Annotated in this window: 55 protein-coding genes and 2 tRNA genes (1 of these 57 only partly in view); 26 read left to right on the plus strand and 31 right to left on the minus strand. The window is 65.8% G+C overall.

Annotated features, from left to right (window positions below; all coding sequences use genetic code 11):
* The coding region (locus VLA96_02345; protein ID HSE48028.1) for a deaminase at positions 1–187 on the minus strand (187 nt) is incomplete at its 3' end.
* 194 nt (positions 188–381) lie between these two features.
* Here VLA96_02345 and VLA96_02350 point away from each other — a divergent pair.
* A complete protein-coding gene (locus tag VLA96_02350; GenBank protein HSE48029.1) occupies positions 382–1,389 on the plus strand; it encodes a hypothetical protein in 1,008 nt (335 codons plus the stop codon).
* A gap of 93 nt (positions 1,390–1,482) precedes the next feature.
* Here the strand turns inward: VLA96_02350 and VLA96_02355 are convergent, their stop codons facing one another.
* The gene (locus VLA96_02355; GenBank protein HSE48030.1) at positions 1,483–2,526 is read right to left on the minus strand and encodes an agmatine deiminase family protein; all 1,044 of its coding nucleotides are present in this window, start codon (positions 2,524–2,526) and stop codon (positions 1,483–1,485) included.
* The gene (locus VLA96_02360) at positions 2,526–3,440 is read right to left on the minus strand and encodes a carbon-nitrogen hydrolase (protein ID HSE48031.1); all 915 of its coding nucleotides are present in this window, start codon (positions 3,438–3,440) and stop codon (positions 2,526–2,528) included. The genes VLA96_02355 and VLA96_02360 overlap by 1 nt, the downstream gene beginning before the upstream one ends.
* A gap of 101 nt (positions 3,441–3,541) precedes the next feature.
* Between VLA96_02360 and VLA96_02365 the strand changes: the two genes are divergently transcribed.
* Entirely contained in the window at positions 3,542–4,648 is a 1,107-nt protein-coding gene (locus VLA96_02365; protein HSE48032.1) for a deoxyhypusine synthase family protein, read from the plus strand.
* Between the two features lie 85 nt (positions 4,649–4,733).
* On the opposite strand, the gene VLA96_02370 is transcribed toward VLA96_02365, so the two are convergent.
* Both VLA96_02370 and VLA96_02375 read right to left on the minus strand, forming a co-directional pair.
* Positions 4,734–5,291, minus strand: a complete 558-nt coding sequence (locus VLA96_02370; GenBank protein HSE48033.1) for an arginine decarboxylase, pyruvoyl-dependent — start codon at positions 5,289–5,291, stop codon at positions 4,734–4,736.
* Positions 5,292–5,408: 117 nt separating this feature from the next.
* Positions 5,409–6,308: a LysR family transcriptional regulator gene (locus VLA96_02375; GenBank protein ID HSE48034.1), complete on the minus strand. Its 900-nt coding sequence runs from the start codon at positions 6,306–6,308 to the stop codon at positions 5,409–5,411.
* A gap of 305 nt (positions 6,309–6,613) precedes the next feature.
* Here VLA96_02375 and glnA point away from each other — a divergent pair, with 305 nt between their 5' ends.
* Positions 6,614–8,026 carry a type I glutamate--ammonia ligase gene (glnA, locus tag VLA96_02380; GenBank protein ID HSE48035.1) on the plus strand — a complete coding sequence of 471 codons (1,413 nt, stop codon included), beginning with the start codon at positions 6,614–6,616 and terminating at the stop codon, positions 8,024–8,026.
* Positions 8,027–8,087: 61 nt separating this feature from the next.
* Here the strand turns inward: glnA and VLA96_02385 are convergent, their stop codons facing one another.
* Entirely contained in the window at positions 8,088–8,435 is a 348-nt protein-coding gene (locus VLA96_02385; GenBank protein ID HSE48036.1) for a hypothetical protein, read from the minus strand.
* A gap of 136 nt (positions 8,436–8,571) precedes the next feature.
* On the opposite strand from VLA96_02385, the gene VLA96_02390 reads away from it, so the two are divergent.
* Positions 8,572–8,778 (plus strand): hypothetical protein, encoded by a 207-nt coding sequence (locus VLA96_02390; GenBank protein ID HSE48037.1) that lies wholly within the window; start codon positions 8,572–8,574, stop codon positions 8,776–8,778.
* 12 nt (positions 8,779–8,790) lie between these two features.
* Here VLA96_02390 and VLA96_02395 read toward each other — a convergent pair whose 3' ends face one another.
* The gene (locus VLA96_02395) at positions 8,791–12,312 is read right to left on the minus strand and encodes a response regulator (protein HSE48038.1); all 3,522 of its coding nucleotides are present in this window, start codon (positions 12,310–12,312) and stop codon (positions 8,791–8,793) included.
* A gap of 270 nt (positions 12,313–12,582) precedes the next feature.
* Between VLA96_02395 and VLA96_02400 the strand changes: the two genes are divergently transcribed.
* Entirely contained in the window at positions 12,583–13,038 is a 456-nt protein-coding gene (locus VLA96_02400; GenBank protein ID HSE48039.1) for a VOC family protein, read from the plus strand.
* Between the two features lie 3 nt (positions 13,039–13,041).
* On the opposite strand, the gene VLA96_02405 is transcribed toward VLA96_02400, so the two are convergent.
* Positions 13,042–14,112 (minus strand): alpha/beta fold hydrolase, encoded by a 1,071-nt coding sequence (locus VLA96_02405; protein ID HSE48040.1) that lies wholly within the window; start codon positions 14,110–14,112, stop codon positions 13,042–13,044.
* 5 nt (positions 14,113–14,117) lie between these two features.
* Positions 14,118–14,603, minus strand: coding sequence for a DinB family protein (locus VLA96_02410; GenBank protein ID HSE48041.1), 486 nt, complete (start codon positions 14,601–14,603; stop codon positions 14,118–14,120).
* A 67-nt stretch (positions 14,604–14,670) separates the two neighbouring features.
* On the opposite strand from VLA96_02410, the gene VLA96_02415 reads away from it, so the two are divergent.
* The 3 genes from VLA96_02415 (at position 14,671) to mdh (ending at position 20,027) form a co-directional block, all read left to right on the plus strand.
* On the plus strand, positions 14,671–17,577 hold the full coding sequence (locus VLA96_02415; GenBank protein ID HSE48042.1) for a hypothetical protein: 2,907 nt from the start codon (positions 14,671–14,673) through the stop codon (positions 17,575–17,577).
* Between the two features lie 62 nt (positions 17,578–17,639).
* A complete protein-coding gene (locus VLA96_02420) occupies positions 17,640–19,079 on the plus strand; it encodes an NADP-dependent isocitrate dehydrogenase (protein HSE48043.1) in 1,440 nt (479 codons plus the stop codon).
* A gap of 21 nt (positions 19,080–19,100) precedes the next feature.
* On the plus strand, positions 19,101–20,027 hold the full coding sequence (gene mdh / locus VLA96_02425; protein ID HSE48044.1) for a malate dehydrogenase: 927 nt from the start codon (positions 19,101–19,103) through the stop codon (positions 20,025–20,027).
* Between the two features lie 69 nt (positions 20,028–20,096).
* Here the strand turns inward: mdh and VLA96_02430 are convergent, their stop codons facing one another.
* The 8 genes from VLA96_02430 to VLA96_02465 all read right to left on the minus strand — a co-directional run bounded on the left by VLA96_02430 (position 20,097) and on the right by VLA96_02465 (position 27,360).
* On the minus strand, positions 20,097–20,345 hold the full coding sequence (locus tag VLA96_02430) for a zf-HC2 domain-containing protein (protein ID HSE48045.1): 249 nt from the start codon (positions 20,343–20,345) through the stop codon (positions 20,097–20,099).
* On the minus strand, positions 20,339–20,980 hold the full coding sequence (locus VLA96_02435; GenBank protein HSE48046.1) for a sigma-70 family RNA polymerase sigma factor: 642 nt from the start codon (positions 20,978–20,980) through the stop codon (positions 20,339–20,341). The genes VLA96_02430 and VLA96_02435 overlap by 7 nt, the downstream gene beginning before the upstream one ends.
* A 215-nt stretch (positions 20,981–21,195) precedes the next feature.
* On the minus strand, positions 21,196–21,723 hold the full coding sequence (locus tag VLA96_02440) for a peptidylprolyl isomerase (protein ID HSE48047.1): 528 nt from the start codon (positions 21,721–21,723) through the stop codon (positions 21,196–21,198).
* Positions 21,724–21,789: 66 nt separating this feature from the next.
* The gene (locus tag VLA96_02445; GenBank protein HSE48048.1) at positions 21,790–22,518 is read right to left on the minus strand and encodes a peptidylprolyl isomerase; all 729 of its coding nucleotides are present in this window, start codon (positions 22,516–22,518) and stop codon (positions 21,790–21,792) included.
* Between the two features lie 8 nt (positions 22,519–22,526).
* Positions 22,527–23,837: a dipeptidase gene (locus VLA96_02450; GenBank protein HSE48049.1), complete on the minus strand. Its 1,311-nt coding sequence runs from the start codon at positions 23,835–23,837 to the stop codon at positions 22,527–22,529.
* Between the two features lie 49 nt (positions 23,838–23,886).
* On the minus strand, positions 23,887–24,636 hold the full coding sequence (gene sdhB / locus VLA96_02455; protein ID HSE48050.1) for a succinate dehydrogenase iron-sulfur subunit: 750 nt from the start codon (positions 24,634–24,636) through the stop codon (positions 23,887–23,889).
* 160 nt (positions 24,637–24,796) lie between these two features.
* A complete protein-coding gene (gene sdhA, locus VLA96_02460) occupies positions 24,797–26,587 on the minus strand; it encodes a succinate dehydrogenase flavoprotein subunit (GenBank protein ID HSE48051.1) in 1,791 nt (596 codons plus the stop codon).
* A gap of 2 nt (positions 26,588–26,589) precedes the next feature.
* Positions 26,590–27,360: a succinate dehydrogenase cytochrome b558 subunit gene (locus VLA96_02465; protein HSE48052.1), complete on the minus strand. Its 771-nt coding sequence runs from the start codon at positions 27,358–27,360 to the stop codon at positions 26,590–26,592.
* Between the two features lie 157 nt (positions 27,361–27,517).
* Here VLA96_02465 and VLA96_02470 point away from each other — a divergent pair, with 157 nt between their 5' ends.
* On the plus strand, positions 27,518–28,057 hold the full coding sequence (locus tag VLA96_02470) for a hypothetical protein (GenBank protein HSE48053.1): 540 nt from the start codon (positions 27,518–27,520) through the stop codon (positions 28,055–28,057).
* A gap of 1 nt (position 28,058) precedes the next feature.
* Here VLA96_02470 and rdgB read toward each other — a convergent pair whose 3' ends face one another.
* Genes rdgB through VLA96_02485 form a run of 3 tightly spaced genes read right to left on the minus strand, consistent with a single transcriptional unit; the run spans position 28,059 to position 30,545 of the window.
* A complete protein-coding gene (rdgB, locus tag VLA96_02475; GenBank protein ID HSE48054.1) occupies positions 28,059–28,697 on the minus strand; it encodes an RdgB/HAM1 family non-canonical purine NTP pyrophosphatase in 639 nt (212 codons plus the stop codon).
* Position 28,698: 1 nt separating this feature from the next.
* The gene (locus VLA96_02480) at positions 28,699–28,845 is read right to left on the minus strand and encodes a hypothetical protein (protein HSE48055.1); all 147 of its coding nucleotides are present in this window, start codon (positions 28,843–28,845) and stop codon (positions 28,699–28,701) included.
* Entirely contained in the window at positions 28,845–30,545 is a 1,701-nt protein-coding gene (locus VLA96_02485; protein HSE48056.1) for a cation:proton antiporter, read from the minus strand. The genes VLA96_02480 and VLA96_02485 overlap by 1 nt, the downstream gene beginning before the upstream one ends.
* 97 nt (positions 30,546–30,642) lie before the next feature.
* On the opposite strand from VLA96_02485, the gene VLA96_02490 reads away from it, so the two are divergent.
* Entirely contained in the window at positions 30,643–31,776 is a 1,134-nt protein-coding gene (locus VLA96_02490) for a heparan-alpha-glucosaminide N-acetyltransferase domain-containing protein (GenBank protein HSE48057.1), read from the plus strand.
* A gap of 107 nt (positions 31,777–31,883) precedes the next feature.
* On the opposite strand, the gene VLA96_02495 is transcribed toward VLA96_02490, so the two are convergent.
* The 3 genes from VLA96_02495 to VLA96_02505 all read right to left on the minus strand — a co-directional run bounded on the left by VLA96_02495 (position 31,884) and on the right by VLA96_02505 (position 33,027).
* A complete protein-coding gene (locus VLA96_02495) occupies positions 31,884–32,234 on the minus strand; it encodes a hypothetical protein (GenBank protein HSE48058.1) in 351 nt (116 codons plus the stop codon).
* Positions 32,235–32,414: 180 nt separating this feature from the next.
* Positions 32,415–32,490 (minus strand) — tRNA-Arg (locus VLA96_02500).
* Between the two features lie 309 nt (positions 32,491–32,799).
* Positions 32,800–33,027, minus strand: a complete 228-nt coding sequence (locus VLA96_02505) for a hypothetical protein (GenBank protein ID HSE48059.1) — start codon at positions 33,025–33,027, stop codon at positions 32,800–32,802.
* 125 nt (positions 33,028–33,152) lie between these two features.
* Here VLA96_02505 and VLA96_02510 point away from each other — a divergent pair, with 125 nt between their 5' ends.
* On the plus strand, positions 33,153–33,455 hold the full coding sequence (locus VLA96_02510) for a metal-sensitive transcriptional regulator (protein HSE48060.1): 303 nt from the start codon (positions 33,153–33,155) through the stop codon (positions 33,453–33,455).
* Positions 33,456–33,464: 9 nt separating this feature from the next.
* A complete protein-coding gene (locus tag VLA96_02515; GenBank protein HSE48061.1) occupies positions 33,465–35,966 on the plus strand; it encodes a heavy metal translocating P-type ATPase in 2,502 nt (833 codons plus the stop codon).
* On the opposite strand, the gene VLA96_02520 is transcribed toward VLA96_02515, so the two are convergent.
* The gene (locus VLA96_02520) at positions 35,926–36,459 is read right to left on the minus strand and encodes a TlpA disulfide reductase family protein (protein HSE48062.1); all 534 of its coding nucleotides are present in this window, start codon (positions 36,457–36,459) and stop codon (positions 35,926–35,928) included. The genes VLA96_02515 and VLA96_02520 overlap by 41 nt on opposite strands.
* 24 nt (positions 36,460–36,483) lie before the next feature.
* Between VLA96_02520 and VLA96_02525 the strand changes: the two genes are divergently transcribed.
* The 5 genes from VLA96_02525 to VLA96_02545 are packed head-to-tail and all read left to right on the plus strand — an operon-like array spanning position 36,484 to position 39,762.
* The gene (locus tag VLA96_02525) at positions 36,484–37,542 is read left to right on the plus strand and encodes a glycosyltransferase family 2 protein (protein HSE48063.1); all 1,059 of its coding nucleotides are present in this window, start codon (positions 36,484–36,486) and stop codon (positions 37,540–37,542) included.
* Complete coding sequence (locus VLA96_02530; GenBank protein ID HSE48064.1) at positions 37,542–37,952, plus strand: 6-carboxytetrahydropterin synthase; 411 nt, start codon at positions 37,542–37,544, stop codon at positions 37,950–37,952. The genes VLA96_02525 and VLA96_02530 overlap by 1 nt, the downstream gene beginning before the upstream one ends.
* The gene (locus tag VLA96_02535) at positions 37,949–38,371 is read left to right on the plus strand and encodes a 6-carboxytetrahydropterin synthase (GenBank protein ID HSE48065.1); all 423 of its coding nucleotides are present in this window, start codon (positions 37,949–37,951) and stop codon (positions 38,369–38,371) included. The genes VLA96_02530 and VLA96_02535 overlap by 4 nt, the downstream gene beginning before the upstream one ends.
* The gene (folE, locus tag VLA96_02540) at positions 38,371–38,973 is read left to right on the plus strand and encodes a GTP cyclohydrolase I FolE (GenBank protein ID HSE48066.1); all 603 of its coding nucleotides are present in this window, start codon (positions 38,371–38,373) and stop codon (positions 38,971–38,973) included. Before VLA96_02535 ends, folE begins: the two co-directional genes overlap by 1 nt.
* Positions 38,974–39,762, plus strand: a complete 789-nt coding sequence (locus VLA96_02545; GenBank protein ID HSE48067.1) for an SDR family oxidoreductase — start codon at positions 38,974–38,976, stop codon at positions 39,760–39,762.
* Here VLA96_02545 and VLA96_02550 read toward each other — a convergent pair whose 3' ends face one another.
* Positions 39,763–40,467, minus strand: a complete 705-nt coding sequence (locus tag VLA96_02550) for a rhomboid family intramembrane serine protease (GenBank protein ID HSE48068.1) — start codon at positions 40,465–40,467, stop codon at positions 39,763–39,765.
* A 69-nt stretch (positions 40,468–40,536) separates the two neighbouring features.
* Between VLA96_02550 and truB the strand changes: the two genes are divergently transcribed.
* Positions 40,537–41,415 (plus strand): tRNA pseudouridine(55) synthase TruB, encoded by an 879-nt coding sequence (gene truB / locus VLA96_02555; GenBank protein ID HSE48069.1) that lies wholly within the window; start codon positions 40,537–40,539, stop codon positions 41,413–41,415.
* Between the two features lie 123 nt (positions 41,416–41,538).
* Here truB and VLA96_02560 read toward each other — a convergent pair whose 3' ends face one another.
* From VLA96_02560 to VLA96_02570, 3 genes are all read right to left on the minus strand, one after another.
* The gene (locus VLA96_02560) at positions 41,539–42,012 is read right to left on the minus strand and encodes a bifunctional nuclease family protein (GenBank protein HSE48070.1); all 474 of its coding nucleotides are present in this window, start codon (positions 42,010–42,012) and stop codon (positions 41,539–41,541) included.
* Between the two features lie 145 nt (positions 42,013–42,157).
* Positions 42,158–43,480 carry a tRNA (N6-isopentenyl adenosine(37)-C2)-methylthiotransferase MiaB gene (gene miaB / locus VLA96_02565; GenBank protein HSE48071.1) on the minus strand — a complete coding sequence of 441 codons (1,323 nt, stop codon included), beginning with the start codon at positions 43,478–43,480 and terminating at the stop codon, positions 42,158–42,160.
* A 249-nt stretch (positions 43,481–43,729) separates the two neighbouring features.
* The gene (locus tag VLA96_02570) at positions 43,730–44,560 is read right to left on the minus strand and encodes a sterol desaturase family protein (protein HSE48072.1); all 831 of its coding nucleotides are present in this window, start codon (positions 44,558–44,560) and stop codon (positions 43,730–43,732) included.
* A gap of 49 nt (positions 44,561–44,609) precedes the next feature.
* Here VLA96_02570 and VLA96_02575 point away from each other — a divergent pair.
* From VLA96_02575 to VLA96_02585, 3 genes are all read left to right on the plus strand, one after another.
* Positions 44,610–44,684: transfer RNA gene (locus VLA96_02575), tRNA-Gly, on the plus strand.
* A gap of 307 nt (positions 44,685–44,991) precedes the next feature.
* On the plus strand, positions 44,992–45,480 hold the full coding sequence (locus tag VLA96_02580) for a hemerythrin domain-containing protein (GenBank protein HSE48073.1): 489 nt from the start codon (positions 44,992–44,994) through the stop codon (positions 45,478–45,480).
* Positions 45,461–49,000, plus strand: a complete 3,540-nt coding sequence (locus VLA96_02585) for a 2-oxoacid:acceptor oxidoreductase family protein (protein ID HSE48074.1) — start codon at positions 45,461–45,463, stop codon at positions 48,998–49,000. The genes VLA96_02580 and VLA96_02585 overlap by 20 nt, the downstream gene beginning before the upstream one ends.
* Before the next feature lie 74 nt (positions 49,001–49,074).
* On the opposite strand, the gene VLA96_02590 is transcribed toward VLA96_02585, so the two are convergent.
* Both VLA96_02590 and VLA96_02595 read right to left on the minus strand, forming a co-directional pair.
* A complete protein-coding gene (locus tag VLA96_02590) occupies positions 49,075–49,629 on the minus strand; it encodes a DUF1264 domain-containing protein (GenBank protein ID HSE48075.1) in 555 nt (184 codons plus the stop codon).
* Between the two features lie 113 nt (positions 49,630–49,742).
* Positions 49,743–50,129: a hypothetical protein gene (locus tag VLA96_02595; protein ID HSE48076.1), complete on the minus strand. Its 387-nt coding sequence runs from the start codon at positions 50,127–50,129 to the stop codon at positions 49,743–49,745.
* A 123-nt stretch (positions 50,130–50,252) separates the two neighbouring features.
* Between VLA96_02595 and VLA96_02600 the strand changes: the two genes are divergently transcribed.
* From VLA96_02600 to VLA96_02615, 4 genes are all read left to right on the plus strand, one after another.
* Positions 50,253–51,851, plus strand: a complete 1,599-nt coding sequence (locus tag VLA96_02600; GenBank protein ID HSE48077.1) for a tetratricopeptide repeat protein — start codon at positions 50,253–50,255, stop codon at positions 51,849–51,851.
* Complete coding sequence (locus VLA96_02605; protein ID HSE48078.1) at positions 51,848–53,146, plus strand: nodulation protein NfeD; 1,299 nt, start codon at positions 51,848–51,850, stop codon at positions 53,144–53,146. Before VLA96_02600 ends, VLA96_02605 begins: the two co-directional genes overlap by 4 nt.
* 102 nt (positions 53,147–53,248) lie before the next feature.
* The gene (locus tag VLA96_02610; GenBank protein ID HSE48079.1) at positions 53,249–54,013 is read left to right on the plus strand and encodes a slipin family protein; all 765 of its coding nucleotides are present in this window, start codon (positions 53,249–53,251) and stop codon (positions 54,011–54,013) included.
* Between the two features lie 15 nt (positions 54,014–54,028).
* On the plus strand, positions 54,029–54,622 hold the full coding sequence (locus VLA96_02615; protein HSE48080.1) for an SPOR domain-containing protein: 594 nt from the start codon (positions 54,029–54,031) through the stop codon (positions 54,620–54,622).
* Positions 54,623–54,651: 29 nt separating this feature from the next.
* Here VLA96_02615 and VLA96_02620 read toward each other — a convergent pair whose 3' ends face one another.
* Positions 54,652–55,263 carry a sulfite oxidase-like oxidoreductase gene (locus VLA96_02620; GenBank protein ID HSE48081.1) on the minus strand — a complete coding sequence of 204 codons (612 nt, stop codon included), beginning with the start codon at positions 55,261–55,263 and terminating at the stop codon, positions 54,652–54,654.
* 115 nt (positions 55,264–55,378) lie between these two features.
* Here VLA96_02620 and VLA96_02625 point away from each other — a divergent pair, with 115 nt between their 5' ends.
* A protein-coding gene (locus VLA96_02625; protein HSE48082.1) for a metalloregulator ArsR/SmtB family transcription factor crosses the window boundary here: on the plus strand, positions 55,379–55,647 show its 5' portion. It continues 43 nt past the right edge of the window; the window shows 269 of its 312 coding nt (coding positions 1–269); it begins with the start codon at positions 55,379–55,381; the stop codon falls past the right edge of the window.

Genomic DNA, 55,647 nt, shown 5'->3' on the forward strand with positions numbered 1-55,647 from the left:
AAGCCACGATCTCCGCGTGGGCCGTGGGGTCGTTCTCGGTGATGTTCCGGTTGCGGCCCCGTCCTACCACCTGGCCGGCACAGACCACCACTGCCCCGACGGGGACTTCGCCCTCCGCCTCGGCGCGCGCCGCCTCGCGGAGGGCTTCCTCCATCTGCAGGATGTCGTGTTCCAGTCTGGGGTCCATCGCCTAAGTGCCTGAGCCGCGGGAGGCAAGCAGAGTAGCTGCCGGATAATTCTATCGTTTCTAACTTACTGCTAACCCCGGCAAACCCCCCGCTAGTAACCACTTTCTAACTGTAGGCACTGCTTCTCTCGCTCGCGCCTTGCGCGGGCGCACAACGAACGCCCAGGTTAGGGACTTTCCACAGGAGTCACACGATGAAGAAGACACTCACGATCACAGCGATCCTGCTGCTGGTGGCGGCGCTTGGCTTTGCGCAAGATCCGTCCGCGAGCGCAGCCGGCTCACAGACCAGCACCCAGAGCAGCGACCAGTCGCTTCGCGGCTGCCTCAGCGGCTCGGAAGGCAACTTCACCCTCGCTTCCGACAACGGCCAGACCATCAAGCTGTCGGGCGACGACGCCAAGCTGAAAGAGCACGTCGGCCACATGGTCGAGATCAAGGGCATGCCCGAGCAGAGCAGCGCTGATGCCAGCGCGGCCTCGTCCGGCGCCAGCCAGCCGCAGAGCTTCGCGGTCAGCGACGTCCAGATGATCTCGGAAAGCTGCAGCTCGCAGACTTCGAGCGCCGCTCCTGCCGATCAGAGCACCGCGTCGGCGGCGGGCACAACCTCGACCGAGCAGTCCACCGCCACCACCGGTGCGGTGAGCTCGGACGAGCAGAACACGGGGAACGTGGGCAACGGCAACATCGCGAAGGACACCACGTCCAGCGCGCCGACTGACTCGGCTCCGGCCAACCAGTCCGCCACCGCGACGACCACGCCCGACGCGAACGCTTCGGCCAGCGCCAGCACCACGACGCCCGATGCGAGCGCGACTGCCAGCACGACGGCTCCGGACGCGAGCGCCTCGGCCACGACCGGGACGACCACGCCCGATGCCACCGCTTCGGCTTCCACGACTGCTCCGGATGCGAGCGCCTCGGCGACGACCGGGACGACCTCAACCGACGTAGCCGCCGGCCAGCCGGCGACTTCGAGCGAGTCGGCGGGCATGCAGCAGGAACAGCAGCCGGCGGCTCCTGCCGCTTCGGCCACTGAGCCAGCTGCCGACCAGAACGCGCAGGCGAACGCCGGCGAAAACCAGCAGGGGACGGAAGTGGCGCAGAACCAGCTGCCGCAGACCGCTTCTCCGCTGCCGCTCCTCGGCCTGTTGGGCCTGGGATCGCTCGCCGCGGGCTTCATCTCGCGCCGTAAGAAGTAACCAGGGCGATCGTTTCTCGACCGCTTGAACCGGAACCGCCCGGGCCAACCAGCCCGGGCGGTTTCGTTTTGCGTGAAGGGCGGAGGTGAGAGGTCAGGCCGGTTGCTGCTGGGTCATGCAATGCATCGCGCCCAGGCCCCAGACAAAGTCGCGCGAGTAGATGGGAACAACGTCGCGAGTGGGGAACAGGCGCGCGAGGATGTCGAGCGCCTCGCGGTCGTTCGGGTCGCCGAAGATGGGCGCCAGGACAGACGCGTTCGCGATGTAGAAATTCGCGTAGCTGGCCGGCAGGCGCTGGCCTTCCATCACCACCGGTCGCGGCATCGGCAGCTCGACCACCTCCAGCCGCTTTCCGTCCTGGTCGGTAGCCCGGCGCAGATCGCGCAGGTTCTGCTGCAGCGCGGAGTAGTTGGCGTCGCGGGGGTCGCGCTCGGCGGCGGCAAGGACGGTGCGCGGTCCCACGAAACGCGCGATGTCGTCGACGTGGCCGTGAGTGTCGTCGCCCACGATGCCGCGCTTCAGCCAGATCACCTTCTCGATCCCGAGATAGGTCGCGAACACCCACTCCAGGTCGCGGCGCGAGAGGTCGGGGTTGCGCGCTTGAACGCGTTTGTGGAGCAGGCACTCTTCCGTGGTCAGCATGGCGCCGCGGCCGTTGACGTCGATGGAGCCGCCTTCGAGCACCACCCGGCGCGCTTCATGCTCCACGAGCAGGCGCGGGGCCCGCAGCGTGCGCGCGATGAACTCCGGCACGTGCTGATCCTGCTTCCAATCGGGATACTTGGCCCAGGCATTGAACTTCCAGTGGGTCGCGACCAACTCTTGCCCGCGCTTGGCAAAGACGGGGCCGGAGTCGCGTGTCCAGACGCGGTCGGTCGGAAGGCGGTGGAAGCGTACGTTCTTGAGCGGGACGTTGCTGCGGATCAGAACGTCGTGCGCCGCCCGCTGCTGCTTCGCATCGCGCACCAGGATCTCGCAGCGCTCGCCGGCGGCGATGCCGCGCACGATCTCGGCGTAGATCCACGGGATGCAGGCGAGCTTGCCGGGCCAGTCGCTCTCTTTGTGGGGCCACGCGATCCAGGTGGCGGCGTGTGGCTCCCACTCCGCCGGCATGCGCAAGCGTGCGGACCGAGCCATCAGTCGATGAACCGGTGCGTGATCGAGGAGTAGGAATCGATGCGGCGGTCGCGCAGGAACGGCCAGTTGCGGCGCACGTCTTCCAGCTTCGCGAGGTCCACTTCGCCCACCAGGATCTCTTCCTTGTCGTGACTGGCTTCGGCAAGGACGGTGCCGAACGGGTCGCAGAGGAACGAGCCGCCCCAGAACTCCAGGCCTTCGCCGGCGGCCCTGTTGCCGCGGATATCGCCCTGTTCGTGGCCGACGCGGTTCACGACCGCGACATACACGCCGTTCGCGATGGCGTGGGAGCGCTGGATGGTCCGCCAGGCGTCGTGCTGCTGCTTGCCGAACTCCTTTTTCTCGGCCGGATGCCAGCCGATGGCGGTCGGATAAAAAAGCACGTGCGCGCCCTGGAGCGCCGTCAGGCGCGCGCCCTCGGGATACCATTGATCCCAGCAGACCAGAGCGCCGATCTTGCCGGCTTGTGTATCGAAGGCCTTGAAGCCGAGGTCCCCGGGCGTGAAGTAGAACTTCTCGTAGTAGAGCGGGTCGTCGGGGATGTGCATCTTGCGATAGATGCCCTTGGTGGAGCCGTCCGCGTCGATGATGGCGGCGGTGTTGTGGTACACGCCGCGCGCGCGCTTCTCGAACACCGAAGCGATGACGACAACCTTGTTGTCGCTGGCCGCCTTGGAAAGCGCCTCGGTGGTCGGGCCGGGAATCGGCTCGGCCAAGTCGAACAGCGCCGCATCTTCCCGCTGGCAGAAATACTGCGTGCGGAAGAGCTCCGGCAAACAGACGACGTTCGCGCCCTTGGCCGCGGCGTCTTTCACGCGGGCGACGGCCTTGGCCACGTTCGCTTCCGGGTCGGGGCCGCAGGACATCTGCACCAGCCCGACCGAGAACTTCTCTGCCTTCGCGTTGCCGCTCATCCGTCCGATGATAACAAACGGACCGCGAGCGGCAGCATTGACGCAAACGGTGCGAGGCTGTAGTTTCTCAAGTTCTCTGAAAAATCATTCGAGGTGACGGCTTGAAGCAGAAACAGGCCAAAGGGAAGACGGCAAAGCCGCCGAAGAAGGCGCATTTCACCGAGGGTAGCGGCATCGAGCGCAAGCTGCACGATCCGGTCGCGGACAAGCTGCGCCCGGTCTATCCGCTGGACCTGAGCAAGGCGAAGTCCATCAACGACCTGGTGAAGCAGATGGCCGACACCGCCTTCACCGGGCGCCAGCTGGGCGAGGCGGCCGACGTGCTCGAGGCGATGGCACGCGACAAAGACTGCTTCGTCGTGATGACGCTGGCGGGCGCCATGACCGTGGCCAAGATGGGCCTGGTCATCGCCGACCTGGTGGACCAAGGCATCGTGAACGCCATCGTCTCGACCGGGGCGCTGATGGCGCACGGCCTGGTGGAGGCGTCGGGCCGGCACCACTTCCGCTACGACGAATCCATGAACGACGTCGAGCTTTACGAGGCGGGCTACAACCGCGTCTACGACACGCTCGAGCCCGAGCGGAACCTCGACGACATCGAGGCCATCATCTTTGAGATCCTGGAAGCCTGGGACCCGAAGGAGATCCTCTGCTCGTGGAAGCTGAATCGTGCCATCGGGAGGTACCTGCACGAGAAGGTCGAAGGCCGCGGCATCCTGCGCTCCTGCTACGAAAAGAACGTGCCGGTGTTCGTGCCCGCGTTCACGGATTCCGAGCTGGGATTGGACGTGGCGCTCTCCAACCGCATCCGCGTGCGCGACGGCAAGCCGAAGTTCCGCTTCGACCCCTTCGAGGACCTCGACCACTTCTCCGAGACGATGCTCAAACAGAAGCGCATCGGCATCTTCACCATCGGCGGCGGCGTGCCGCGCAACTGGGCGCAGCAGTTCGGCCCCTACACCGAGCTGCGGCATCGGCGCGCGGGCGAAGACGTTCCTTTGAAGCGCTATCACTACGGGCTCCGCATCTGCCCGGAGCCGGTGTACTGGGGCGGACTGTCGGGCTCGCCGTACTCCGAGGCCATCTCGTGGGGCAAGTTCGTCCCGCCGGCAGAAGGTGGACGCTTCGGGGAGGTCTTCGTGGACGCCACCGTCGGGCTACCGATCATCGTGGCCGCAGTGCTGGAGCGGCTGAAGAAGAAGTGATAAGGAGCCGGTTACGAGAAGATCAAAGGCCGCCCAGGAACGGGCGGCCTTGTCGCTTTGCGCCCCCGGGTCGAGGGCGCTACACCTAATCGAAGATGAGGATCGCGGCGGCGATGACCGTGGTCCACAGCCCGCGCTTGGAGCCGACCGCGGACTGCGTGATGTTCATGGTGCGCACGATCTTGTTCGAGATGCGGTAGATCTGCTTCTTCTCGTCCCAGGAAGAGTCGGGATCGAACTCCACGTCTAGGGTGGTGGCGAGCATCTCGGCGGCGAGCTCTTCCGCGTAATCGCCGGCCACGTCGTCGGTCTCGCCGAACGAGTGGTGCTCGCTCAGGTAACCGTAGGTCGTGCGGTCGGCGGGGATCGCCAGGCCGATGGACGATGCCAGCAAGCGGTGGGGCTCGCGCGTCGAGTTCTCGGCCACGACCGCGAACACCACCTCACCGTGGTTCAGGTACTTCAACCCCTGCGTCCGCGTGATGAGCTTGCAGTTGGGCGGGAAGATGGAGGAGACGCGCACCAGGTTCTGCGACGCGATGCCGGCGTCGCGCAGCGCGAGCTCGAAGGACGTGAGCCGTTCTTTGTGCCGGCCGGCGCCCTTGGTCAGGAAGATGCGCTTCGGCACCATGTCTTTTCCCAATTCTTGTTCCTCCCGCGACCGCCGCGATTTTGGTGCGAATCAAAAAATCTAACACAGCGACCGGCGCGCGTCGTGCGGATTTTCTGATTGCACAAGGAGTGGTGCAGGGAGCAAGGCTCAGCCGAGTTGCTGCTGCGCCGGCTTGAGCTTGACGGCGATGTCGATGAACGCGAGCGCGGCGCGGGAGAGGGCCTTGTCTTTGCGGAACACAAGAGCAAGATCGCGCTTGATGTGCGCGTCGGCGAGCGGAACGGCGGCCAGGACCTTGGCGCGGACGTCTTCGGCGGCGTTCGAGCGGGCGATGAAGCCCACGCCGACGTCGGCGGCGACGAAGCGCTTCAGCAGTTCGCTCGAATCCAGCTCCATCGAGACGTTTGCCTTCAGCTTTCGCTCAGCGAACAGCGCCTCCAGCGCGTCACGCGTCCGGCCAAAGCGGGGAAGCAACAGCGGGAACTTCGCGATCTCGGCCAGCGAAGCCGCTTTCAGCTTGGCCAGCGGATGGTGCGGCGGCGCGATCAGCACCAGTTCGTCGCGGTGGATCTGCACCACCGTCATGCGGTTGTCGGTCACCGGCATGGAGACCACGCCGAAGTCCACCGTATTGTCGACGATGTAGTCGAGGATCTTGGCGCGCTCGGCGCGGTTGATGTTCACGCCGACGCTCGGATACTGCTTCTTGAACTCGGCGAAGACCTCGGGAAGGATGTGGAGGCAGGTCGCCTCGTTCGCGCCAACGACGATCTCGCCCTTGGGGACGCGCTCCATCTCAGCGAGGGCGGTCATCATCGCCTTGCGCTGCTCGATGGCGTCCTCGGAGTATTTCTGGAAGGCCTTGCCCGCGCCGGTGAGCGCGACCTTGCCGCCGGAGCGATCGAACAGTTTGGCGCCCACTTCCTCCTCGAGCGCGCGGATCTGGGCGGAGACCGCCGGCTGCGTGCGGAAGCGCTTCTCCGCCGCGCGCGAGAAGCTCGCGTGTCGTGCGACCTCGAGGAACGTCTCTAGCTGATCGAAGTCCATGCCGCACTTATGGTGCAGTAGACGGCGAAAAAGAACAACCTCGGAAGTGGGCAGCGTCTTTTCCTCTGTTTCCACCGCCTAAGTCATTGAATCGGAACGGGCGACCGGCCCATAAGCTCCGGTTATCCCGGCAATAAAAACTATCAATTTCACAAATCCCGCTCGCGCCCTGAAGATGTCTCCAGGTTCGCCACGGCGAATCTACCAGCCACAACTTATCCGGCGCTTCAGGGGACGCGATGCAAGACGTGTTCCCGAGGGCGCAAGACTTCTTAACGAAGCACAACTGCTCAAAGGAGCGTTCCATGTCTGATCCGAAGACAGTCATGCAGTTCGTGAAGGACAACGGGGTGAAACTCCTCGATCTCCGTTTCACGGATCTGCCGGGGCTGTGGCACCACGTTTCCTATCCGATCGACCAGTTCAGCGAGGCCTCCTTTGAAGAGGGCTTCGGCATGGACGGGTCGTCGATCCGCGGCTGGGCGGCCATCCACGAGAGCGACATGCTCCTGATGCCCGACCCGACGTGGTACATGCTCGATCCCTTCACCGAGGTCGCGACGCTGGTGATGGTCGCCGACGTGATCGACCCGGTCACCAAGCAGCGCTACGACCGCGACCCGCGCTACATCGCGAAGAAGGCGGAGATGTACCTGGCCTCCACCGGACTGGCCGACACCGCGTTCTTCGGCGCCGAGGCGGAATTCTTCATCTTCGACAACGTCCGCTTCGACCAGCGCGAGAACGAAGGCTACTACCACATTGACGCCGACGAAGGCCGCTGGAACTCGGGACGCAAGGAAGGGAACCTCGGCTACCGTCCGCGCTACAAGGAGGGCTACTTCCCGGTGCCTCCCACCGACCACTACCAGGACCTGCGCAGCGAGATGGCGATGACCATGCAGCAGTGCGGCCTGGAGGTCGAGTGCCACCACCATGAAGTCGCCACCGGCGGCCAGACGGAGATCGACCTGAAGTTCAACAAGCTGGTGCGCTCCGCCGACAACATGATGACCTACAAGTACATCGTGAAGAACGTGGCGAACCAGTACGGCAAGACGGTCACCTTCATGCCGAAGCCGCTGTTCCAGGACAACGGCTCGGGCATGCACACGCACCAGTCCCTGTGGAAGGGCGGCAAGCCGCTGTTCGCGGGCGATGGCTACGCGGGTCTCTCGCAGATGGCGCTGTGGTACATCGGAGGGTTGATCAAGCACGGCCCGGCGCTGGCGGCGATCATCGCTCCGACGACGAACTCGTACAAGCGCCTGGTGCCTGGCTTCGAAGCTCCGGTGAACCTGGCGTACTCGCGCCGGAACCGCTCCGCGGCGTGCCGCATCCCCATGTACTCGGCCAGCCCGAAGGCCAAGCGCGTGGAGTTCCGGCCGCCGGACCCGAGCTGCAACCCCTACATGGCATTCGCAGCCATGTTGATGGCGGGCCTGGACGGCATCGAGCACAAGATCGATCCCGGCCAGCCGCTCGACAAGGACATCTATGATCTGGGTCCGGAGGAGCTCGCGAAGGTTCCTTCGATGCCCGGCTCGCTCGGCGACGCCCTCGACGCTCTGGAGAAGGACCACCAGTTCCTGCTCAAGGGCGACGTCTTCACCGAAGAGCTGATCCGCACCTACATCGACTACAAGCGCGACAAGGAAGTGAAGGCGGTCTCGCTTCGCCCGCACCCCTTCGAGTTTGCGCTGTATTACGACATCTAAACGGGTTTGCAAACGACTTGGCCCGCCGGAGACGGCGGGCCATTTTCTTGCCGGGGAATGGTCAGCTACTCGCCAGTTCGGAGACCTTCTGCGCCAACGCCGGCGGGACGCTGACCGGGACCTCCAACCAGGCGTCGGCGGAGGTGAGCGCCTTGCCGTCAGACGGCCGATAGAGCTCCAGGACCTTCGCGTTGGGGCAGCGTTTCCGCAGCAGATCGAAGACGCGGACGCGCTCGGCGCGGGGCACGCCTTGTCCGATGACGGCGACGTCGACCGGGTATTCCGCGCACGCGCGTTCCGCTTCCGGAACGTTCTTCACCGAGAGCACCCGGTGCCCGGCGCTCTCGAGGATCATGCGCCGGGTCTGCGACAAAGTGTCGTCGGTGCTGAGGCACATCACGACGGCCATGCCCGCCTGCCGTAAGTCTTGGATTGAGAGAAAGCGGCCGGATTTTATGCCGCCTCGTTTCCGCGATGCAAGCGCCAACTCCCGACAGCCGCGAGTTCGCCGGGTGGATTCGGAGGTCGGATATACTCGTTTCACCGTGTCCAAGAAGAAGCCGAAGCGAAAGGCGAACGTGCGCAAGGTGCGTCCCACGCATCCAGCGGCGCGCGACGAAGGACCGCGGCTCATCCCGCTGGACATCAGGCGCAGCGGGCAGCATTTTGGGCGCGCCATCGAGCTGGCGGACATCGCGCTGGGCTTGAAGCAGCCGGCGCCCAAGACGTCCCAGCCGAAACGGCAACGCTGATCCAGGACGAGGCTACGGATGCGCCGGTTCGGGTTCGAGCATGCGCTCGAGTCCGGCCACGACGTCCGCCAGCTCGCGCTCCAGGGCGGCGAGGGCCTCCTGCCAGTTTTCCAGCTTGTTATTCCGTCCCATCCTCTCTAGGCGCAGGGCGGCCGCGACCGCGGACTGCGCGTAGAAGTTCGCGACCGAGCCCTTGAGCGCGTGCGCGGCGAAGCGCACTTCCTGGGAATCGCCGGCGGCAAGCGCCGCACGCAAGCGCTCGAGCGTCCGCGGGTAGTCGGTGCGGAAAAGTTGGAGCAACTCCGTCAGGAGCTCGCGGTCGCCGCCAAGCGACGAGAGCAGCGCGCTCTCGTCGATGCATTTCACGTCCGCCACATGCGCCGGTGGCCGGCTGCTCGAAGGGGCCGGGGCCGCTTGGGCCAGGGCGGCGCCCGCGCCGGACTTGGGCACGACCGCCGCGATGGCGGCCTTGAGGTCGCGGGGCTGCACCGGCTTGGCAAGGTAGCGATCCATGCCCGCTGCCAGGCAGCGCTCCTGGTCGCCCTTCATGGCGTGGGCCGTGAGCGCGACGATGGGAAGGTGTACGGCGGTCTGTTTCTCGCGCTCGCGGATCCGTGCCGTCGCCTCGAAACCATCCATCTCAGGCATCTGAACGTCCATCAAGACCACGTCGAAGTCGTGCTGCGCGACCTGGTCGACGGCTTCGCGTCCATTGGCAACGACCGTGACGTGATGGCCCTCGCGCTCAACCAGCCGCGCTGCGACCTTCTGGTTCACGGGATTGTCTTCGGCCAGCAGGACGCGCAGGGCGACCCGCTCCTGCTCCAGGTTGTGGCGCGTTACGAGCTTCGGTCGCGCCTCTGCTGACCCCAGCACGGTGACGATCGCGTTGTAGAGTTCCTTCTGCTTGATGGGCTTGGTGAGATAGGCGGCGATGCCGAGCTCGCGACAGCGGGCGGCGTCGCCGCGCATGGCAGCGGAAGACAGCATCATGATGGTCGCGCTGTCGAGCCCGGGCATCTGCTTGATCCGCTTCACCAGCTCAAAGCCGTCCATTTCCGGCATTTGCGCGTCCACCAGGATCAGCGGGAAGGGATAGCCGCTCTGCTGGGCGTTGGCGAGCAGCGCGAGCGCACCGGCGCCGCTGGCGACCTCGGTGGGCAGCATGCGCCAGTGGGTAAGGGTCTCGTGCAGGATGCGGCGATTGGTGGCGTTGTCGTCGACCACTAGCACCTTCAGGTCGTGTAGATCCACCTCGCTGGACGACGGCCTGCGCGAGGTCGCCGGGGCCTTGCCGAGGCGCACGGTGAAGTGGAACGTGGAGCCCTTGCCGGACTCGCTCTCGAGCCAGATGCGTCCGCCCATCATCTGAACGAGCCGGGCCGAAATGGTGAGGCCCAGGCCCGTCCCACCGAACTTGCGCGTCATGGAGCTATCGGCCTGGGTGAAGGCGCCGAAGATGGATTGCTGTTGCTCTTGCGGTATGCCCACGCCGGTGTCGGTGATGCTGCAGTGCAGCCAGGAATGCTTGTCATCCTCGGAGGCGACGCGGCATCCGAGCCGGACTTCGCCCTTCTCGGTGAACTTGATGGCGTTGCCGACGAGATTGAGGATGACCTGACGAAGCCGGGTCGGGTCGCCGATGAAGGCGAGGGGCACGGAGGGCGGGATGTCGCAGGTGAGCTCGAGCCCCTTCTGATCGGCGCGCCACGCCAGCGTCCTCATGGTCTCGTCGAGCGAATCGCGCAGGTCGAACGGGATGGCTTCGAGGTCGAGCTTGCCGGCCTCGATCTTCGAGAAATCCAGAATGTCGTTGATGATGGAGAGCAGGGAATCGGCGGAAGACTTGATCAGGTTGAGGCACTCGAGCTGGTCGGCGGTGAGGTCCATGTCGAGCAGGAGCTCGGTCATGCCGACGATGCCGTTCATGGGCGTGCGGATCTCGTGGCTCATGTTGGCGAGGAACTCGCTCTTGGCGCGGCTGGCGGCTTCGGCGGCTTCCTTGGCGCGCAGGGCTTCCTGCTCCGCTTGCCGGCGCGCGCGCTCTTCGGCGTCGCGCTGCAGGCGTGCATGCAGGACCGGGGAGAGATATTCCGCGATGCGTTGCAGTTCATCCAATTCGGCATCGTGGTACCCGCCGTGCTTGTCGGCGAGCGCGAGGAGCCCGACCGGTTGTTGGCCGTGAACGACCGGCATGATGAGTGCGCATTGCACGGTGATGCCGCATGGGAATCGCACTGGATCGTTCGAGAGACATGAACGGCGTTCCTGCAGAGCTTTTCCCCAGAGCCCGGTCCAGGCAGAGGGCGGGAGCATGAGATCGCGAGGTTGGAGCCCGCACTTGCGCTGCGAGGCGGCGCAGGCGGAAGGCACGATGAGAGCACCGCGCTCATCGATGTAGCCAAAAAGCCCGCAATCACTGTGGAAGCCTTGCAGCACGGCGTCGAGGACCTCGGAAAAGATCTTGCGGTCGGGGGACGTGAGGAAGATGTGGGCCAGGGTGTTCTTCAGAGCAAGTTTGGCCTCGGATTGCTGGAGCTTGTGAAGCGTGAGCCGGCGTTCGGCGATGTCGCGGATATTGGCGACGATGTATTCGCGATCAAGCGTCACCCTCTTGAGGCTCACCTCCACCGGCAGGGCGGAACCGTCTTTGCGGCGGTAGAAGGACTCGAAGACGCAGGAGCCACTAGCCTCGAGCGCGGCCGAAATCTCCGCGAGCGGATGCGCAGCACCGGCGACGTCGTGCACGGTCAGCCCGAGAAACTCTTCTCGGGTGTAGTCGAGAAAGGCGCAGGCGCGCCGGTTGACGTCCAGGATCCGCAATGTCGCCGGGTCGACGACCTGGATGGCGTCGTTGGATTCGTCCATCAGCGCCCGAAACAGCTGGAGGGAGTGCTCCGCGCGCTTGCGGACGGTGACATCAAAGAAGATGCCCTCGGCGTATTCGACGCCGTCGTCGCCAACGAAGGTGCGGAAGGCGCGGTCATGCACCCATATCCACTCGCCGTCCTTGCGTTGATACTCGTATTCGATGTCGAACGGATCGTGCTGATCGAACAGAGCAGCAAAGGCGCTCAGCACACGCTCCCGATCACCGGGGCGGATACGGCCGAGCCAAACTTCTTGTGCTTGCGCGCACATCTCCGCTGCCGTGTAACCACAGATCTGAGCGACGTTCGGGCTGATGTAGGCTGTGCGGCCGTGGCGGTCGGAGACCCAGACGATATCGGGAAGATGCGTGACCAGGGATTGATAGCGCTGGGAAGCGCGGCGGCTCGCTTCTTCGGCGGCGAGACTGCGCGTCACTTCCGCCCTGACCTCACGCCAGCGCCGCCAAGAGAAATACGTGAGCGCAAACGACAGGAGCAGAAGAAGGGTGACCACTTCGTCCACCTCGTCGGCGCCCGAGAGCAGGCGAAGTAACCGGCTAACCCCATGGAACCCGATCGCCAGCCCCCCTAACAGCAGCATTGCCAGGGCAATGTAGGCCAGGTCGAGCAACGCTCGTTTCCGATAGCCGGCTCCGTCGGTCATTACCTCCTCCTGAGAGAACTGCGAGTGCGCGTGCCAGCACCTTGCGCTGGAACGTTGCCGCTTGCATAGCACGCCCATGGAGCGGAGGAGCGAGTGAAAAGCAAAAACGCCGCTGCCCGCTCCCAAACTGGAACGGACGCCGACTAGCTTAGGCAGGGCAGCCGGGCGTCATAATAGGGAGAAACACAAAACCGCGGCATGGCAGAATGGCCTCTTGCGCAGTAGGCAGAAGGTTGCGGTCGCGAGCGCAAAGAAGAACAGGAGGGAAGCATGGCGGTGCACTTCCAACCCAAGCAATACCACAGCGTTACGCCGTACTTGATCGTGAAGGGCGCGGCGAAGGCGCTCGACTTCTACCAGCGCGCCTTCGGAGCCGAGGAGCTCTACCGCATGGAACACGAGGGCAAGGTGGGCCATGCGGAGATGAAGATCGGCGATTCGGTGGTGATGTTGGCCGACGAGCATCCGGAAATGGGCGCGCTCAGCCCGCAGACGATCGGCGGTTCGCCGGTCTCGCTGCTGATCTACGTTCCCGACGTGGATGCGGCGTTCGCCCGGGCGCTGAAGGCGGGCGCGAAGCAGGAGCGGCCGATCGAGGACAAGTTCTACGGCGACCGTACCGGCGGCGTAGAAGACCCGTTCGGATACAAGTGGTACCTGGCGACGCACAAGGAAGACGTGACGCCGGAGGAGATGGAGCGCCGCATGGCGGCGATGCCGAAGTAGCCGCTACCTGGCCGTCCGCTTCAGGAAATCAGCTAAGTACTGCTGGTACACGCGAGGCATGGTGTGCGTACCGTGCCCGCGGGTCGCGTCGGTGTACGGGATCACGACGGCGCGTCCCTGGGGGACGTTCTTGATCTCGCGCTCGAGGATGCCGAGCTCGGGCGGGTTGATCAGGTCGTCGGCAAAATTGATGGCGAGCAGCGGCGCGCGGATGGTCCCGAGCCTGGGCTGCGGGTTGTAGTCGTACGAGGCGTCGAGCGCGTAGGCGATGTCGTTGGCGTCGGTGCCCTTCAGGCGCGCGACGACGAAATCATCCACCACCTTGTCGGCCTGCTCGCGGGTGGGCGCATCCTTCTGGCGCTGCACCGGGTTGCTGCTCATCAGGAACAGCATGTCGATGGCGACCTTCAGGCTGTGCGGCTGCGTGCTGTAGTCGCCTCCCTGGAAGCCAGGATCGTTGCGGATGGCGTCGATGGCCATCTTGCGCCACGCGCGGTTGCGGCCCGCGATCTGCACCGGCAGGGAAGCGAGCGGGAGAAGCGCGTCCATGAAGTCGGGATACTTCTCGCCCCACACCCAGGTGTGCATGCCGCCCATCGAAGTCCCCATCACGAGCCGCAGATGGTCCACGCCCAGGTGCTCGGTGAGCAGGCGGTAGTGCGCGGTGGTCATGTCGTCGTAGTTGTAGCGGGGGAAGCGGGCGCGCAGGCCGTCGCTCGGCTTGGAGGACTTGCCGTGGCCGATGCCGTCGGGGATCACGATGTAGTACTTCGCCGGGTCGAGCAGCCCGCCGGGGACGAAGAGGAAGCCGGCAAAGTTCTCGTTCAGGAAGTTTTCGCCGGAGCCGCTGGTGCCGTGCAGGATGAGGACAGCGTTGGCCGCGCGGCCGCGTGCGTCCTTCTTCAGCGTCCCGAAGGTGCGGTAGTGGATGCGCAGCTCAGGCAGAGTCGCACCCGACGCGAACTTGATGTCCTTCATCACGAAGTCGCCCTGCACCGGTGGCGGCACGGCCGCGAGCTGCGCGAACAATGCGGTCGAGAGCAGGAAGAGGATGGCGGTCAGGCGGCGGAGCATGGAGGCTAGTCCTTTCCGAAATACCAGTTGTACCAGACGGCGCTGAGGGCGACTTTCTCCGGCATCTTGAGACCGTTCTGCTTCAACGCCAGCATGATGGAGCCGCGGTGGTGGGACTCGTGCGCGATCATGTAGGCGAGCCAGCGCACGGGCTGCCCTTTGAAGTATTTGATCCTTCGGCCCGAGTTCAAGCGTTCCTTTAAGTATTGCTCGACCGCCTTGCCGGAGGCGCGGAAGGCGCGCAACAGCTCGCGCTTGCCGGGTTCGGCCTTCGGGGCGAACGTGGGGAGGCCGCGAACGTTGGCGCCGTTGTACTTCATCCAGCCGACCCGCACCTTGTGGAGGTGGACGAACTGGCGGGCGACGGTGCGTCCGCGGGAGGCGAGCGGCACGGCGGCGAAGCCCTTCGCGGGGATGGCGGCGATCAACTGTAGGTCGACGCGGTTGTTGACGCGCCACGTAGTGAGCAACTGCTGGATCAGGGCGTCCATGGATGCGCGTGATTCTGGGCGCGCGGGCGGGCGCTGTCAATCGCTGCGCCTGTGTTACGTTTCTCCCGTGGCGACCACGGCAAAAATCCCGTTCCGCGACCTGGCCGTCGCCGAGGACAACCTGGAGCGGGTGAAAGAGCGGCTCACGCCGGCGGCATTCTCGGCGCTCCCGAACCTGCTGGCGGACTCGCCCGACCCCGATGCGGCGCTCAACCTGCTCGAGCGGCTGTGCGCGACCGCGGAAGAGCCGGTGTTGCGCCTCTTTGCCGGAAACCAGGTGCTGCTGCACTACGCCGTCGCGCTCTTCGGGCACTCGCAGCACCTGGGCGAGACGCTCATCCAGAACACCGACCTGCTGCACACGCTGGCGCGCGAGAAGAACCTCGACCGCTCGCATGGGCGAGAAGATTTCCGCGACCACTTCGCACGCTTCTCGTCGCGCTCGCTCGAGACCGATATCGCGCTCCTGCTGGCCAGGTTCAAGAAGCGCGAGTACATCCGCGTCGTGCTGCGCGACGTGCTCGGCATCGCGACCCTCGCGGAGGTGACGGCGGAGATCTCCGCGCTGAGCGACGTCCTGATCGAAGAGGCGCTGCGGCACGCGGCGTCGGCGCTACACCGGAGGTTCGCCGCGCCGCAGGCGCTGGATGCGCAGGGGCGGTTAGTGGATGTGCCGTTCGCTGTGCTCTCGCTGGGCAAGCTCGGAGGAAACGAGCTCAACTACAGCTCGGACATCGACCTGCTCTACATCTTCGGGGATGGCGAGCCGCCGCACGCGGAGAGCGCAGCCGCCCGCGAGATCTCGAACCGCGAATACTTCATCCGGCTGGCGCAGCAGACGACCGAGGTCCTGGGCAAGGTGACGGCCGAAGGACAGGTGTTTCGCATCGACCTGCGCCTGCGACCGCAGGGGCGTGAGGGCGAGCCCGCGGTAGCCCTGGGGCACGCGCTGCGCTACTACAACGAGCGCGCGCACGACTGGGAGCTGCAGGCGCTGATCAAGGTCCGGCACTCGGCCGGCGACCTGGCCCTGGCACGGGAGTTTATCCGCGCCGTGCAGCCAAGGGTCTATACCGAGAACGTCAATTTCTCCGCCATCGAGACCGCGCTCAACACGCGCGACAAGATCTCGACGCGGCGCAGCCGGGCGGTGGCGTACGGACAGGAGAGCGGCAGCGTCGACGTGAAGCTGGACCGCGGCGGCATCCGCGACATTGAGTTCCTGGTGCAGTGCCTGCAGCGCGTCTATGGCGGCAAGGAGCGCTGGCTGCGCTCCGGCGGCACGCTCTTCTCGCTGCAAAAGCTGCACGACAAGCAGCACGTCAGCGGCAAGGACTTTCACGAGCTGACCTCGGCGTACGAGTTCCTGCGGAGGTTGGAGCACCGGCTGCAATTGCGGCGTGGGCAGCAGGTGCATCGCTTGCCGGAGTCCGAGGAGGAGCAGCGCAGCGTGGCGCGCTCGGTCAGTGGGGAGAACCCGACCGCCGAGGATTTCCGCGACCTGGTGGAGCGGCGGATGGCCGCAGTCGCCGACATCTATGAGCGCGTCATCCACAGTCAGCAGCAGCACCAGGACAGGGCCAAGGAGGACGAATTCCGCCTGGCAGCCACGCTGGAAGCCAGCGGCGACCAGTCGTACCACCAGATGCTCGAGCGGCTGGCCGTGGATTCCCCGGCGGTGTATGCCATTGCTGCGCGGCGCGAACTGCCCAGCCACACGCGCAAGAATCTGCACCGCTTCCTGAGCGCGGCCTTCACCGGCTCGGACCGGTACGCGGCGGTGCTGCGCGAGCCGCAAGCGCTCGAGCGGGCACTGCGGCTGTTCAGCACCAGCGACTTCCTGACGGAGATCCTGCTGCGTCATCCGGAGGAGATCGCGACGCTGGCGGGCATGGGTGAGCCGGCCGCGGCCGGCTCGCTGCTGTTCGACGATGAGACGGTCGGAAGGGTTCCCGACCCGATCTTCGACTACGTAGCGCAGGCGGGCATGGCCCGCCCGGAGCGACTGGCGCTGTTGCGGCGGCACTATCGCCATCGGCTGTTCGCGACGGCGGCACGCGACGTGATGGAGCTACGCGGCGTGTACGAGTCGCTTGCTGAGATGACCGCGACCGCGGACGACGCGCTGCGCGCGGCGGTCGCGATGGCCGGCGCGCCGGATGGGTTCGCTGTCATCGCACTGGGAAGGCTGGGCACGGAAGAGTTCGACGTGGCGTCGGACGCCGACCTGCTGTTCGTGCGCGAGGAAGACGTGCACCCGAAGGCCGCGACGCGCGCGGCGGAACTGGTGGTCGAAGCGCTGGCTGCCTACACCCGTGATGGAACGGTTTTCGCCGTGGACCCACGGCTGCGTCCGCGCGGGGCAGAAGGCGAGCTGGTGACGACGCCGGCGGCGTTGCGGCAGTACTTCCAGGGCGAAGCGCATGCGTGGGAGGCGCTGACCTACACCAAGCTGCGTGCAGTCGCGGGAAGCGGGCCGTTGGGCGCAAAGGCGGCGGAGGTGGTGCGCGGCGAGCTGGAGCGGTTCGCGCGCGACGGCCGCCTGGCGGATGAGGTCCGGGCGATGCGCTTCAAGCTCGAGAGTTCCGACAACGGTGCGAACTTCAAGTTGGCGCCGGGCGGCTTTTACGACATCGACTTCATCGTCAGCTATCTCCTGGTGCGGCATGGGCTGCGCGATACGCGGGGGAACATCCGCGAACGGTTGTACGGGCTGGCGGAGCGGCGGCTGCTGTCGGACGCGGACTGCGCGACGCTGGACCTCGCCGCGGAGCTGCTGCGAACGGTAGAGCACGTCATCCGGCTGGCGCTGGGACGAGCGCGGAAATCGTTGCCGGTGGCGGAACACGCGCGCGAGGTCACCGAGCGGCTGACGGCGAAGATGCTGGACCGGCAACTTGCCGGCGGACTGGAGCAGGAACTGGCGCAATCGTCCGCGAAAGTCAGGGAGATCTACGAGCGGGTCGTGCGTTAGGGCAACCGCTTTTCGTCTTTCCGAACCCCCGGCGGCTATAATCAAAGGTTTTCGGAGGCCCCATGTCTTCTTCCTATAACGGCGTCCCGCTGCCGCCGGACGGCGCGCGCATCGACTACGCGGGCGGACGCTTCGTCATACCGGAGAACCCCATCATCCCGTTCATCGAGGGCGACGGGACCGGGCGCGACATCTGGAAGGCGTCGCGACGCGTGTTCGATGCGGCGGTGCAAAAGGCCTACGCCGGCAAGCGCAAGGTCGCGTGGTATGAGGTGTTCGCGGGCGAGAAGGCGTTCACGCGATTCAAGACGTGGTTGCCGGACGATACGGTGCACGCCATCCGCGACCTGCGCGTCTCCATCAAGGGGCCGCTGACGACGCCGGTGGGCGGCGGCATCCGCTCGCTCAACGTCACGCTGCGGCAGACGCTTGATCTCTATTCCTGCGTGCGCCCGGTGCGCTACTACCAGGGCGTGCCGTCGCCGGTGAAGCATCCGGAGCGCATGAACGTGGTCATCTTCCGCGAGAACACCGAGGATGTGTACGCGGGCGTGGAGTGGAAGCAGGGCACGCCCGACGCAAAGAAGCTCATCGACTTCCTCAACAACGAGATGCTGAAGGGGACGAAGAAGCGGATCCGCGAGGATTCCGGCGTCGGCATCAAGCCGATCTCCGTGACGGGCACGAAACGCCTGGTGCGGATGGCCATCCAATACGCGCTGGCGAACGGACGCAAGAGCGTCACGCTGATGCACAAAGGCAACATCCAGAAGTTCACCGAGGGCGCCTTTCGCGAGTGGGGCTACGAGGTCGCGACCGAGGAGTTCCGCGCCCAAGTCATCACCGAGCGCGAGAGCTGGATCGTCGGCAACAAGGACAAGGACGCCGGGCTGACGGTCGAGCAGAACGCCGCCATGATCGAGCCCGGACTGGAACTGGCAGCGGAAGACTTCCGCCAGCAGGTGTATGCGGAAGTTAAGAGCGTGCTCGACAAGATCTATGCCAGCCACGGCAAGGGCGCGTGGAAGAAGAAGTTGATGATCAACGACCGCATCGCGGATTCGATCTTCCAACAGGTCATCACGCGGCCCGAGGAGTACGCGGTGCTGGCCACCCCCAACCTGAACGGCGATTACATCTCCGACGCGTGCGCGGCGCAGGTCGGCGGGCTGGGCATCGCTCCGGGAGCGAACATCGGCGACCAGCATGCGATCTTCGAGGCGACGCATGGCACGGCGCCGAAGTACGCGGACAAGGACGTCATCAATCCCGGTTCGGTGATCCTCTCGGGCGTGATGATGTTCGAGTTCCTCGGCTGGACCGAGGCGGCGCGGATGATCGAGGACGCGATGGAGCGGACCATCCAGCAGAAGAAGGTGACGTACGATTTCGAGCGCCTGATGGAAGGCGCGACCAAGGTGAAGACGAGTGAGTTTGCCGACTACATCATCCGGAACATGGAGACACCGAAGCGGACGAGCTCGAGCTCGGCGGCGGATTAATACGAGAGGAAGGATTCATACATGCGCAAGAAAGTAACCATCGTAGGGAGCGGCAACGTCGGAGCGACGGCGGCGCATTGGATCGCGTCGAAGGAACTGGCCGACGTCGTGCTGATCGACATCGTGGAAGGCGTGCCGCAGGGCAAGGGACTCGACCTGCTGGAAGCGATGCCGATCGAGAAGAAGGACTCGCACATCCTCGGCACCAACGACTACGCCGATACGGCAAACTCCGACATCGTGGTCATCACGGCCGGCATCCCGCGCAAGCCGGGCATGAGCCGCGACGACCTGCTCAACACCAACTACAAGATCATGCAGGACGTGGTCGGCAAAGTGGTGGCGAACTCGCCGAACTGCATCCTTATCATCGTCTCGAATCCGCTGGACGCGATGGCGCAGGCCGCCTACCGCATCTCGAAGTTCAATCGCGAGCGCGTGATCGGCATGGCGGGCGTGCTCGACTCGGCGCGCTTCCGCACCTTCGTCGCCGAGGAACTGAAAGTGTCGGTGGAGAACGTGACCGCTTTCGTGCTCGGCGGCCACGGCGACACCATGGTGCCGCTCGTCCGCTACTCGACGGTCGCAGGCATCCCGCTGCCGGAGCTGATCGCCAAGGACCGCCTCGATGCCCTGGTGCAGCGCACGCGCGATGGCGGCGCCGAGATCGTGAAGTACCTGAAGACCGGCTCGGCCTATTACGCGCCCTCGGCTGCGGTGTGCGAGATGGTGGAAGCCATTCTGAAGGACAAGAAGAAGATCCTGCCGTGCGCGGCGTATCTCGAGGGCGAGTACGGGATCAAGGGCTTGTTCGTCGGCGTGCCGTGCAAGCTGGGGGCCGCGGGCCTGGAGCAGATCATCCAGATCAAGCTGACTCCGGAAGAGCAGGCCGCGCTGCAAAAGAGCGCGGACGCGGTGAAGGAACTCGTGGCGGTGATCGGGGCCTAGGAACACCGCCCGGCCGAGGGTGGGCGGGCTACGACCCCGTTGATCTGGGGCGGCGCTGCGGCGTCGCCCTTATTTCTTGCCCAGGTGGGTGTCGAGCTTGGAGTAGAGGCGCTGGCTGAAGCCGTGGGGCACGTCGAAAGCCTTGCCGTCGCCGACGAGCTGCACGACGTTGCGGGAGCCGTCGAGCACCGCGGTGCAATGCGCGCACACCTTGAAGTGGGCTTCCATCTTCGCGCGGACCTCGGGCGCGATGTCGCCCTCGAGATAGTTGGAGATCTCGCGGAACACCTGCAGGCAATCGACCGGGATCTTCACCATGAGCGCACCTTCCGATAGGGTTCACCACTGGTCCAGGCGCCATCGAAGCCGGGCGCGAGCTGGTCGCGCATCTGCAGCCGCGCGCGCAGCAGCCGGACCTTCACGTTCGCTTGCGAAATGCCGAGGATGGCGGCCGTCTCCTCGATGTTGAAGCCCTCCACATCGCGCAGGATGAGGACGCTGCGGTACTTTTCGTCGAGGCGCAGGAGCGCGGCCTGGAGCGCCTCGCGCAGCTCGCGCCGGGCGAGCGTCTCGCTCGGGATCTCGCGCCAGTCCGCTACGTCCTTTGGGATGTAGTCGGCGGCAGGGTCTTCGTCCGCGGGCGCGTCGAGCGATTCCTCGCCGCGGCGGTTGGCGCGACGGCGGCGGGCGAGCGCCTCGTTGATGACGATCTGCACCAGCCAGGTCTTGAAGCTCGATTCGCGCCGGAACTGCTTGAGGTTGAGGAAAGCCTTGAGCACGGCGTCCTGGGCCGCGTCTTCGGCGTCGGCCTCGCTGCGCAGGATGCCCCAGGCGGTGAGGTAAAGCGTGCGCTCGTGTGGCCGCACGAGGTCGTAGAAGGCCTCGTTGTCGCCGGCGAGCACGCGCGCGATGAGCGCCAGCTCTTCGGAGTGCGACTTGGCGGCGGTGGTCAAGGGGGTGAATGTACCGCAAACCGCGGCCTCCGCGGTACGGTGCAGCCAGTCGAGGGTGCCGGCCGGCGGGTCAGGCTCGGGAGTGCAGCAGCGAGACATCGCGTCAGGGGTCTGACGCCACGAGGGCCAGGAAGGTTACAGCGGTACGGCGGGCGAGTCGCCCGCCTCCACAACCATGAGTGAAGGCCACGGCCGAGGGCGGCCGCGGTACCCGTTCACGAGCGCTCGATGGTCACCGAGTTGATGTGGACTTCCTTGGCCGGCTTGTCGTTGGCCGCGGTCTTCACGCGCGAGATCTTGTTCACGACCTCCATACCCTCGACCACTTCGCCGAAGATGGTGTGCTTGCCGGTGAGCCACACGGTGGGGGCCACGGTGATGAAGAACTGCGAGCCATTGGTGTTGGGGCCCGCGTTGGCCATGGCGAGCTTGCCGGGCTTGTCGAACTTGTGCGGCGAGCCGGAGGTCTCGTCCTGGAACTGGTAGCCCGGGCCGCCGTAGCCGGTGCCGGCGGGGTCGCCGCCCTGGATCATGAAGTCGGGGATGACGCGGTGGAAGATGGAGCCGTCGTAGAGCTTCTCCTTGGACTTCTGGCGGGTGACCGGGTGGGTCCATTCGCGCTTGCCCTCGGCGAGGTCGGTGAAGTTCTTCACCGTGATGGGTGCTTCCTTCTCGAACAGGCGGCAGACGATCTTGCCTTCGGTAGTATCGAACGTGGCGTAGGTACCGGCGGGACGTGCCATGTGTTTCCTTTCGATTACAGCAAATATCTAACGTAGTACTTGAGACGGCCAGAAGGCCGTCTCTACTTATGGATTCTTCGGCGGCTTGGTGGCCGACTTCGGCTTAGCCTTGGTCTTCGGGGCGGCGGGCCGTGCGGCCGCCGGCATGCCCGTGATGGTGATGCTGGTGACCTTCACGGGATTGAACGGCCGGTTGCTGTTCGGGCGCTCGTCGCGGGGCATGCGCGCGATCTTGCCGACCAGGTCGACCGACGCCTGGTCGCACTGGCCGAAGATGGTGTGGCCGAAGCCGTTGGGGACGACGCCCATGCCCGGCCGGACGCAGCCGTTCGGGTCCTTGCAGAAGTTCAGGTGCGGCGTCGGGACCTCGGTGATGAAGAACTGGGAGCCGTTGGTCTTCGGACCCGAGTTGGCCATCGCCAGGCGGCCCGGGCGATCGAAGGTCAGGCCTTCGACGAACTCGTCCTCGAAGGTGTAGCCGACGCCGCCGGAGCCGTTGCCGAGCGGGTCGCCGCCCTGGATCATGAAGTTCGGGATCACGCGGTGGAAGATGGTGCCGCTATAGAGCGACACACCATGCATCGTCTTGCCGCTCTTGGGATCCTTCCAGTCCTTGGTGCCCTGAGCGAGCCCTACGAAGTTGGCGACGGTCTTCGGCGCTTTGTCAGGGAAGAGTTCGCAGGTCAGGTCACCGGCGGTGGTGTGGAACACGGCGGTGGGCTTCGCGGGCGCGGACTGGGCCGCCATCGGCAGCGCGGACAGCAGCAGGACGAACGACGACACGATGGAAAGCATGAACTCTCCTATTTCTTGGGCTCGGGCTGGGGCTTGTCGTCCAGGGCCGGATCGCGGCGGAAGCCGGAAGCCTCCTCCTGCTTGATCTGCTGCGAGATCCGCTCCACTTCGCGGAACACGCGCAGCAGGTTGCCGCCGAGGATCTTCTTCACGTCGCCTGGGCTGTAGCCGCGCTTCATCAGTTCGGCGGTGATCTTCGGCAGGTCGGCAGCGCTGTCGATGCCCTCGGGCAGGCACGGCACGCCGTCGAAGTCGGAGCCAAGGCCGACGTGGTCCACGCCCGCGACCTTGGCGATGTGATCGATGTGGTCGATGAGCGACTTGAGCGGTGGCCGCGGGATCTTCGCCGCCCACTCTTTGCCGGTGCGGTCGGAGACCCACCACGGCACCTGCTGGCCCGGATGCTCGGCCGCCCACTTCTTCTCGGCGGCTTCGACCGCGGCGTTGCGCTCCTTGGACTGCGCGGTGAAGGCCTTGCGGTACTCCTCGTCGATGAAAGCGGGGAAGAAGTTGACCATCACGACGCCGCCGTTGCGTTCGACCGCGCGCAGCATGTCGTCGGTCATGTTGCGCGGGTGGTTGGTGAGGGCGCGCGCCGACGAGTGCGAGGCGATCACGGGCGCGCGGCTCATGAGCACCGCCTTGTAGAAGGTCCGGTCGGAGACGTGCGAGATGTCGACCATCATGCCGAGCTTGTTCATCTCGCGCACGACCTCCTTGCCGAAGGGCGTGAGGCCGTCGTGATGCTGGATCTTTTCGTCGTTGATGTCGCCGGAGGAATCCGCCCAGTCGTTGGTGTTGGACCAGGTAAGCGTCATGTATCGGACGCCGAGGCGATAGAAGTCGCGCAGGATCGGCAGCGAGTTCTCGATGGCGTGCCCGCCCTCGACGCCCATCAGGGCAGCCAACTTCTTCTTCGGCCCACGGCGCGCCTTTTCGATGTCCGCGGCCGAGTACGCCATCGTCATCTCGCCGGGGTGCCTCTGGGCTTGCTGAAGCACGCTGTCAATGAGTTCGAACGCGCGCTTGGCGTAGTGGCCCTTGTTCGCGTCGGGCTCCACCCAGATGGAGAAGAACTCGGCGCCGAGGTTGCCCTTCTTGACCTTGCCGAAATCGATGTGGCCCTCGCTGATGGGCGTGTCCGTGGCCAGGTCGAAGCCTTCATCGAGAAAGCGCTGCGGCGTGTCGGCGTGCGTGTCCACCACGATGGCCGAAGTGTGGACCGCGGCGGGGTCGGCGGCCTTCTTCTTGGAGGGCGCGGTCTGAGCCATCAGGGAAGTGACAAGGAAAGCGGTAGAGAGCAGCAGAAGATTGCGCATGGTCGTTTGTGCCTTGCGCCGCGGGTCGCCGGCGCTGAACCCACATCGATCAGGTGGTGAAGAAATCCTTGAAAGCCTGCTTCATGACGGAGCGGCCGACGTCGGCGATGGCCTTGGTCAGCGGGATGTCTTTGGGGCAGATCTCCACGCAGTTCTGCGCGTAGCCACACTCGTGGATGCCGCCGTCGCCCATCAGCGCGCGCAGGCGCTCCGGCGCCTGCATCGCGCCGGTCGGGTTGGTGTTGAACAGCCGCACCTGGCCGATGGTGGCCGCGCCGACGAAACCGGTGTTCTGGTTGAACTGCGGACAGACCTCCATGCAGCAGGTGCACGAGATGCAGCGCGAGTAGGGATATTCCTCGCCCTGCTGCTCCTCCGACTGCCGCGGGCCCGGACCGAGGTCGTAGGTGCCGTCGATCGGGATCCACGCCTTGACGCGCTTCAGGTTCTCGAACAGCACGCTGCGGTCGACGGCGAGGTCGCGCACGACGGGGAACTTGGAGAGCGGTTCCAGCTTGATGGGCTGGTCGAGTTGGTCGATGAGCGCCGAGCACGCCATGCGCGCCTTGCCGTTGATGAGCATCGCGCAGGAGCCGCAGACTTCCTCGAGGCAGTTGGAGTCGTAGGTGACGGGCGTGGTCGCCTTGCCGTCTTTCGTCTTCGGATTGAGCGCGATCTCCATCATCACGGAGATGACGTTCATGTTCGGCTTCCAGGGAAGCAGGAAGTCTTCCCAGTAGGCGGAGACGTCTGGGTTGGGCTGGCGCTTGATGCGGATGTGGATCGTCTTGTCAGCCATCAGAAAACCCGTCCTCTAAGTCCTGCCACGACCAGCAAAGCTCCCACGAGGATGCCCAGGATCAGTTCCCAACCTGGGATGACGTCGTGCGCATAGGCGACCACTGCCAGGATAAGCAACCCGACGATCGCGAAAACTGTACGCCATGCCTTGTTTGTCATCATGTCGCCATGTCATACCGCCGTGGACGCGGCGGGAGGAGCGAAATATCTACCGGCTCGAACTCGAACTTGGGCTCATCGGCGTCGGGCGCGAAGGACGCCTTGGTCGTCTTGAGCCAGTTCTTGTCGTCGCGCTCGGGGAAATCGGGCTTGTAGTGCGCGCCGCGGGATTCGTCGCGCATCGCGGCCCCCTGCGCGATCACGCGCGAGAGCTGCAGCATGTTGTAGAGCTGGCGCGCGAAGACCACCGTGGTGTTGGCCCACATCGTGCGGTCGCTCAGGTTGATGTGGCGGAAGCGCTCCAGCAGCTCAACCAGCTTCTCGTCGGTCGCGCGGATGTTCTTGTTGTAGCGGATGACCGTGACGTTCTTGGTCATGATCTCACCCAGCTCGCGCCAGATGCGGAAGGGGTTCTCCGCGCCGTCGGACGACATGAGCCGCCCATTGATCTCTTCCTGCCGCCTCTTCTCGGCCTCGAAGACGGTGCTCGAGACCTCGTCGTGCTTCCTCTTCAGGCCCTTGGCGTATTTCACCGCCTCGGGCCCGGAGACAAAGCCTCCCCAGATGCAGGAGACGAGCGAGTTCGCGCCCAGGCGATTGGCGCCGTGGTACTGGTACTCGCATTCGCCGGCGGAGAGGATGCCCGGGATGTTGGTGTGCTGTTTGAAGTCAACCCAGAGCCCGCCCATGGTGTAGTGCATGCCGGGGAAGATCTTCATGGGGACTTCGCGCGGGTCGTCGCCCACGAACTTCTCGTAGATCTCGAGGATGCCTTCCAGCTTCTTGTCCAGGATGGCGCGGTCGATGTGCGTGAGGTCGAGGTAGACCATGGGCTGGCCGTCGACGCCGAGGTTGTGCTCGTAGACGACCTTGTGGATGGCGCGCGTGGCGACGTCGCGCGGCACCAGGTTGCCGTACTTCGGATACCACTCCTCGAGGAAGTACCAGCGCTCGTTCGTCGGGATGGAGAGCGGCTCGCGCTTGTCGCCGGGATTCTTCGGGACCCAGACGCGGCCGCCTTCGCCGCGGGCCGATTCCGACATCAGGCGCAGCTTGTCTTCGCCCGGGATCGAGGTCGGGTGCACCTGGATGAACTCGCCGTTGGCGTAGTAGCAGCCCTGCTGGTAGAGCGCGGACTGCGCCGAGCCGGTGCACACGACCGAGTTGGTGGACTTGCCGAAGATGGCGCCGATACCGCCGGTGCAGATGATGATGGCGTCGGCGGGGAAGGTGCGCACCTCCATCGTGCGCAGGTCCATGGCGCAGATGCCGCGGCAGATCTTCTCTTCGTCGAGCACGGCGGAGAGGAACTCCCAGTGCTCGTACTTCTTCACCCGGCCTTCGGCCTCGTGACGGCGCACCTGCTCGTCGAGCGCGTAGAGCAGTTGCTGGCCGGTAGTGGCGCCGGCGAAGGCGGTGCGGTGATAGAGCGTGCCGCCAAAGCGGCGAAAGTCGAGCAGCCCCTCGGGAGTGCGGTTGAACGGGACGCCCATGCGGTCGAGCAGGTCGATGATGCCGGGCGCGGCTTCGCACATCTCCTTCACCGGCGGTTGGTTGGCGAGGAAGTCGCCGCCGTAGATGGTGTCGTCGAAGTGCTTCCAGGTGGAATCGCCCTCGCCCTTCAGGTTCTTGGCGGCGTTGATGCCGCCCTGCGCGCACACCGAGTGCGACCGCTTGACGGGGACGATGGAGAAAAGGTCGACGTGTCCGCCGGCCTCGGCGATCTTGATGACGGCAGCCAGTCCCGCCAGGCCGCCTCCCACCACGATGACTTTCGGAGCAGTGGCCATAGTTATCTGTTGTCCACCGGTTTGGTGGGCGGAGCAGGTTCGGTGCGGAGCTGATCGGCGGATTCGTCGGCCGGCTGCATCGGCGTGACGCGGAAGGTGCGGATGCTCGCGAGCCCGACGCCGGCGATCAGAAGAAACAGGCCCAGGCAGGGCACGAGCAGGCGGCGGCGCGCCTTCTCGCCGACGGCGATGCCCCACTTGGCGCAGAACAGCCAGATGCCGTAGGCGAAATGCCACGAGGCGGCGAGCAGCCCGACGATGTAGAACGCGAGCTGCCAGGCGATGACCAGCTCACCCTGCACCTTGCCGAACGATGCGCCGGGATGCGCGTGCAGGTCGATGCCGGCAAAGCGCAGGTGCCAGACGTGCCAGCCGATGTAGGCGAAGGCGATGGCGCCGGTCCAGCGCTGCAGGGTGTACATCCAGTTGCCCTGCCAGGGATAGTCGGCCACGTTGGTCTCGCCGCGGTACCAGATGTAGAAGCCGTACAAGCCATGGAAGGCGATGGGCAGCCAGATGCCGAAGGCCTCCAGCGCTAGAACCAGGGGCAGCGAGCCGAGGAACTTGACCTGGTTGGCGTACGCCTCGGGGCCATTCATGGCCACCGCGTTCGAGTACAGGATGTGCTCGGCGAGGAAGGCGCCGACCGGCACGATGCCGCTGAGCGAATGCAACCGGCGGAGGAGAAAGGAGCGTCCCTGGCCGGCGCGGAGCGGCGCCACGCCGGGACGGATGCGGTGCGTCTCCGGCGCGGGGCTTACGGTGGATGCCATTGCTCTCCTTTTGCGAGTGGCGCGGATGAGCGAACCTTGCATTATCGAAGCTACGTGAGCGACCCGTCAAGAAAGCGTTTTCGCAGCGCGTCCGGCTTGTCTAGCCGAAGCGGCTGGTTATAATGACCGGCGCACGCCCCGAGAGCAGGAGTCCCTGATGGCCACACCGGTATTGGCTTTCACGCAGCTCGCCAACGAATGCGAGGCGGAGGGCCTCGCGCACAAGAACGCGGAGAAGATCGGCGCCGAGCTGGCAAAGACCTTCCAGGTGCAGCCCGACGAGGTCGCCGTCCTCAAGGTCGACAAGTTGACGCTGCAGTTCGCGTATCCGACCAAGCTGGGACACATCGGGACGATCCCCATCAACGCGTCGTCGTCGGTGGCGGGGCGCACCGCGACCACCAAGCGCGCCGAGATCATCAACAACTTCGCGCAGACCAAGCACGCCAGCGTCTTCGAGTCGGTGGACCTGGGTCAGAAGCCGAAGGGCGGCATCCCGGGCGAGAAGGTGGACAAGCACACCCACGTCATCCAGAAGCTGATGTCGGCGCCGGTTGTGACACCGGCGGGCGTGGTGGGCGTGATCCAGATCTCGCGTAAGGGGACCAGCGCGCCGGCGGCCGGAGCGGATTTCACGCCCGCGGACCTGCAGAAGCTGGTGACGATCGCGACCTCGCTGGGAAAAGTCTTCAAGTAGCTCAGACGTCCGCCGGATGCCGGCGGCGATACCAATCGAGAAATCGAGCGAAGGCACGGCCGCGGTGCGAGACCGCGGCCTTTTCTTCCGGCGCCAGCTCGGCGAAGGTCTTCTTCAGCCGCTCGAAGAAGAACAGCGGATCGTAGCCGAATCCGCGAGTCCCGCGCGCCTCGTGCAAGATGTGACCTTCCGCTTCGCCACGGAACGTGGCGAGCGTGCGGCCGTCCTGGGCGACGGCGAGCACGCAGACGAAGCGCGCCGCGCGCTTCTCGTCGGGGACGGCAGCGAGCTCGCGCAGCAGCCGCGCGTTGTTGTCGGCATCGGGGGAATTCGACGTGGCGCGGGGATCGTGCTCGCGCGCGGCGTAGAGCGCGGAGTGCACGCCGGGGGCACCGTCGAGCGCGGCCACTTCCAGGCCGGAGTCGTCCGCCAGCACGAGAGCGCCGGGAGCGCTGCGGCTATAGGCCTCCGCCTTCTTGCGGGCGTTCTCCTCGAACGTCGGGCCGTCTTCCACGACGGGCGGCAGTTGCGCGAAGCCCGGCAGCGCTGCGATCTCGATGCCGTACATCGCGGCAGCGCCCGCGAAATCGCGTACCTTGCCGGGATTGGACGTCGCCAGATAGATGGGCTGCGCGGGCATGCTATTCGAACCAGCCGCTGCGGTAGGCGAACCACCAGCTTCCGAGCGCGATCGGGATGGTTGCAAGCAATCCCCAGAGCAAGGGGAGCGCAACGTCGGCGATGAGGGAGAGAAGGATGAACGTGACCCAGAAGATGCGCTTTTGCATCATGCGTTCCCGGGCGCGGCGTGCTTGCGCATCGCGGCGAGATAGGCCGAGGTCTTCTGCTCGGGCTGTTTGAGGAGCTGGAGGGCGTCGCGCACCAGGGTAGCGGCGGCTTCCATCTCGGGCTGCACGACGATGGTCGCGCCGGCGTCGAGCAGGAAAGCGTAGTCGCGCTGGCGGTGGGCGCGCGCCAGCACGGGCACCGCGGGCGCCAGCTTGCGGACCTGGCGCAGGATGGCCTCGGCACGGCTGGGCTGCGGCAGTGTGATCACGACGGCGGCGGCGTGGTCGGCGCGCGCGTGCTCCAGGATGCGGGCCTGCGCGGCGTCACCGAAGACGCAGGGCACGCCGCGCTTGCGGAGCGACCGGATGTGGTCGGGGTCGAGGTCGATGACCGCGTATGCGATGCCGAATTGTTCAAAGGCCTGTGCCGCCATCTGTCCGATCTCGCTGTAGCCGCACAGCACGACGTGGCCGTGCAGCTTGCCCGCGTCGGGCACGGCGACCTCGATGGGAGTGGCGTGTTTGCGCGTGCGCAGCCGCGCGGCCCAGTCGGGCGCGTACCTTACCAGCGCCGCGTTCACGACGATGGAGACCAGCGAGGCGGCAAGCGTCGCGTTGTAGACGTCGTCGCCCACCACGCCGGCGCCTCGCGCCACCTGCACCAGTACGTAGGAGAACTCGCCGATCTGCGTGAGCCCGATGGCGACCATCAGGGCCGTCCAGATGGGATAGCGGAAGAGCCGGACGACGACCAGCCAGAGCAGGAACTTCCCGACGAGCACCAGGCCGATCATCGCGGCGACCATCTTCAGCATGTCGGGACTGGAGAACACGGACTGCGGGTCCATCAGCAGCCCGATGGTGACGAAGAAGAGGGCGACGAACATGTCGCGCAAGGGGAACAGCTGCGTCAGGCTCTGGTGCGCGTACTCCGAGCTCGAGATGAGCAGGCCACCGACGAACGCGCCCAGCGCGAGCGACAGGCCGACCGCCTGTGTGAGCGCTGCCGCGCCCAGGCAGATGGCGATCACGACCACGAAGAACAGCTCCTGGTCGTGGGTGCGCGCGACACGCCGCATCAGCGGAGGCACGACTTTCGCGGCGAGAAAGAATGCCGGGACAAGGATGAGGGCGGCTTTCCCGAACGCGAGGCCCAAGGCCTCAAAGGCGTGCGTGTCGAGTTCCTTGAAGCTGGGCACGAGCACGATGAGGACTACGGCTGCCAGGTCTTCGACGAGTGTGATGGCGACGGTGATGCGGCCGTGCTCGGTCTGGACCTCGCCGCGGTCCATGAGCAGCCGCATCAGCACCATGGTGCTGGTGATGGAGATGACCGCGCCGATGACCAGGCCGGAAGAAAGCGGCCAGCCCAGCAGGCGCGCCGTGCCGGCGCCCATCAGGACGGCGAGCAGGATGCCGACGGGCGCGCCGGCGATGGCGACCCACTTCACCTTCATCAGCTCTTCGATCGAGAATTCCAGGCCGACGGAGAACATGAGGAAGATGACGCCGAGCTCGGCGAAGGTCTCGAGCGCGCGCGTGTCGTGGACGGAGGGTCCGGGCGTCAGTGGGCTGAGTGCGATGCCCGCCAGCACGTAGCCGAGGATGAGCGGTTGCCGAAGCCGCCACGCCAGCATGCCGCCGACAATGGCCGCGACGAAGACGTAGGCGAGGTCCCGATAGAGGTAGGTGTGCTCCATGCGGCGGAGAAGGCAATCTATCGGGGAAGGGCCGCAGCGGTCAACGAAACGATTGCGAGTCGCGCCGCCGTGTGAGACCCTGCCGCCACACTCGCTCATGCCCGGACCCCAACAACGGCTTGCCTACATCGACTGGATGCGCGGGCTGGCGTGCGTCCTGATGTTCCAGACGCATTGCTACGACGCGTGGCTCTCGCCCGCGGCGCGCAAGTCCACGTTCTTCATGTACTCGCAGCTGCTGGGCACGTTCCCGGCGCCGCTCTTCCTTTTCCTCGCGGGTATCTCGTTTGCCCTGGTGACCGACCGCATGCGCGCGAAGGGCGCGACCGCGAACGAGGTGGCGAAGGCGACCATCCGGCGCGGGGCGGAGATCTACGCGCTGGGCCTCGCGTTCCGCGCGCAGGAGTACCTGATCGCCTTTCCGTGGGCGCCCTGGACCGACCTGCTGCGCATGGACGTGCTCAACTGCATCGGGCTCTCGATGATGCTGATGGGTGTCGTGTGCCGGATGACCGCTGCGCCAGGAGTAGCGAGCGCTCGCACACGCGGCGTTGTCGGCGGCGCTGTCGTGGCGCTGGCGGTGGCGATGGCCTCGCCGCTGGTGTGGACCACGTTCCGCCCGAGTTGGCTGCCGTGGCCGCTGGAGACCGTGCTCGACGGTGTGCATGACCTGGGAGCGCCGCAGGCATGGCTGTTTCCGGTATTCCCGTGGAGCGCGTTCGCGTTCGCGGGACTGGCGGTGGGGTTCGTCCTGATGGGGGACCGCGCGAAGCAGCGCCTCGGCGTGGTGCTGGCTGGAGTCGCCGCTACCGGGGTGGCGATCTTCTTGGTCGCGCGCTGGCTCGATCGCTCTCCGTGGCAGCTCTATGCCGTCTACGACTTCTGGCACACCAGCCCGAACTTCTTCCTGATGCGGCTGGGGATGCTGATGGTGATCCTGCTCGCGTGCTACGTGTGGTGCCGCTGGGGAGCGGGGCAGTGGGGCTTCAGCCCCGTCGCGCAGCTCGGGCAGACCTCGCTGCTGGTCTACTGGGTGCACATCGAGTTCGTCTATGGACGGTTCTCGATCATGAAGAAGGGCGAGCAGACGCTCGCCGGGGCGTCGCTCGGCCTGGCGACCATCACGCTGGCAATGTTGGTGCTCTCGTTGCTGCGGACGCGGATGACGGAGAAGAAGATAAGCCTGCCGGGTCTCTTCCGCCGGAAGGCCGCGTCGGCCGGGGCGGTATGATGCAGGTCGCGGTGCGGCGCGCGCAGGCAAGCGATGCGCCCGCCATCCTGCACTGCCTGGCGGTGGCGTTCGGGATGCCGCTCTACCAGTACGTCAAAGAGCTGTAGCTACGCGTTGGGATCGGGGACCATGGTCTTCAAGTGCCGCGCCAGGGAACGGACCTCGCGGGCCAGATCGCGGATGTTGGGAGTCTCGAGTTCCAGGTCGCATGCCTCGGCGTCGATCACCAGTTCGTGGATGACCTGCGAGGCGACGCGCACGCGCTCGGCGACGAAGACGTTGACCAGTGCGAAGGGGTCTTGCTTCCGGTCGCGGCGCTCGATCCACTGTTGTACCGCCCAAGTGGTGTGCCGGATGTGGTTCACGGCCTCGCGAAACTCCAGCAGGACGCGAGGGTCAATGTCGCCGCGGCTCATGGCGGCCTCAAGATCTTTCAGGTCAGCGCTGGTGCGCTGCAAGCGGGCCGAAATGCCGTCCGGTGGGACACCCTGTGTTGACATCCTCACACTCCTGGGAGACAGATTGAGCGGATGGTACACCGGACGGTGGACCGCGCAAGCGGGTTTTCGCGAGCAGAAGTAACCGGGGTAACGGTACGAGGGTCACGGGCTCGGAAGGCGCCGGAAGGCGGAAGGAAGTGGCGCGCCCAAGAGGAGTCGAACCTCTAACCTTTCGGTTCGTAGCCGAATGCTCTATCCATTGAGCTATGGGCGCGCGGAGTAAAACGCGGCGGGTGTATCCAGTCTAACAAAGGTCGAGGGAACTGGCGAGGGCGGGAAGCCGCCAGCGGACGACGGATTGTGGCCAAAAAATGTAAAACGGACGCTCCAGAAAACCTCTGGCCGAAGTTATCTTCAAGAGCGTCCGTCTTACGCGCCACTTCGTCTGGCGGGGAGTAGAGCATTCGCGATGCCAGCCGTGGCTGATTGAAAACAAGGGACTTACGGGAAGCAGGGAAAAAGGTGCAGGAAGGAATTTCCTGCCGCAAGAAACTTTTACTTCCGTGACCCTGAAGGAGGCGGCTCAGACGAGCTGCACTTTTTCCCGTAGATCGAGGCCGGCTCCCCGCAGCAGCGACGCGACCGCGGCGTCGTTGAGGCGAGTGGCGTCGTATTCCACGGTGACCGTGCGAGCCTGCTCGTTGAAGCCGAGGCGGCGGATGCCGTAGACCTCGCGCACCGAGTTGATTGCGCGGAGCTCGCGCTCCCCGGGCGCGGTCCCGTAGCGGAAGCAGACGTCTAAAGCAGTCATGGATCCTCGGTCTTCATGCAGCCGCCCAACTATAAATCTTCAACGCCGCCGGAGGAAATGAATCGTCCGAGCCCGGGCCGGCATCCAAGCTTGACATATACCCCCATGGGGTATATACGGGATCCATGAAGACGAGAAGGAAGGCGGCCGGGGTCGACCCGGCTATCAAGACGGCGAACTTGAAGCGGCTGCGCCGGATCGAAGGCCAGGTGCGCGGCCTCCAGAAGATGGTGGAGGAAGACCGCTACTGCGCCGACATCCTGGTGCAGCTCTCGAGCGTGCAGGAGGCCTTGCGCGCGGTGGGGCGCGAACTGATGCGCAACCACCTGCGGCACTGCGCCCACCAGGCGCTGGCGCGGGGCGACTCGGCGCAGGCGAACGCGATGCACGATGAGCTGCTCGACCTCATGTACAAGCACATCCGGTAAAGGGGACAGATGACCAGCAAGCCTGTGATCGATCCGGTCTGCGGGATGAGCGTGATCCCCGAGCTCTCGCGCGGCTCGGTGGACTACCAGGGAACGACCTATCACTTCTGCAGCCCGCACTGCGTGAAGAAGTTCCAGGAGAACCCGGCGAAATATCTGAAGCCGCTGGGCGTGCCGCTGGTGACGCTCGGGGGGATGGCGCCGGCTACGAAGACGACGGAAGGCCACGGGGGATGCTGCCCGCCACCGGTGGCAGCGCCCGCGCCCGCGACGCCGGCCGGGGCGAAGTACGTGTGCCCGATGGACCCGGAGGTCGAAAGCGACCGGCCGGGCGCGTGTCCTAAGTGCGGCATGGCGCTGGAACCGGCCATGCCCGTGATTGCCTCCACGAAGACCGAGTACACGTGCCCAATGCATCCGGAGATCGTGCGCGACGCGCCCGGCACCTGCCCGATCTGCGGCATGGCGCTGGAGCCACGCACCGTCACTGCGGCGGTCGAAGAAGACCCCGAGCTCCGCAGCATGACCCGGCGGTTCTGGGTGTCGCTCGCTTTTGTCGCCCCGCTGCTCGCCATCATGGTCGCCGACGTTGTTCGCGGCATGTGGCTCCCACACCTGCTCGGCGTCCGGACGCTGGCCTGGGTCCAACTGGTTCTGGCGACGGTGCCCGTCCTCTGGGGTGGCTGGCCCTTCTTCGAGCGCGCGGCGGCCTCGCTGCGAACGCGCCACTTCAACATGTTCACGCTGATCGGGCTCGGCGTGGCGGTCGCTTTCGGTTACAGCGTGGTCGCGACACTCGCCCCCGGCATCTTTCCGCCGGCGCTGCGCGGCGAGATGGGGCAGCCCGCGGTCTACTTCGAGGTCGCGGCGACGATCGTGGTCCTGGTCCTGCTGGGCCAGGTCCTGGAACTGCGCGCCCGTTCGCAGACGGGCACGGCCATCCGGGCGCTGCTCGACCTCGCACCGAAGATGGCGACCCGCTTGCGCGCGGACGGCGGCGAGGAATCCATCCCGCTCGAGCACGTGCAGGTGGGAGACAAGCTGCGCGTGAAGCCGGGCGAGAAGATCCCGGTAGACGGCGCCGTCGTGGAAGGAGCGAGCGCCGTGGACGAATCGATGGTGACCGGTGAGCCGATGCCGGTGGAGAAGGCCGCGGGCGCGCGCGTCATCGGAGCGACGGTGAACGGCACCGGCTCGCTCGTCATGCGCGCCGAGCGCGTCGGGTCCGAGACCCTGCTGGCGCAGATCGTGAAGATGGTGGCAGAGGCGCAGCGCAGCCGCGCGCCCATCCAGCGGCTGGCGGACAAGGTCTCCGGCTACTTCGTGCCGGCGGTCGTCGTGGCCGCGGCGCTCGCGTTCGTCGGATGGCTGGTGTGGGGCCCGGAGCCGCGGCTGGCACATGCCATCGTGAGCGCGGTGGCGGTGCTCATCATCGCGTGCCCGTGCGCGCTGGGCTTGGCAACGCCGATGGCCATCATGGTCGGCACGGGCCGCGGCGCGCGCGCCGGCGTGCTGATCCGCAACGCCGAGGCGCTGGAGACGATGGAGAAGGTGGACACGCTGGTCGTGGACAAGACCGGTACGTTGACGGAAGGGAAGCCGCGGCTGACCGAGGTGGTGGCCGCGGGCGTCAGCGAAGCCGATCTGCTGCGGCTGGCGGGGAGCGTGGAGCGGGTGAGCGAGCATCCGCTGGCGGCGGCGATCGCGCGCGGCGCCGAAGAGCGCGGCGCGAAGCTGTCGGCACCGGGGGATTTCCGTTCTTATACCGGCAAGGGCGTCAGTGGGCGGCTCGACGGCCGCGAGATCGCAGTCGGCAACCGAGCACTGATGGATGACCTGCGCGTGGAGGTCGGTGCCGTCGAGCAGCGCGCCGAGGAGTTGCGCCGCCAGGGCGCCACCGTGATGTTTGCGGCGGTCGAGGGTCGCTTCGCGGGATTGCTTGCGGTGGCGGACCCGGTGAAGGAGTCCACGCCCGAAGCGTTGCGCATGCTGCGCGACCACGACGTGAAGGTCGTGATGCTCACCGGCGACAGCAAGACAACAGCGGCCGCCATCGCGAACAAGCTTGGCATCGAGGAGTTCCACGCCGAGGTCCTGCCGCAGCAGAAGCTGGAGATCGTGAAGCAGCTGCAGGCGCACGGGCAGCGGGTGGCGATGGCGGGTGACGGGATCAACGACGCACCGGCGCTCGCTCAGGCCGACGTGGGGATCGCGATGGGCACCGGCACCGATGTCGCGATGGAGTCGGGCGGCGTGACGCTGGTAAAGGGAGACCTGCGGGGGATCGCGCGGGCGCGCGCGCTCAGCCGCGCGACCATGCGCAACATCCGGCAGAACCTCTTCTTCGCCTTCGTCTACAACGCGCTCGGCGTGCCGTTGGCGGCGGGCGTGCTGTATCCGCTGTTCGGGACCGCGGCGCTGCTCAATCCGATGATCGCGGCGGCGGCGATGAGCTTCAGCTCGGTCAGCGTCATCGGGAATTCGCTGCGCTTGCGGCGGGCGCGGCTTTAGTCCCCGCGACGCTCAGCAGGTAGTTCGTCATGTCGGGGCTGGTCCAGTTGATGGGCCCGACCAGCTTGCGCTGCACCACGCCCTGGCGGTCGATGATGAAGGTCTCGGGGTAGCCGGTGGTGCCGTAGAGCTTGGCGCCGACCTGTTCCGGGTCGCGGACGGTGAGCAGCTCCTTGGCGTTGTAGTCGTTCAGAAACTTCTTGTAGATGGCTTCGTCGACGTCGACCGAGACGGCGAAGACCACGATGTCGCTGGCGCGCAGGTTCTGCTGCATGCGAACGAGCGACGGCATCTCTTCGACGCAGGGCGGGCACCACGTCGCCCAGAAGTTCAGGACGACGACCTTGCCCTTCAGGTCGCTGAGCGCGACGCGCCGGTCGGAGTCCTGCACGGTGAAGTCGGGTGCGGGTTTGGCGACAAAGCGCGGCTGCGCGCCGCGGTCGCAGGCGGTCAGCACGGCAAAGAGGGCAAGCGAGCAGGCCAGGCGTTTCACGCCGCTATAATAAATGTTTCCCTCATGAGCGCTACAGCCAATGGCGGGACGGGCCCGCAGTCGCGGCCGGAGGTGTCGGTGATCGTGCCCGCGCGCAATGAAGAGGCGTGCTTGGGCGCGTGCCTGGAGTCGCTGGTCGGGCAGACGGGCGTGACCAAAGAGCTCATCGTGGTCGACGACGGTTCGACCGACCGCACGCGGGAGATCGCACGGAACTTCGCGGGCGTGTGCGTGATGGACGCCGGCGAGCGCAAGGACGGCTGGGGCGGGAAGTCGAACGCGGTGTGGAGCGGCGCGCAGCAGGCCGGGGGTCGCTGGCTCCTGTTCACCGATGCCGACACGGTACACGCTCCGGGCTCGCTGGCCAGCGCGCTCCGGGAGGCGGAGGAGCACCGGGCCGCGCTGCTCTCCTACTCGCCCGCGCAAGACGTGCACGGATTCTGGGAGCGGGCCGTGATGCCGGTGGTGTTTGCGGAATTGGCGAACACATACCGTCCGGCGGACGTTTGCGATCCGGCCAGCGCGTGCGCGGCCGCTAATGGGCAGTACCTGCTGATCGAGCGCGCGGCGTACTTCGCCATCGGCGGGCATGCGGCGGTCGCGAAGAGCCTGCTGGAGGACGTCGAGCTGGCGCGGCTGGTGAAGCAGGGCGGCCGGCGCATCCGCTTCCGCATGGCGGCCGAGGCGGTGCGCACGCGGATGTACCGCAGCTTCGCGCAGCTGTGCGAGGGCTGGACGAAGAACCTGGCGCTGCTCTTTCCGTCCACCGTCATGCTTGCGCTGCTCCGCCTGGCGGAGTTCCTGTTAATCGTTGCGACAGCGGCGGTCGCCGCGTTCGAGCTGGTTCGCGGACACGTGGCCGCGGCTGCGTTGCTGGCAGTGGTCGCGGCGCTGTTCTATTCGCTGTTCCTGGCGCGCATCCGCAAGGCGCACTTCGGTGCGCTGTCTGACCTGTTCGCGTTGTTCGGGCTGCCCATCTTTGTGACACTTTTGCTGCGCTCGCACATCCATTACAAGGTGCGCAGGAGTGTGACCTGGAAGGGCCGGGAATACGAAGTGAAGCCGGCGGTGGAGCGAAGCTGATGGTCTATCTCACGCGCAAGGCCGAGTTCTCGGCGTCGCACTTCTACCATTCGGATAAGCTCTCGCCGGAGGAGAACCGGCGCCTCTTCGGCAAGTGCAACAACCCGAACGGCCATGGGCACAATTACACGCTCGAGGTCACGGTGAAGGGCGACGTCGACCCCAGGTCGGGATTCGTGGTCGACCTGAAGGACCTGAAGGAGACGATGAACCGCGAGGTCATCGACGCGCTCGACCACCGGCATCTGAACAAGGAAGTCCCGGAGTTCAAGAACGCGATCCCGACCACCGAGAACCTGGCCATCGCCATCTGGCAGCGGCTGGAAGGGAAGCTGCGCGTGGCGCGTCTGCACCGCGTGCGCGTCTATGAGACCCCGGATCTGTTCGTGGATTTCTACGGAGAAGCATGAAAGCGCACCTGACGCGGCGGTACTGGTTCTCGGCGTCGCACCGGCTGCACTCGGACGCGATGACCGACGACGAGAACCGGAAGACGTACGGCAAGTGCAACAACCCGTACGGCCACGGGCACAACTACGCGCTCGAGGTCACGGTGAGCGGCGCGGTGGACGCGACCACGGGGATGGTCTGCAACCTGGTGGACCTCGATGAGTTCGTCCGGCAGCAGGTGCTGGAGAGGTTCGAGCACGTGAATCTGAACACGCTGGCGGAGTTCCGCGGCGTGGTGCCCACGACCGAGAACCTGTGCACCACGATCTATGACGTCCTGGACAAGGGATTCAAGCCGGCACGAGTGGAGAAGGTCCGGTTGGAAGAGACCATGCTCAACTCGTTCGAGTACGCCGGCGGAAGGGAAGTGAGGGTCTGATGCCGAGAACGACGGAACCCGCAACGCTCACCAGCGCGAGCTTCGAGGAACTGACACGCGAGATGCTCGTGCGGTTGGGCGAGGATCCGAACCGCGAGGGCCTGGTACGCACGCCCGAGCGCTTCGCCAAGGCGCTGCAGTACTTGACCAAGGGGTACAACGAGGACCCGAAGACGATCCTGAACGACGCGCTCTTCACGGTGAACTACGACGAGATGGTCATCGTGAAGGACGTGGAGATGTTCTCGCTGTGCGAGCACCACGTGCTGCCGTTCTACGGCAAGGTACACGTGGCCTACGTGCCGAACGGCAAGGTGATCGGGCTGAGCAAGATCCCGCGCCTGATCGACGTCTTCGCGCGCCGACTGCAGGTGCAGGAGCGCCTGACCACGCAGATCGCCGAGACCATCATGGACGCCATCCAGCCGCAGGGCGTGGGCGTGGTGATCGAGGCGCGCCACCTGTGCATGATGATGCGCGGCGTGGAGAAGCAACATTCCGCCGCGCTGACGTCGTCGATGCAGGGCCTGTTCCGCGACTGCGCGGAGACGCGCGCCGAGTTCCTCTCACTCATCCGCGGGAAGAACGGGAACGGGAGCTAGATGGCGAAGAAGAAAGCGCTGATGCCGGAGCCGACGCCCGCGAAAAAGCGCGGCACGAAATTCGTGCTCTCCGGTAAACCGGGGCTCGAGGGGCAGATCGCGCTGGTCACGGGCGGCAACAAGGGCATCGGCCTCGCCATCGCCGAGGCGCTGGCCGCCGAAGGCTGCAAGGTCGTGATCGCTGGGCGCGACCGCGCCGCGCTGCGGCATGCGACTACCGTGCTCTCGAAGTACGGCCATGCGGTCGTGCCGGTGGAGGCGGACGTCACGCAGGAGATCTCCGTCGTAAGGATGTTCGAAGAGGTGCGCCGCAGGTTCGGACGGCTCGACATCCTCATCAACAACGCCGGGATCGCACCCGGCGCCAGCATCGCCGATACCCATCTCGATGTCTGGCGCAAGACGCTCGACACCAACCTCACCGGAACGTTCCTCTGCACGCGTGCCGCGCTGCCGCTGATGAAGGCGGGCGGCACGATCGTCAACAACCTTTCCGTGGCCGCGGAGAACGCCTATCCCAGCCTCGCGGCCTATTGCGCTTCGAAGCACGGAGCGCTCGGCTTCACGCGCGCGCTGCGGATGGAGACCAAGCCCATGGGCATCCGGGTGATCGCGCTGCTGCCCGGCCCGACGGAGACTGACATCTGGGACCAGTTCTACCCGGACGCGCCGCGCGGGAAGATGATGGCGCCGGAGAGCGTCGCGTCGGCTTTGATCGCGGCGATACGGCTTCCTGCCAACAGCACGGTGGAAGAGGTCCGGATCGTGCCGACCGTGGACCTGACGTGATCACTCCCAATTCGCGTAGGTGTAGCGGCGAGCGCGCTGCGGAAAGAGCTTGATCAGTGCGACGCCCGCGAGAAACCCGCCGACGTGCGCCCAGAAGGCGATGCCGCCCGAGGTCTGGCTCGACGGCGTGATCGCGGTCGCGGCGCCGCTCAGGAACTGCACGACGAACCAGTAGCCCAACACCAGCCACGCCGGCAGCCAGAAGAAGAACACAAGAGGGAAGTACGTGAGGACGCGGGAAGAAGGGAAGAGCAGGAAATACGCGCCCATCACGCCCGCGATGGCGCCCGAGGCGCCGACGCTCGGGACGTCGGACCGCGTGTTGAACGCGATGTGCGCCAGCGAAGCCGCGACGCCGCAGGCGAGGTAGAGGACCAGATAGCGGAAGTGTCCGAGGTGGTCCTCGATGTTGTCGCCGAAGATCCAGAGAGCCCACATGTTTGCGATGAGGTGGAGCCAGGAGGCGTGCAGGAACATCGAGGTCACGATGGGCAGCAGGTTGAGCAGGCCGGCGCCGGTCGCGTCGGCGCCGCGCGCCAGCGCGGTGACGTGCGAAGGCACGACGCCGAACTGGAAGACGAACTCGAAGCGTGGCCGCGGCGAGAGCGAGACTTCGAAAAGAAAGACGATGATGTTGAGCGCCAGCAGGAAGTACGTGACGTAGGGAACGGTGGAGCGCGGCGCGTCGTCGCGAAGCGGGATCATCGCTGATGAGGAAGTGCCCGGCGCGCGGAAGAAGTTGACCGCAACGCCGGCACCATTGACGATAGCAGAGTGAACGGCGTCCTGATAATCGACAAGCCTGCGGGCATGACCTCGCACGACGTGGTGTACCGCGTGCGCAAGCTCACGGGCGAACGGTCCGTCGGACACCTCGGGACGCTGGACCCGATGGCGACCGGCGTGCTGCCGCTGGTGCTGGGAAAGATGACGCGCCTGGCGCAGTTCTACCTGAAGAGCGACAAGCGCTACGAAGGCGTCATCCGGCTCGGCCAGGCGACCGACACCTACGACGCCGAAGGCGAACCGGTAGGCGAGCCGCAGCCAGTGAACGTCACCGTGGATCGGCTGCGGGAGCTGGCCAAGCGGTTCACCGGCAAGATCCAGCAGACGCCGCCGCCGTTCTCAGCCAAGAAGGTCGCCGGCGTGCCTGCATACAAGCTGGCGCGCAAGAAGAAGGATGTGGAACTGGCGGCGGTCGAGGTAGACGTGAAGGAACTGGAGATCGTCTCGCAGACCGGCAAGGACGTGACGTTCCGGTCGCTGGTGAGCGGCGGGACGTATCTGCGGTGCATCGCGCACGACTTGGGGCAGCTGCTCGGCGTCGGCGCGCACCTGGCCGGGCTCCGGCGGACCGCCGTGGCGGAGTTCACGCTGGAGGAGGCGCGGACGTTAGAGCAGTTGGAGGAGACCGCGCGAGCCGGGCGAGTCGAGGAGCTGCTGGTGCATCCGCGTCGGATCCTGCCGGCGATGCCGGCGGTCACGGCCGATCCGGAGAGCGCCGCCCGGATGCGGAACGGCATGGCGGTGAACCTGCCGGAGATGTCGAAGGCGGGGCTGGTGAAGGTCTTCGCAGGGCAGAGCGAGCTATTGGGAATCGCCTCGCGGGTAGCGGGGACGCTGTTCCAGCCCAAGATCGTGCTGGCAGGCTGACGTTACTAGGACATCCGTAACGTCCGATAACAGATATTATGTTAACTAACGAATCCGCATAGGAACCATGCGGGCCTGGCGACTAGCTGGCTGCGCTCCTTCGGCGCGTCGGAGCGGCTTCCCTTACATCTTGTAGCGGCCCAGGTCCTCGTCGTTGAGGCCCTCGAGCCATTTGCGAAGCTCGTCGGAGGAGATGCGGTCGGAGGCGGCGCTTGCCTGCTTGGAGGTCTTCAGCACCTGCTCCTCGACGTAGATGGGGCAATCGAGGCGCAGGGCGAGCGCCAGGGCGTCCGAGGGCCGCGAGTCGATGGAGATGATGTGGCCGTCCCGCTCCAGCCAGATGACGGCGTAGAAGGTGTCCTCGCGCAAATCGCTGACCACGACCTTGTGGACGCGGGTGTCCAGGCCCATGAGGAGGTTCTTGATGAGGTCGTGGGTCATGGGCCGGGGCGTGGCGACCTTCTCGATCTCCAGGGCGATGGCGTTGGCCTCGTAGATGCCGACCCAGATGGGCAGGACGGCGTCGGAGCCGGGATCCTTGAGGATGACGATGGGCATGTTGGTCACGGGGTCCATCATGAGACCGCGGATCTTCATCTCGACTTCCATCGGCGTGGGCCTCCCCCGAAAAGCTTCCCTGCGGCACATCATACTCCGGATTCGCTGGAGCGATGCGGGCGAGGTCGCCGGCTTCTGCAACGTCAAAGTGAAAGGCCGCGGCCGAGGGCGGCCGCGGTACCCGCTACACCATCACTCCGACCAAGCTGTTCGGGAAGCTCTGCGTGATGTGCACGTGCACGTAGCTTCCGGTCGCGGGGGCGATGGGCTGCGCGGTGGTGAAGTTGACGGTCTTGTTCTGGGAGCTGCGGCCGACGAGCTGGCCGCGCTGCGGGTTCGACCCTTCAACCATCACTTCAACCATGGAGCCGACGTGCCGGGCGTAGTTGGCGCGCTGGATCTCGCGCTGGCGGTCCATCAGGAGCTGAAGGCGGAGCGACTTCTCCTCGTCGGAGATGGGGTCGGCGAGCGAGAGCGCCGGCGTATTGGGCCGCGGTGAGTACTTAAAGCTGAAGACGCCGTCGTACTGGACCTCGTGCAAGAGGGTCATGGTCTGCTCGAAATCGGCGCGCGTCTCGCCGGGGAAGCCGACGATGACGTCGGTGGTGATGGAGAGCGGGCGCTTGGCCGCCTTCATCCAGGCGATGCGCTCGAGGTACTGCTCGCGGGTGTACTCGCGCAGCATGGCCTTCAGCACCGAGTCGGAACCGCTCTGCACCGGCAGGTGGACGTGGTCGCAGAGAGACGGCACGGCGTCGATGGCCTGCACGATATCGGGGGTGAAGTCGCGGGGGTGCGAGGTGGTGAAGCGGACGCGGCGGATGCCGGGGACTTCCCCGACCGCGGCCAGCAATGCGGCGAACGACTTCTGGCCGAGCGGATCGCGATACGAGTTCACGTTCTGGCCGAGGAGCTGGATGTCGGTGAAACCCTGATCGGCCATGCGGCGCGCTTCGGCGAGCACCGACTCGGAGGTGCGGCTGCGCTCCTGGCCGCGCGTGTAGGGCACGACGCAGTAAGCGCAGAACTTGTCGCAGCCTTCGATGATGGTGATGTAACCGCGATGGGCGTTGGAGCGCGCGGTGAACTCGGTCTCGAAGGTCTCGGTGGTCCGGCGGTCGTCGAGGCCGGTGACGCGATGGTTCCCTGCCTCGATCTGGACGAGCATCTCGGGCAGCTTGCGGTAGGAGGCGGAGCCGGCGACGAGCGAGACGTGCGGCGCGCGCTCGAAGATCTTCTCGCCTTCCTGCTGGGCGACGCAGCCGAGGACGCCGAAGCGCTTCCCTTCCGCGACCAGCTTCTTGTAGTCGGCGAGGCGATGGAAGACCTTCTGCTCGGCTTTGTCGCGGATGGAGCAGGTGTTGTAGAGGATGAGGTCCGCGTCGGCCTCGTGCTCGACCTGGCGATAACCCTGCGACTGGAGCGTGCCGATGACTTTTTCGGAGTCATGGACGTTCATCTGGCAGCCGAAAGTCTCGAGGTAGAAGGTTTTTTCAGGCGACGACATTTGCCTAACTAGTATACGGCGAGGCCCCCACCCCCCTTGCTTCCGGGCCTCTTGCTTTGTTTGCAAGGGGATGGCGGAAAAACTACCGTGGTTTCTACCGTGGTTTACCGTGGTTGTACCGTGGTTGGAACACGGTAAGCGAAGGTTGGGAGGCGCGGAGGGAGAGCGCGGAGAGTTTATAAAGTTGTCAATGAGCTAAACTTGGTAGATACATTATATCGCGAGTGTCAACTGCCCTGCCGGCGCTCCTTATCTCCCGGCGCTGGGTTCGTGGGACCAGCCGGGGCGGCCGAAGATGTAGCGCAGCTTGTTGGCGAGGCCGGGAGCGCGGCGGACGTCGCGCGCGATGTCGAGCCACTCGTGGAAGGCGATGCGGACGGGGTTGTAGCTATGGATGTTCTTCGTGAGGCCGAAGTGGACGCGCTCGCGCTCCGGTTCAAAGCTGCCGAAGAGCCGGTCCCAGAGGATGAGCGTGCCGCCGTGGTTGCGGTCGATGTACTGCGGGTTGGAGCCGTGATGGACGCGATGGTGCGAGGGGGTGTTGAGGACGGCCTCGAGGGGGCCGAGCGAGCGGACCATCTCGGTGTGGATCCAGAACTGGTAGAGCAGATTGAGCGCCTGCGCGGTCATGATCATGACCGGGGTGAAGCCGGCAAGCGGCATCCAGAGCCAGAAGAGGAAGCCCATGAAGCTGCCGGTCCAGGTCTGGCGGAGCGCGGTGGAGAGGTTGTACTTCTGGGAGGAGTGATGCACGACGTGCGAGGCCCAGAAGAGGCGGCACTCGTGGCTGGTGCGGTGGAACCAGTAGTAGCTGAACTCGTCGGCGAAGAACAACAGCAGCCAGGTCCACCAGACGGTCGGCAGGGTGAACAGGCGGAACTGGTAGAGCCAGGCGTAGATGCCGAACTGAAGGCCCTTGGCGACGAGGTTGACGAGCACGTTGCCGATGCCCATGGTGAGCGAGGCGAAGGTGTCGCGGCGCTCGTAGAAGCCGGTGCGCATGCGCGCGTCGGCGATGGCTTCCAGCGCGAGCAGCAGCAGGAAGGCCGGGATCGCCAGGTGGATGAGGTTCGGGGGCATCGAGTGGATTTTACGGGGAAAGGTTAGCTGCTAAACTGGAATGCAGCGAGCGGGAGTAGTTCAGCGGTAGAACGCCAGCTTCCCAAGCTGGATGTCGCGGGTTCGATCCCCGTCTCCCGCTCCAAGTCTTATTCCCTGGCGTCTCTCCGGGACTGATCGTCTTTTGAGCTACAGCCAGCGCTCAAGCGCTGGGCTATGACCTACCGCGCCTCCGGCGCGCACATCCGGCAGGCCGCTTCCAGCAGCGCGAACGAGCGCGCTACGCCGGCGTTACCAGCGCCGCGGCGAGCCGAGGGCGGCCAGCCTGAATCCCTCGCATCCCCAACCAGATACGGCCGTCACGCGGAAATGTGACCGGTGTCACAGGCGGCGTCGACAGGCAGACCTACTATCCGGACAGCAGCAGCAGGCGCAGTAGATGGGAGGACGCGATGGCATCGGCAGCGATCCTGGAACACGCGAAGGAGATCCGGCAGGAGCACGACCACCTGCTAGGCGAGCTGGAGAAGCTGGATACAGCGTTGGGGCGCGTCCAGTGTTACAGCGAGGTGTACGCGAACCTGGAAGGCACGGGGGAAGCGAGTGAGATCGCGACCCGGCTGCTGGAGACGGTGATGCGGCACTTCGAGCACGAGGAGCGGACGATCCTGCCGGCGCTGAGCCGGCACTATCCGGCGTTCGTGCGCGAGATGCAGCGGCAGCACGACGGAATCCGGCGGCTGCTGCAGCACTTCACCACCGACCTGTTGTACCTCGGGCAGGCCGAGGATGTGGACGAGGCGGTGAAGAACCTGAAGGACGAGGGCGAAGACCTCGCGCGGAAGATGGTGGCGCACATGGAAGCGGAAGAGCGCCGCTATTACCTGCTCAACGAGAATCCGGAAGCGGACTGGGGGAAATGTGAGCGTCTCAACGTTTGATCGGGCAAACGTAGAAGAAAAGATCAAGGCGGAGAAGCCGAAGTACACGGGCATCCGCAGCACCGTCGACGGATCGGGCGCGGTGGTGTGGGTGGAATCGCACATTTCGCAGGGGGCGTGCGCGTATCCCATCACGCCTTCGACGCCGATGGGCGACGGGTTCGCCGCGGAGTGGTCGAACGGCAAGAAGAACGTGTGGGGCGAGACGATCCAGTTCCTGGAGCCGGAATCGGAGCACAGCTCGGCCTCGGCGTGCGAAGGCTACGCGCTGGCGGGCGGGCGAGTGACGAACTTCACCTCGGGCCAGGGCCTCATCCTGATGAAGGAAGTGCTGTACGTGATCAGCGGCAAGCGGCTGCCGATCGTGTTCCACATCGGAGCGCGGGCGCTGACCTCGCACTCGCTGAACGTGCACTGCGGCCACGACGACGTGATGGGCGTGGCGGACGTAGGGTGGGGGACGCTGTGGGCGCGCAACGCGCAGGAGTGCGCGGACCTGACGCTGATCGCGCGGCGCGCGGCGGAGGCGAGCGAGACGCCGTACTTCGTCTCGCAAGACGGCTTCCTGACGACGCACACGCTGGAGACGATCCAGCTGCCGGAGCCGGAGCTGATGAAGGAGTTCGTGGGACGCCCGCAGGACAAGCTGCGGAAGCTGTTCGATCCGGCGGCGCCGGGAGTAAGCGGCTGCGTGCAGAACCAGGACAGCTACATGAAGGGCAAGATCGGCCAGCGCTATTTCTACGCGCAGGTGCAGCCGGACCTGGAGCAGGCGATGGAGGAATTCGGCCGCCTGACGGGCCGGCGTTACGGGCTGATCAAGCCGTACAAGATGCAGAAGGCGGAATACGCGTTCGTGGGCATGGGCTCGATGATGGAGACGTGCGAAGCCGCGGTGGACTACCTGCGGGCGCGCGGACACAACGTGGGGTGCGTGAGCATCACCAGCTTCCGCCCCTTCCCTTCTCGCGAGCTGGCGGAGGCGCTGCGCGACTGCCGCGCGGTCTCGGTGATCGAGCGCGCGGACGTTCCGCTGGCGCAGTCGAACCCGCTGTCGACGGAAGTCAAGGCAGCGCTGGCGGACGCGCAGACGGGACTCGAGGGTCCGGCGCAGGAGTGGATCCCGGCGGTGTACTCGGGCGTGGCGGGACTGGGGGGGCGCGACCTGCGCGCCGGCCACTTCGTGGCTGCCCTGGAGAACATGGAGCAGCTCTATCCGAAGAAGAACTTCGTGCTGGGCGTGAAGCATCCGGACGCGGTCGAGGCGAAGACGGATCCGGACGTGCGGCCGGCGGGGGCGTTCTCGCTGCGCGGGCACTCGATCGGCGGATTCGGCTCGGTCACGACGAACAAGGTGATCGCGTCAGTGGCATCGGAGCTGTTCGGGCTGTACGCGCAGGCCTTCCCGAAATATGGCTCGGAGAAGAAGGGCCTGCCGACCAACTACTACCTGACGCTGGCGCCGGAGCAGGTGCGGCTGCACTGCGAGCTGAACCAAGTGGAGTTTGTGGCCATCCAGGATGAGAACGCCTTTCTGTCCGGCGATCCCCTGCAGGGCCTGTCCGAGGGCGGGATCGTCTACTGGCAATCGCCGCTCCCGCCCTCACAAATCTGGGAGAGCCTGCCGGCGAAGACGCGGCGCACGCTGGCGGAGCGGAAGCAGCGGCTGTTCGCGCTGGACGCGAAGAAGATCGCGCGGGAGAGCTCGAGCCGCGCCGACCTGCAGGTGAGGATGCAAGGCATCGTGCTGCTGGGGGCGTTCCTGCGGCTGGCGCCGTTCGCGGAACAGGCGGGGCTGGACGAGAGCACGCTGTTCGCCTCGCTGGAAAAGACGCTGACCAAGTACTTCGGCAAGCGCGGCGGACGCGTGGTGGCCGACAACCTGGAAGCCGCCCGCCGTGGGTATCGCGAAGTCGCGGAAGTGGCGCACGGGGCCGTGCCCGCGGCGGAACCCTTGAACGTGGTCAACGGCAACGGCCACCGGGAGCTGGCCGGCAATTCGTGCGTCATCCCGCCGGACTTCTGCGAGAACATCATCGGGGGATACGCGCGCGGCCGCGAGGCAGCGCTGGAAGCCGACGAATTCGTGGGACGCAGCCTGATCCCGGCCTCGACCGGGCGGGAGCGCAGCTTCCGCACCCTGGCGCCGGACATTCCCGCGTTCCTGGCGAGCGCGTGCGTGGGCTGCATGGAGTGCGTGAACGTCTGCCCGGATACGGCGATCCTCGGCAAGGTGGTGGAGAAGACGCGTTACGACGGCGGCATCGCGACCGACGGCGTGCTCTCGAAAGCCTTCTGCCAGACGAGCAAGTACTACGAGATCCCGCAGCGCAAGGGCGAAGAGCCGGGGATGTTCGGCATCTTCGTGGACCCGGACAAGTGCAAGGGCTGCGGCGAGTGCGTGACGGCGTGCGGCAAGCACGACGCGCTGAAGATGGTGAGCAAGGCGGCGATCAGCCTGGCGGAGTACGACGCGACGATGGAGCTGTACCGCGCGCTGCCGGACACGCCGAAGCGCTACCTGAACGAGAAGGCGCTGGGCGACATGATGCTGGGAGCGGACTCGCAGCTGTTCGCGGGCGGCGCCGGGTCGTGCATGGGATGCGGCGAAGCGACGGCGATCCGGCTGATGCTGGCGGCGACCGGCATGGTGTACGGGGCGGACAAGATCGGCATCGTGGCGGCGACGGGGTGCAACACGGTCTACGGCTCGACGTATCCGTTCAACCCGTACGCGGTGCCGTGGACGAATTCCCTGTTCGAGAACGCGCCAGCGGATGCGATGGGCATCCGGCTGCGCTGGGACCAGGAAGGCCACACCGACCGCAAGCTGTGGGTGCTGGGCGGGGACGGCGCGATGTACGACATCGGGTTCCAGTCGCTGTCGCGCATGGTGACTTCTGGCATGGACATCAAGGTCCTGGTGCTGGACACGCAGGTGTACTCGAACACCGGCGGCCAGACCTCGACGGCGACTTTCACTTCACAAGATTCCAAGATGGCTGCGGTGGGAACTGCGCTGCCAGGCAAGCGAGAGCATCGGAAAGAGCTGGGGAGAATCCTGCTGATGCATCCGAATGTCTTCGTAGCGCAGACCACCGCGGCCCACCTCAACCATTTCTACAAGACGATCATGGCGGCCAACGAGTACCCGGGCCCGGCCGTGGTGATCGTGTACTCGACTTGCCAGCCTGAGCACGGCGTGCCCGACGATGCGTCGATCACTCAGGCGAAGCTGGCGGTCGAGTCGCGCGCATTCCCGCTGCTCGTGTTCGATCCGAGAAAGGGTGAACGGCTGCGCGATTGCCTCAGCCTGCAAGGCAATCCCGCGATGAAGGAGGACTGGTACGTGGATCCCCGAACCACGGAGCCGGTCGACTTCATCACCTTCGCAAAGAGCGAAGGCCGGTTCGCCCGCCACTTCTCGGCGGACGGCGTCCCCGACGAGCACCTGAAGGCAGCGCGACTCGACCGCTTGGAGAACTGGCGACGCTTGCAAGAGCTCGCCGGTCTGCGGTAAGGGCCCTGCTCTATTCCTCCAAGAGAACGGGGCGCCCTTAGCCCAAGGGCGCCCCGTTCGACGTTCGCGAGAGACTACTCGGAACTTTCCTTCAGCGACTTCAGGTTCACGTGGCCGACGGACTGGGCGATGCTGGACGCGCCGGTCGGGATCCTGGAGCCGTGCGGCCAGAGGTCGAAGATGAGGCCGTCGGTGTGGGAGACGGTCTCGGCGATCTTGGCGCCCTCCTCAGGCGTGACGTCGAGGACCTGGACGCGCTTGGTGGCGATCTCCTGCTTGTGGTCGTGCCAATCGCGGTTCCACTGCTTGAGCGTGAGGACGTCGCCCTTGCGGGTGATGCTCTTGGCGACGATGTACTCGATCTGGGTGAGGGGCGCGTTGGCGTCGGTGGAGTTGTAGATCTGGCACTGGATGATGGGCTCGGGCGAGATGATCTTGCAGTAGTGATGGAAGGGGCCCATCACCTTGCCCTTCACGACGTGGGGAGCGAGGACGTGGACGGTGTAGCCGTCGGTGGGACGGCTGGTGGCGGCCATGGACGTTTCGCCCTGTGGCTGGAAAGGCTGCGCGCTGACGCCGTAGACCACAAGGAGCGCAGCGAGCGCGAGGCCCAAAAGCTTGAGTCGCATTGGGAGAATCCTCCGGGGTGAGATGACGGGCGTCTAGCTTACGCGCCGGAGGAGCGTAGTCAAGGGCGGTCTCCCCGGAGTGTAGCGATGGGAGCCCGCGGAGGCGTGTTGCGTCAGGCGATGGTGTTCTGCAACTGCTCCAGGTTGGCGATCACCTTGCGAAGCCAATCGGCGACCGCTTCCTGAGTGCGGAGGTCGTCGCCCTTCTCGGCGAGCTTCGCGATGGTGTCGCCCCTGGCGTTGAGCGGGATGTGATGGCACGGGCGCTCCTCGCCCATCTTCTCAGCCGGCACCATGCGGGTGAGCAGGCACTGGTCGCATTCGTGGACCCGCTGCGGCTCCCCGAAGTTCAAGCACGTCGGCGAATCCTGGAAAACGATGGTCGGGTCGTGGGGCTTGTGCACCGAGCGTCCGTAACCGCCCTGCTCGACAAACAACAGCTCCTGCTTGAGCAGCTCGATGAGCTCGCGTCCGTAGGGGTCCTGGCTAGGTGTTCTCATGGCGTCCCCCTCCTTGCAGGTGATTGTCGGACTAAGGGCCCGGGGCGGCTGTGACGGGAGTCACAATTGGCGGTGCGGGGGTCACAGGAGGAGGTTTGGGGAGGTGGCTATAATCGTCCTATCTTGAAGGGATTCCAGCGAATCGCGGTGGTGATGGCGCTGCTGTGCTCCGCCGTGGCGGGGGCGCAGGAGCTGGCCGGCGGCCAGACGGTCGTGGTCCTGCCGTTCGAGAACTCGTCGAAGGCGCCGGGGCTGGAGTGGATCGGGGAGTCGTTCCCGGAGATCGTGGGGTCGCGGCTCGCCGCCGGAGGGACGCTGTACGTGGTCTCGCGCGACGTGCGGCGGTACGCCTTCGACCGGTTGGGGATCCCGAGCGGGGCGCGGCCGTCGTTGGCGACGCTCATCAAGCTGGGCGAGTCGATGGACGCGGACTACCTGGTGGTGGGGCGGTACACCTACGACGGGCAGACGTTCAGCGCGAGCGCGCAACTGCTCGACCTGCGCAAGCTGCGGCTCACTCCGGAGATGCGCGCGGCCGGGCCGCTGCCGCAGCTGCTCGACCTGGAGCTGGCGCTCACCTGGGACCTGCTGCGGAAGATGAACCCGAACCAGATCATGTCGCGCAACGAGTTCGTGGCGGCGGGTCCGACAGTGCGGCTGGACGCGCTGGAGAAGTACATCCGCGGAGTGATGGCGAGCGACCGGGCGGAGCGGCTGCAGCTGCTGAAAGATGCGGTGCGCATCAACGCCGGCTACACGCCGGCGATCCTGCAACTGGCCAAGACGTATTACGCGGGGCGGGACTATGCGCAAGCGGCGACGTGGTTCGCGCGCGTCCCGCAGAAGGAGCCGGCGGCGCGCGAGGCGCAGTTCTACCTGGGGATGTCGTCGTACTACACGGGCGACTACGGGCGGGCGCAGGCGGCGTTCGAGTTCGTGGCGACGCGGCTGCCGCTGACGGAGGTCTACAACAACCTGGGAGTCGTGGCGGGGCGACGGGGCTCGAAGGCCGCGGTCGAGTACTTCCAGCGCGCGGTGCGGACCGACCCCAGCGATCCGGACTATCACTTCAACCTGGCGGTGGCGCTCTACAAGGCGGGCGACGCCGCGGGCGCGGCCAAGCAGCTGCGCGAGATGCTGGCGCTGCGCTCGGACGCGGAAGCGAAGGCGTTCCTGGAGCAGGCGAATGCCGGGCCGCCGCCGACGGTGAAGGGTCAGGCGCCGGTCAAGGTGCCGCTGGAGCGCGTCAAGCCGAACTACGACGAGAGCTCGTTCCGGCAGCTGGCGATGGAGATCGAGAGCTTTAACGAGCAGCGCATGGCGGAGGCGGAGCCGAAGGTGCATGCCGCGTTCCACGTGCAGCACGGCAGAGAGATGCTGGCGCAGGAACTGCTGGTGGTGGCAGAACGCGACTTCCGCGAGGCGCTGGTGCTCGATCCGACGAATGCGGGAGCGCACGCGGGGCTGGCGCGCTTCCTGGAGCTGACGAGCGACCCGAAGGCGGCGCGCAGCGAAGCGCAGGCTGCGCTGAAGCTAGGGCCCAACGCCGACGCATTTCTAGTACTGGCGCGACTCGATCTGGACGAGAATAAGCCGGAGGCCGCGAGCGCCAGCGTAGAGCAGGCCCTGAAGCTCGAGCCGGCGAACGCGGCGGCCCAGACGCTGAAAAGCGCGATTGCAGCCAAGCTTGCGGAGAAGGGGCAGCCGCTGCGCAACCCATGACCCGACTCGTCCGTTCCCTGGCACTTCTGCTACTCATCGCTTCCCTGCCCGCGCTGGCGGACATCGTGCGAGTAAGAGTGGACGACACGATCCAGCCTATCTCGGAGGAGTACATCGCGCGCGGGATCGACGAAGCGGCGCGCGTGAAAGCCGACGCGCTGCTGATCGAGTTGCGCACACCGGGAGGGCTGGGTGAATCCATGCGCCGGATCGTGGAGAAGATGCTGGCCTCGCCGGTGCCGGTGATCGTCTACGTGACGCCGAGCGGGTCGCGCGCGGCGTCGGCAGGGTTCTTCATCCTGGTGGCGGCGGACGTGGCGGCGATGGCGCCGGGAACGAACACGGGCGCGGCGCACCCGGTGGTGATGGGCATCAAGATCGACGAAGTGATGTCGAAGAAGCTGGAGAACGACGCGGCGGCATTCCTGCGGAGCTACGTCTCGAAGCGCGGCCGGAACGTGGAGGTCGCGGAGACGGCGGTGCGCGAGTCGAAATCGTGGACCGACCAGGAGGCGCTCGACCAGAAACTGATCGACATCGTGGCACCCACGACCGAGGAGTTGCTGAAGCGACTCGACGGGCGCGAGGTCACGCGCTTCGACGGCAAGAAGACCATGCTGCGGGTCGCAGGCAAGCGCATCGTGGATTGGGACATGACGCTGCGGGAGCGGGTCCTGAGCGTGATCCTGGACCCGAACGTGGCGTTCGCGCTGTTCATCGTGGGGATGCTGCTGGTGTTCATCGAGATGAAGGCGCCCGGGACGATCGCGCCGGGCGCGGTGGGGGTGGCGTTGATCCTAACGTCGATCTTCGCGTTCCAACTGCTGCCGCTGCGCTACGCGGGCGTAGGGCTGATCGTGCTCGGTGTCGCGCTGTTCATCCTGGAGGCGAAGTTCACCTCGCACGGGTTGCTGGGCGCGGGCGGCACGGTGGCGATGGTGCTGGGCGCGCTGCTGCTGGTGGACGCGCCCATCCCGGAGATGCGCATCAAGCTCGCGACCGCGCTGGCGGTGACGCTTCCCTTCGCGGTGATCTCGGTGCTGCTGGCGACGCTGGTCTTCCGCGCGCACCACAACAAAGTCACGACCGGGGAGCAGGGGCTGATCGGGGAGGTGGGAGTGGCGCGGACGCAACTGGCGCCCGCGGGCAAGGTGTTCGTGCACGGCGAGCTGTGGGACGCTTCCTCGCACGCTCCGGTCGCGACGGGCGAGTACGTGGTGGTGCGGCACGTGGACGGCCTGCGGCTGGAGGTGGAGCCGGTCGGAACGGCGCCGGAGCGCACCGGACGGAGTTGAGGGCGGCGGATTTCCACAGGCGTTCGGCGGCTGCGTTGCGGAAGGGCTGATATACAATCGCGCCCCAGCACAGCCTTTCATCTCAGCGCCGGAGGTCCAGCTATGGGAGTCCTACTGGTTGCGGGCGTCATCTTCGTCATCTGGCTTCTTTCCTGCGTCAACATCCTGGCCGAGTACGAGCGCGGCGTGATCTTCCGCCTGGGCCGCTTGCTCGACGAACCGAAGGGGCCGGGGCTCATCTTCGTGTTCAAGCCGGTGGACCGGATCGTGCGCGTGTCGCTGCGGCAAGAGGCGCTGGAAGTGCCGCCGCAGGACATCATCACGCACGACAACGTGACGCTGAAGGTGAATGCCGTCATCTTCATGCGCGTGGTGCAGCCGCGCCAGGCCGTGGTCGAAGTCTCGAACTACCTCTACCAGACGTCGCAGTTCGCGCAGACGACGCTGCGCTCGGTGCTGGGCGAGGTGGAGCTCGACGAGCTGCTGGCGCATCGCGACAAGCTGAATACGCGCATCCAGTCGATCCTGGACCAGCACACCGCGCCCTGGGGCGTGAAGGTGGTGAACGTCGAGGTGAAGCAGGTCGACCTGCCGGAGAGCATGCTGCGCGCGATGGCGAAGCAGGCGGAGGCGGAGCGCGAGAAGCGGTCGAAGATCATCCACGCGGAGGGCGAGTTCTCGGCGGCGCAGCGGCTCACGGACGCGGCGAACGTGCTCGCAACCAACTCGACCGCGCTGCAACTGCGCTACCTGCAGACGCTGACCGAGATCGGCGTAGAGAAGAACACCACCATCGTATTCCCCATCCCCATCGACATCATCTCGGGGCTGACGAAGGTGCTGGACAAAGCGAACAGCAAAGGCTGAACACGGGAGTGACCCATGACGGAATGGAACGACGAGCCGGGTAGCCACGAAGAGCACGGGCACGACGAACTCGAGGCGCCACGCAACACGACCGGCAGCATGTTGTTCTACTTTTTCGCGGTCGTGATCCTGTGCGCGATCTCGCTGGGCGTGGGATACATGATGGGCAAGAGGTCGGCGCCGCCGAGCGTCGATGCCGCGCAGGTCTCACAACCCGCGCCGGTGAGCGGCGCACCCAAGCCGGGCGCGTCGCGCAGCGAGGAGGCCGCACCCGTCGAGACTACGACGCCGGAGACCGAAGCGGCGCCTTCCCCGAAACCGGCGGCCCCGAAGCCGGCGACGACCAAGGCGGCGGTGAAGACGCCGGAGATGGCCACCAATCCCGCGAAGGGGTTCATGGTGCAGGTGGCAGCGGTCACGCGCTCGGAAGACGCCGACACGCTGGCGGGGGCGCTGCGGAAGAAGAAGTATCCGGTGTTCGTGGTGCCGCCCGCGGGCGCGGACAAGTTCTACCGGGTACAGGTGGGGCCGTTCGCGGAGCTGAAGGACGCGGATGCGATGAAATCGAAACTCGCAGGCGATGGATATAACGCCATCGTCAAGAAATGAGCGCCGGCGAGTCGCCGGCGCCAGCCGAGCTACTCGTCGGTATCGAAGCGCTGCTCCTGGAACGGGTCACCGTACATGTGATAGCCGTTGCGCTCCCAGAACCCGGGGACGTCATGGTCGAGGAACTCCAGGCCGCGGACCCACTTCACTGACTTCCATGCATAGAGATGCGGCACGACGAGCCGCAGGGGATAGCCGTGTTCGGGCGTGAGGGGCTGGCCGTCGTGATGCGTCGCGAAGAGCACGTCTTCCCTGTCCAGGTCCGCCAGCGGGACGTTGGCGGTGAAGTCCTGCTCGGCGTGGACCAGCACGTGGGTGGCGGAGGGCCTGGGTCGCGCGATCTTCAGGAGCTCGCGGAAGGCGACGCCGGTCCAGCGGTTGTCGAAGCGGCTCCAGCGGGTGACGCAGTGGAAGTCGCGGGTGACGTCGAAGCGCGGGAGAGCGTTGAAGCCCTCCCAGGACATCTTGAAGGGGCGCTCGACCTGTCCCCAGACCTTGAAGTCCCATTGCGCGGGGTCGAAGCGCGGCACGGAGCCATAGTGCAGGACCGGCCACTTGATGGTGGCAGACTGGCCGGGAGGCAAGCGGCCCTCCTGGCGCATGCGGACTTCCAGTTGCTTGCGTTCGTCGCCTTCGAACATGGCCTGATTCTAACCTCCGGAGAGCCGGGTTCCCTGCTGGGATGACCGGGCAAGAAAAAAGTGACATTTCAGTATTGACAGGCATCGATATGCTGGCGTATAGATAGGTATCGATATGGCGACTGCGACCAAAGTCACGGAAGAGCGGCTCTCGGAGCTGCTGCACGCGATCAGCGACCCGGCGCGCCGGCGGATCCTGAAGGCACTGAAGCAGAAGGGGTGCTGCTCGATCGGGCGGCCGTCGGGGATGTGCGCGTGCGACATCGAGCAGAAGGTGGGGCTGTCGCAGCCGACCATCTCGCACCACATGGGGATCCTGCGCAAGGCGGGGCTGGTGTCGAGCGAGAAGGTCGGGCCGTGGATGTGGTACCAGCGGAATGAAAA

Source organism: Terriglobales bacterium (assembly GCA_035457425.1).
In the GTDB taxonomy this organism is placed as follows: Bacteria; Acidobacteriota; Terriglobia; order Terriglobales; family Acidobacteriaceae; genus JACPNR01.

Bases quoted from the DNA above. Each gene is read 5' to 3' on its own strand.
- VLA96_02350 (HSE48029.1), top strand. From the start codon at position 382: ATGAAGAAGACACTCACGATCACAGCGATCCTGCTGCTGGTGGCGGCG.
- VLA96_02355 (HSE48030.1), bottom strand. From the start codon at position 2,526: ATGGCTCGGTCCGCACGCTTGCGCATGCCGGCGGAGTGGGAGCCACAC.
- VLA96_02360 (HSE48031.1), bottom strand. From the start codon at position 3,440: ATGAGCGGCAACGCGAAGGCAGAGAAGTTCTCGGTCGGGCTGGTGCAG.
- VLA96_02375 (HSE48034.1), bottom strand. From the start codon at position 6,308: ATGGACTTCGATCAGCTAGAGACGTTCCTCGAGGTCGCACGACACGCG.
- glnA (HSE48035.1), top strand. From the start codon at position 6,614: ATGTCTGATCCGAAGACAGTCATGCAGTTCGTGAAGGACAACGGGGTG.
- VLA96_02385 (HSE48036.1), bottom strand. From the start codon at position 8,435: ATGGCCGTCGTGATGTGCCTCAGCACCGACGACACTTTGTCGCAGACC.
- VLA96_02395 (HSE48038.1), bottom strand. From the start codon at position 12,312: ATGACCGACGGAGCCGGCTATCGGAAACGAGCGTTGCTCGACCTGGCC.
- VLA96_02400 (HSE48039.1), top strand. From the start codon at position 12,583: ATGGCGGTGCACTTCCAACCCAAGCAATACCACAGCGTTACGCCGTAC.
- VLA96_02405 (HSE48040.1), bottom strand. From the start codon at position 14,112: ATGCTCCGCCGCCTGACCGCCATCCTCTTCCTGCTCTCGACCGCATTG.
- VLA96_02410 (HSE48041.1), bottom strand. From the start codon at position 14,603: ATGGACGCCCTGATCCAGCAGTTGCTCACTACGTGGCGCGTCAACAAC.
- VLA96_02420 (HSE48043.1), top strand. From the start codon at position 17,640: ATGTCTTCTTCCTATAACGGCGTCCCGCTGCCGCCGGACGGCGCGCGC.
- mdh (HSE48044.1), top strand. From the start codon at position 19,101: ATGCGCAAGAAAGTAACCATCGTAGGGAGCGGCAACGTCGGAGCGACG.
- VLA96_02430 (HSE48045.1), bottom strand. From the start codon at position 20,345: ATGGTGAAGATCCCGGTCGATTGCCTGCAGGTGTTCCGCGAGATCTCC.
- VLA96_02440 (HSE48047.1), bottom strand. From the start codon at position 21,723: ATGGCACGTCCCGCCGGTACCTACGCCACGTTCGATACTACCGAAGGC.
- VLA96_02445 (HSE48048.1), bottom strand. From the start codon at position 22,518: ATGCTTTCCATCGTGTCGTCGTTCGTCCTGCTGCTGTCCGCGCTGCCG.
- VLA96_02450 (HSE48049.1), bottom strand. From the start codon at position 23,837: ATGCGCAATCTTCTGCTGCTCTCTACCGCTTTCCTTGTCACTTCCCTG.
- sdhB (HSE48050.1), bottom strand. From the start codon at position 24,636: ATGGCTGACAAGACGATCCACATCCGCATCAAGCGCCAGCCCAACCCA.
- sdhA (HSE48051.1), bottom strand. From the start codon at position 26,587: ATGGCCACTGCTCCGAAAGTCATCGTGGTGGGAGGCGGCCTGGCGGGA.
- VLA96_02465 (HSE48052.1), bottom strand. From the start codon at position 27,360: ATGGCATCCACCGTAAGCCCCGCGCCGGAGACGCACCGCATCCGTCCC.
- VLA96_02470 (HSE48053.1), top strand. From the start codon at position 27,518: ATGGCCACACCGGTATTGGCTTTCACGCAGCTCGCCAACGAATGCGAG.
- rdgB (HSE48054.1), bottom strand. From the start codon at position 28,697: ATGCCCGCGCAGCCCATCTATCTGGCGACGTCCAATCCCGGCAAGGTA.
- VLA96_02480 (HSE48055.1), bottom strand. From the start codon at position 28,845: ATGCAAAAGCGCATCTTCTGGGTCACGTTCATCCTTCTCTCCCTCATC.
- VLA96_02485 (HSE48056.1), bottom strand. From the start codon at position 30,545: ATGGAGCACACCTACCTCTATCGGGACCTCGCCTACGTCTTCGTCGCG.
- VLA96_02490 (HSE48057.1), top strand. From the start codon at position 30,643: ATGCCCGGACCCCAACAACGGCTTGCCTACATCGACTGGATGCGCGGG.
- VLA96_02505 (HSE48059.1), bottom strand. From the start codon at position 33,027: ATGACTGCTTTAGACGTCTGCTTCCGCTACGGGACCGCGCCCGGGGAG.
- VLA96_02510 (HSE48060.1), top strand. From the start codon at position 33,153: ATGAAGACGAGAAGGAAGGCGGCCGGGGTCGACCCGGCTATCAAGACG.
- VLA96_02515 (HSE48061.1), top strand. From the start codon at position 33,465: ATGACCAGCAAGCCTGTGATCGATCCGGTCTGCGGGATGAGCGTGATC.
- VLA96_02525 (HSE48063.1), top strand. From the start codon at position 36,484: ATGAGCGCTACAGCCAATGGCGGGACGGGCCCGCAGTCGCGGCCGGAG.
- VLA96_02530 (HSE48064.1), top strand. From the start codon at position 37,542: ATGGTCTATCTCACGCGCAAGGCCGAGTTCTCGGCGTCGCACTTCTAC.
- VLA96_02535 (HSE48065.1), top strand. From the start codon at position 37,949: ATGAAAGCGCACCTGACGCGGCGGTACTGGTTCTCGGCGTCGCACCGG.
- folE (HSE48066.1), top strand. From the start codon at position 38,371: ATGCCGAGAACGACGGAACCCGCAACGCTCACCAGCGCGAGCTTCGAG.
- VLA96_02545 (HSE48067.1), top strand. From the start codon at position 38,974: ATGGCGAAGAAGAAAGCGCTGATGCCGGAGCCGACGCCCGCGAAAAAG.
- VLA96_02550 (HSE48068.1), bottom strand. From the start codon at position 40,467: ATGATCCCGCTTCGCGACGACGCGCCGCGCTCCACCGTTCCCTACGTC.
- VLA96_02560 (HSE48070.1), bottom strand. From the start codon at position 42,012: ATGAAGATCCGCGGTCTCATGATGGACCCCGTGACCAACATGCCCATC.
- miaB (HSE48071.1), bottom strand. From the start codon at position 43,480: ATGTCGTCGCCTGAAAAAACCTTCTACCTCGAGACTTTCGGCTGCCAG.
- VLA96_02570 (HSE48072.1), bottom strand. From the start codon at position 44,560: ATGCCCCCGAACCTCATCCACCTGGCGATCCCGGCCTTCCTGCTGCTG.
- VLA96_02580 (HSE48073.1), top strand. From the start codon at position 44,992: ATGGCATCGGCAGCGATCCTGGAACACGCGAAGGAGATCCGGCAGGAG.
- VLA96_02590 (HSE48075.1), bottom strand. From the start codon at position 49,629: ATGCGACTCAAGCTTTTGGGCCTCGCGCTCGCTGCGCTCCTTGTGGTC.
- VLA96_02595 (HSE48076.1), bottom strand. From the start codon at position 50,129: ATGAGAACACCTAGCCAGGACCCCTACGGACGCGAGCTCATCGAGCTG.
- VLA96_02605 (HSE48078.1), top strand. From the start codon at position 51,848: ATGACCCGACTCGTCCGTTCCCTGGCACTTCTGCTACTCATCGCTTCC.
- VLA96_02610 (HSE48079.1), top strand. From the start codon at position 53,249: ATGGGAGTCCTACTGGTTGCGGGCGTCATCTTCGTCATCTGGCTTCTT.
- VLA96_02615 (HSE48080.1), top strand. From the start codon at position 54,029: ATGACGGAATGGAACGACGAGCCGGGTAGCCACGAAGAGCACGGGCAC.
- VLA96_02620 (HSE48081.1), bottom strand. From the start codon at position 55,263: ATGTTCGAAGGCGACGAACGCAAGCAACTGGAAGTCCGCATGCGCCAG.